Here is a 55,917-nt window from a genome sequence, read left to right on the forward strand (position 1 = left end):
AGCCCGACCACGGACGGGGGGACCGGCGTGTCGGGGGGTGTGGGCTCGGCCGCCGGGCCGGGCGGCCACCGGAAGCCCGCCGGGCCGCCCGGTTCGTCGGCCGGCACCCGGGGATTGGGCACCGCCCCACCGCCGGCTCCCATCCCGTGAGCGGCCAGAGCCTCATCGCCAGCGATCGTGGGGTCGGCCGCCTCCGGGTCGGCGTATTCCGACGGGTGGTAGCCGGGCTCGACCGGCGCGCCCTCGTGTGGTGGGGTGCGGGCGGCCGGCACCACCGGACTGTCCCGGGTCGTGGGCGGGTCCTCGGCGCAGACGTGGTCGGGGTTGGCCGCCGCGCGAGCCAGCGCCGCGACCTGCACGGCGAGCGGGTCGTCGGCGGCGAGGTGCTGCCGGCACAGCTCGCGGGCCAGCGCCAGGTTGTCGTGCGCCTCGGCGAACTGCCCGCAGTCGCGCTGCATCGCGCCGAGCCGGGCCAGCATCTTGATGCCGCTGGGATGCCCGTCGCCGTACACCTCGCGGTGCAGCTCCCAGGCGTCCTGGAGACGGTCGCGGGCGACCGTGCACTGGCCCCGGGCGTACTCGACGGTGGCCAGGTCGGCGTGCGCGGCGAGCACCCGCAGCGACTCGGGGCCGTCCTGCGCGGTCAGCTCGATGATGACTTCCTCGTAGAGCCGGGCGGCCCGGGAGTGGCTGCCGACGCGGTGCAGCACGGCGGCGAGGGTCGCCGCGGCGGCCACCGTGCGTGGGTCGGAGCGACCGTGCAACCGGGTGGTGGCCGCGTACGCGTAGGCGGCCCATCCCCGGGCGGAGTGCGGCTCGCCGAGGGCGACCAGCACCCGCGCCTGGAGGCTGGCCGCCTCGGCCAGCTCGGTGGTGGCGTTGGCCGGACGGGGGTCGGCGTCGGTCAGCGCGTCGGAGAGCAACCGCTGCGCGCCGGCCAGGTCGCCGGCGGACACGAGGTGGTGCGCCTGATCAGTCAGTTCGCCGAAGCCGGAGGGCACGCCCCATCGTGCTCATCCGACGACGGTAAGTACAAGACCCGCGCCGGTGTCGATCGGTCAGGATCCGGTCAGGTGCTCGGTCAGCGTCTCGCTGATCCGGCGCAGCTGGTCGACCTGGGCCGGGCTCAGCGCGTCGAACAGGTGCCGGCGTACGCCCTCGACGTGGCCGGGCGCGGCGGCGGCGAGGGCGGCGAAGCCCGCGTCGGTGAGCGACGCGATCTGCCCGCGCCGGTCGGTGGGGTGCTCCTCGCGGCGCACCCAGCCGGCCGCCTCCAGCCGGGCCACGGCGTGCGAGAGCCGGCTGCGCGACGAGCCGGCGGCCTCGGCCAGGTCGCTCATCCGCAGCCGGCGGTCGGGAGCCTCGGAGAGCCGGACCAGGATCTCGTAGTAGGCGTGCGGCATGCCCGCGTCCCGTTGCAGCTCGCGGTCGAGCGTGTCCATCAGTGCCCGGGAGGCGGTGAGGAACGCGCGCCAGGTGCGCTGCTCGTCGGAATCCAGCCAGCGGGTCATGACGGCCATCATACCCGGTTTGGTTGAGCGTTCAACTAAACCGCGCTAGCCTGGGTTCATGGGTATCCACCGGCTCAACCACGCGGTCCTCTACGTCAGTGACCTTGCCCGCAGCGTCGCCTTCTACCGCGACGTGCTGGGCTTCCGCCCGGTGGCGATGACCCCGGACGGCTTCCGGGGCGCCACCTTCCTCCAGGCTCCGGACTCGACGAACGACCACGACCTCGGCCTGTTCGAGATCGGCGCCGGCGCCGGGCGGTCGACCGCCGGTCGGGCCACCGTGGGGCTCTACCACCTGGCGTGGGAGGTCGACACCCTCGACGAGCTGGCCGCCACCGCCGAGCGGCTCTCCGCCGCCGGCGCGCTGGTCGGCACCTCCGACCACGGCACGACCAAGAGCCTCTACGGGCAGGACCCGGACGGCCTGGAGTTCGAGGTGGTCTGGCTGGTCCCGGCCGACCGGCTCGACGACGCCGCGCTGGCTGCGCGCAAGCGGATCGGCCGGCTCGACCTGGCCGCCGAGCGGCAGCGCTACGGCGGGCAGACCCGGGGCGGGGTGGGGATCTCCGTCCCGGCCTGAGCGGCCATAGGGTAGAACGGACCGATGTCGACCGACCGGACCACCGATTTCCTCCGCGAGCTGCTGGTCCGCCAGTTGACGACCTGGCTGCCCGCGGCCCTGCACCGCTCCCGCCGGGCCACGATCGCCCTGGCGTGGGCCGGTGTCGACGGGGGTGGCCCGGAGGCCGCGCTGCGGGTGGTGGCGGCGCACGCCGACCAGGTGCGTGGCCGACGGGTGACCGTGCTGGTGCTGGCCGGCGGCGCCGCCGACCTGCCCGCCCGGCTCGGCCCGGTCGAGGCGGAGCTGCCCGCCGAGGTCACCCTGCACCTGCTGCCCGGCGCCCCGGACCGGCTGCCGGTCGCGGTGAAGGCGGCCGGCGCGGCCGGCGCGCCGCTGTTCTGCTTCGCGGACCTGCCCGGAGCGGTCACCCCGGAGCTGGTCACCGCCGCAACCAACGGCCGCACGGGCGAGGTGCTGCTGCACGTCGGCAGCAGCGCGGGCGCCGCGTTGGCCGCCGCCGGCTTCCCGCTGGTCGCCGAGGTGGCGCCGGTGCTCCCGGACGGGGCGGCGGCCGGCGTGATCGCCTTCGGAAGCCGCTCGGACCGGAGCCTGGAGGCGGTCCGAGACGCGCTCTGGGCGGTCGGCGCGGCCCTCGACGTGGGCTACCGCGACCCGGCCGACCCGGCGGGCGTCCCGATCGGCGTAAGCGCCGACCCCGACCCCGAACCGTTGGCCCGTGAGCTGCTGGCCGAGCTGCGCCGCAGTGGGCCGCGCCCGGTCACCGACCTGCGCCGGCACACCCTCACCGCGACCGTCTACCGCGCCTCCGACGCTGTCCGGGCGCTCACCGACCTGGTCGACGCCGGCGACGTGCGCCGTGAACGCGAGGCCGGCCGACTGGCCGGGGACGAGGTCATCACCGCGACGCGCTGAGCGCGCGCTGGCGGGTGCCCGGCCCACGGAAGCCGAGCGGGGTGCCGGTGAATCACCGGCACCCCGCTCGACTCCCGGGACGCTACGACCGGGACTTGTCCTGCTTCCAGGACAGCGGACCCGGCAGGTCGACCCGGTGCGCTTTGGCCTTCGAGTTCCAGGACCAACGCCCGATCTTGATGCTCCACGAGGAGAAGCCGTTCTCGGTGAAGTTCAGGATGATCGGACCGATCTTCTTGCGCTTGCGAAACATGAGGCCCATCAGAGGACTCCCCTCGTCACCGTTCCCTGCCGTGTCGAGATCGAACATGCCCGAACCGGCGAATTCCGAAACCCACTCGACGTCCGGTCTGGACGGTGGGTCGGCGCGAGCGGTAATTCCTATTCAGCAGATAGGTGTTGCGCGGCGGTAAACGCTGCTGGTGGCGGCTCGTAACATAGTCAGAGACACGAATCTCACCTTCTGGAAGAGCGTTGACCGGGCGATCCCGCCGCCGGCAGCATGGGGTCATGTCGCAGCGGGACGAGCTCTTCCTCACCGCTCGCGTGCACGTCGACCTGGTCCGGCACGCGAGCGCGCTCTGTTGAGCTGACCGGTCCACCCGGTTCGGCTCCATCGCCGCACTCTCACCGCCCGTCCGCTCATCGCGGAGCGGCGTGCCTCCGCGCCCCTCGCCGGGCGTCCTGCACCCCCATCGTGGACAGACCAGGAGTCTCCCCATGTCCCCACCCCGTCGTGCCGTCCTGCGTACCCTCGCCACCGTCACCGCGCTGGCCCTGCTGACCGGCGCCGCCGGCTGCGGCGGCGACGCCCAGGCCGGCGCCGGGCAGGCCACCGAGCTGCGCTACCAGGGCTCGGTCGGCCAGGTCACCCTCCCCGAACTCGCCGCCGACCTCGGCTACCTCGGCGACGTCCGCCTCAACTGGATCGGCAACGTCACCGGTGGCCCGCAGGACATCCAGGCCACCGCCACCGGGCAGAGCGACTTCGGCGGCGCGTTCAACGGCGCCATCGTCAAGCTCGCCGCCGCCAACGCCCCGATCACCGCCGTCGTCAGCTACTACGGCTCCGACGCCCAGTCCTTCCAGGGCTACTACGTGCTCGACGACAGCCCGATCCGCGGCCCCCGGGACCTGATCGGCAGGAAGGTCGGCATGAACACCCTGGGCGCCCACGCCGAGGCGGTGCTCAAGACCTGGCTCGCCCGCGGCGGGCTCACCCCCGCCGAGATCAGGCAGGTCGAGCTGGTCGCCCTGCCTCCCCTGAACGCCGAGCAGTCGCTGCGACAGAAGCAGATCGACGTCGCGGTCCTCGGCGGGGTGATCCGCGACAAGGCGGTCGCCGGCGGCGGCGTCCGCACCGTCTTCACCGACCACGAGCTGCTCGGCGCGTTCAGCGCCGGCACCTACGTCTTCCGCGACGACTTCATCAAACGCAACCCGGAGACCGTCCGGGCGTTCGTGACCGGGGTCGGCAAGGCCATCGAGTGGGCGCGCACCCAGCCCCGGGAGACCGTGGTCGCCCGGATGCGGGACATCATCGCCAAGCGCGGTCGCAACGAGGACCCGTCGCTGGTCGCGTACTGGAAGAGCAGCGGCGTCGCCGGTCGGGGCGGCGTGATCGGCGAGCAGGAGTTCGGCACCTGGATCGACTGGCTCGCCGCCGAGGGCGAGCTCAGGGGCGACCGGCCGAAGCCCGCCGACATCTACACCAACCGCTTCAACCCCTTCGTGGACGGGGGCGGCGCGTGAGTACCGACAAGATCCTCTTCGACCGGGTGAGCAAGACCTTCCCGGTCCGGGCCACCCGGCGTGGCGCCGCCGGCGCGGTCACCGCGCTGCACGAGGTGACCCTCGGGGTACGCCCCGGCGAGTTCCTGGTCGTCGTCGGGCCGAGCGACTGCGGCAAGTCCACCCTGCTCGACCTGCTCGGCGGGCTCACCGAGCCGACCGGCGGGCAGGTGCTCGTCGACGGCCGGCCGGTGACCGGCCCCGGCCTGGACCGGGGCATCGTCTTCCAGCAGTACGCGCTGCTGCCCTGGCGCACCGCCGCCGGCAACGTCGCGTTCGGGCTGGAGGCCAAGCGGGTGCCCCGAGCCGAGCGCGCCGACCTGATCGACCACCACCTGGACCTGGTGGGCCTGCGCGGCTTCGCCGACCGCTACCCGCACGAGCTGTCCGGCGGGATGAAGCAGCGGGTCGCCATCGCCCGCAGCCTCGCGTACGACCCGGACGTGCTGCTGATGGACGAGCCGTTCGCCGCGCTGGACGCGCAGACCCGCGACTCGTTGCAGGACGAGCTGGTGCGGATCTGGGCCCGCACCGGCAAGACCATCGTGTTCATCACCCACGGCATCGACGAGGCCGTGCACCTGGGCCAGCGGGTGGCGGTGCTGACGTCCCGGCCCGGACGGATCAAGGAGGTCATCGACATCGACCTCGGCGACCGGGACGCCGTCGAGGACGTCCGCTCCACCGACGCGTTCCGCCACCACCGGCACCGGATCTGGACGCTGCTGCGTGACGAGGTGCGCGCCGCCCAGGCCGCCGAAGGCGCCGCCGGCAGCCGCACCGCCCACACCGGAGGAGCCGGTGGTCGTACCCCCGTCGTGGCCGGAGCCGACGCGCGGCGCGCGGCGCCGGCAGCGGCCCACACCGAGGAGGCTCGCGTTGGTTGACATCGCCGAACGTCCCACCCGGCTGGCGGCCCCGCCCGCCGTGCCCGGCGCGGCGGCCGACCCCGCCGCACCCCGGCTGACCGCCCGGCTGTTCGCCGTCGGCGGGAGGGTGCTGCACCGCACCGTCGCGATCGCCGCGCTGGCCGCGATCTGGGAGGGCGCACCCCGGCTCGGGCTGGTGGGCCGGGTCTTCCTGCCTCCGCTGTCGGAGGTGCTGGTGGCCTGGTGGGAGCTGCTGCGCAGCGGTCAGCTCGCCGAGCACGTCGGTGCGAGCCTCACCCGGTCGCTGGCCGGGCTCGGCCTGGCCGTGCTCACCGCCATCCCGCTCGGGCTGCTGATCGGCTGGTACCGGCCGCTCGCCGAGCTGCTCAGCCCGCTGCTGGAGGTGTTCCGCAACACCGCCGCGCTGGCCCTGCTGCCGGTCTTCGTGCTCATCCTCGGCCTGGGGGAGACCTCCAAGATCGCCCTGGTGCTGTACGCGTGCTCCTGGCCGATCCTGCTCAACACCATCGCCGGGGTGAAGGGAGTCGACCCGCTGCTGATCCGTTCGGCCCGCTCGATGGGGCTCAACCACCTGCGGCTGTTCCAGAAGGTGATCCTGCCGGCCGCGGTGCCGACGATCTTCACCGGAGTGCGGCTGGCCGGGGCGTACTCGATCCTGGTGCTGGTCGCGGCCGAGATGGTCGGCGCGAAGGCCGGCCTCGGCTACCTCATCAACTACGCGCAGTACAACTTCGCGATCCCCGACATGTACTCCGGGATCATCACGATCTCCGCCATCGGCCTGGTCGTCAACCAGCTCCTCGTCGCCCTCGAACGCCGCTTCTCCACCTGGCGCGTCGACGTCTCCGCCGGATAGGACAGACACCAATGACCCGTACCCTGCACCTCAACGCGTTCCTGATGGGCGTCGGCCACCACGAGGCCGCCTGGCGGCACCCCCGCACCGACCCGCGCCGGGTCACCGACGTACGGCACTTCCAGGAGCTGGCCCGCATCGCCGAGCGCGGCACCCTCGACTCGCTCTTCCTCGCCGACGGGCTCTCGGTCGGGCCGAACCCCCGACACAACATCCAGGCCGTCTTCGAGCCGCTGACCCTGCTCGCCTCGCTGGCCGCGGTGACCGAGCACATCGGTCTCATCGCGACCGTCTCCACCACTTACAACGAGCCGTTCCACACCGCCCGCAAATTCGCGTCCCTGGACCACCTCAGCGGCGGCCGGGCCGGCTGGAACATCGTCACCTCCGCCCAGGAGCGGGAGGCGGTCAACTTCAACCGGGACAGCCACCCCGCGCACGCCGACCGGTACCGGCGGGCCGCCGAGTTCGTCGACGTGGCGATCAAGCTCTGGGACAGCTGGGAGGACGACGCGCTGGTCTTCGACACCACGACCGGGGTGTTCGCCGACACCGACCGGGTGCACGAGGTGGCGCACCGCGGGCCGGAGTTCCAGGTCCGCGGCCCGCTGAACATCCCCCGTGGGCCACAGGGCCGGCCGCTGCTGGTGCAGGCCGGCTCGTCGCCGGACGGCATCGCCTTCGCCGCCCGGTACGCCGAGGCGGTCTTCACCGCCCAGCAGACGCTCGCCGACGGCCAGGGCTTCTACACCGAGCTGAAGAGGCAGGTCACCGCCGTCGGCCGTGACCCCGACCTGGTGAAGATCCTGCCCGGCATCGCGCCGGTGCTCGGCGGCACCGAAGCCGAGGCGCGGGCCCTCGCCGACGAGCTGGAGGAGCTGATCGTCCCCGACTACGCCCTCGCCCAGCTCTCCGGGATGCTCGGCATCGACCTGACCGGCCTGCCGCTGGACGGGCCGCTGCCGGAGCTGCCGGACGCCGGCACCGTGCAGGCCCACCAGAGCCGCTACCAACTCGTCACCGAGCTGGCCCGCCGTGAACGGCTCACCATCCGGCAGTTGATCGGCCGGCTCGGCGGCGGCCGGGGCCACCGGGTGGTCGCCGGCACCCCGGAGCAGATCGCCGACCAGATCGAGCTGTGGTTCACCCGGGGCGCCGCCGACGGCTTCAACATCATGCCGCCGCACCTGCCCGGCGGGCTGGCCGACTTCGTCGACCACGTGGTGCCGCTGCTGCGCGCCCGCGGGCTGTTCCGCACCGAGTACACCGGGCGGACCCTGCGCGAGCACTACGGCCTGCCCCGACCGGCCAGCACGTACGCGGCGCCGACGCTGGTGCCGGCGTGACCACCGTGGAGCGTTCCCCCACGGAGGCGGCCGGACTGCTACCGGTGGATCCGGACCTGTTCCGCGCGCTGCTGCGCCGGCAGGCAACCAGCGTCACCGTGGTCACCGCGGTGGCCCGGGGCACCGATCCGGCCTGCCTCGGCGGGGTCGGCGCGCCGATCCGGGCCGGGTTCACCGCCACCTCGTTCACGTCGGTGTCGCTGGACCCACCGCTGGTGTCGTTCTGCCTCGGGGTGGCCTCGTCGAGCTGGCCGGTCCTGGCCCGCGCCGAGCACGTCGCGGTGCACCTGCTGGCCGCCGGGCAGCGGGAGGCGGCGAGGGTCTTCGCCACCAGCGGCATCGACCGGTTCGCCGCGTACCCGGACTGGACGCCGGGCCCCTTCGGGGTGCCGCTGCTGACCGGAGTGCTGGCCCGGCTGCTCTGCCGCGTGGTGCACCGGGTGCCGGCCGGCGACCACACGCTGGTCATCGCCGAGCCGTTGGCGCTGGGCGACGGCGGCGACGGTGAGCCGCTGGTGCACCACAAGGGCGGGTACACCACGCCGGTGCCGGCGTGAGCGAGCGCAGCGAGCGAACCATGGGGCACAGCAGCGTGGCGCCTCGCGCCGGCATGCAGCGAAGCGGAGTGCCGGCGTGAGCGCACCCGCCGCGCCGGACCTGCTCGCGTTGGACCGGGTCGCCCAGGACCTGCTGTTCCGGGCGGCCCGCACGGCCAACACGTTCACCGACGAGCCGGTCACCGACGCCCAGGTCACCGCGATCCACGACCTGATCCGGTACGCGCCCACCGCGTACAACGGCCAGCCGCTGCGGGTGCTGCTGCTCCGCTCCGCGGCGGCCCGCGCCCGGCTGCTGCCGTACGTCTCGTCGGGCAACCGGGCCAAGACGGCGAGCGCCCCGCTGGTGGCGGTGCTCGCCGCCGACGTGGACTTCCACGAGCGGCTGCCGGAGCTGTTTCCGCACCGCCCGCAGGCCCGCGACTGGCTGACCGACCGGGCGGCGCGGGCCGAGCAGGCCCGGTTCAACGCGACCCTCCAGATCGGCTACCTGCTGGTGGGCGTACGCGCGGCGGGGCTGGCCGCCGGCCCGATGGCCGGGTTCGACGCCGCCGGCGTGACCGGGGAGTTCTTTCCGGACGGGCGGCACGAGGCGCTGCTGTTGCTGAACCTGGGCCACCCCGGCCCCGACGCCTGGCGGGAGCGGCTGCCCCGGCTCAGCACCCCGGAGGTGGTGCGGACCCTGTGACCACGCGCCGGCTCGGCGCGGCGCCGGCTCAGCGGGGTTCCTGAGTCAGCGGGGTTCCCACGCGTCGGGCAGGGCGGTGAGCTTGCGGACGTGGGCGGGCAACCGGCCGCTGACGATCTCGGCGAGGCTCACCTCGTCGACCACCCGCCGGACTGCGGCGCGGACCGCCACCCAGAGGCCGGGCAGGTTCTCCGCCGCACCCTCGTACCGGGTCTCCTCCGGGCGCAGGCCGCGTACCCCGGCGAGGGGTCCTTCCACGGCGCGCAGCACCGCGCCGACGGTCACCTCGCGTGGCGGGCGGGCGAGGGTGTAGCCACCCTCGGCGCCGCGTTGGGCGCGGACGATGCCGGCCCGGCGCAGATCGGCCAGCACCGCCTCCAGGAACTTGCGGGGCATGTCCTGCTCCGCGGCGATGGCCTGGGTGGACAGCAGCGAAGGGTACGCGGTGGCGAGGCTCAGCGCCGCCCGTACCGCGTAGTCGCCGCGCGCGGAGATCTGCACCCTGCCATCATGCCCGGCCCGCGCTCCCACCTGGTCCGGCGGGCTGTCCGGGTCGCGTCGCGTGACCGCCGTTGGTCGGTTCGCCGGGGCCGCCGGCGCGGAACCGGCCGGCATTCGCGCCCGACGTCTCGGTCGGCGGGCGGGGCCGGACCACCCGGGCGGCCGCCGGCTGGTCGCGGGCGGCCCGGAACGCGCCGGGGCTGAGCCCGAGCTCCCGGGTGAAGAAGCGGCCGAAGTTGGTGGGCTCGGAGAAGCCGAGCTGACGGCCGATCCGGGCGATCGGCTCGTCGGTGGCGGCCAGCAGCCGGCCGGCCTGCAAGGCGACCCGCTCGTCGATGACCTGCTTGGCGCTGCGCCCCGTCACGGCCAGGCAGGCACGGGTCAGGGTCCGCACCGAGCAGCCGAGGGCGGCCGCGTAGTCCTCCACCCGCCGGGTGTGCTGGTAACCGTGCTCCACCTCCCGGCAGAACCGGCGGAACGTCTCCGCCTCCGGGCGGGCCGCCGACCGGTCCGAGTCGGGCAGGGCCAGCCGCAGCAGCAGCACGGCGAGCTGGTGGCGGAGCAGGGCACGGCCGGCGGGGGTGTCCCGGTGCCGCTGACAGTCCACCGCCAGCTGGCTCACCTCACTGATCACCGCGTCCTCGTCCTCACCGGCCAGCTGCCTCCAGGTGGGCGGCGCGTCCGGGTCGACGTCGAGGCCCAGCAGCGCCTCGGAAGCCCAGCCGACCACGGTGGCGTCGAACTGCGGGCCGGCGCAGCGCAGCACCTGGCCGGCGCGGACCCGCAGCAGCGTGCCGGGCCGGCACGGCAGCCGGTGGAAGTCCAGCTCGGCGTCGCCGTGCCCTCGGGTGGTGAGGATGAGCAGCTCCCGCTCGACGAACACCGGTCGGCGCCAGCCCCGGTCGCGGGCCAGGTCGGCGAGCGCGAACGTGACTATCTCGTCGGGGACGGGTGGCGCCGTTCCGATCGTTGCCGCAGGGAGGGGACCGGTAGAGAGCATCGCCTGCGACCGTAGCCCGAACCGCAGGTCACCGCATCCCGACCGACGGTGCTCGTGTGCGGGGGATCGCGTACCCCATGGGCTTGTCGTGATCCCGGCGGCCGGGCTACGTTACCCGGCGGTAGCGCCGTCCGGTCGTCGGGCCGCCCGGCGCAGCGCCGGCCGCCCGCCGGACCGGCGGACCCGCCGACTCGCGATGGGATGGGCATGACGCAGCTGTTCTCGGTCGAAGGCAAGACGGTCCTGGTCACCGGCGGGTCGAGGGGGATCGGCCTGATGATCGCCCAGGGCTTCGTCCGGGCCGGCGCACGCGTGATCATCTCGTCCCGCAAGGCGGACGTCTGCGAGGCGGTCGCCAAGGACCTCTCCGCCGAGGGCCGCTGCGAGGCGATCCCCGCCGACCTGGGCGCGGACGCGGGCGCCGAGTCGCTGGCCGCCGCCGTCCAGGAGCGCTTCCCCCGCCTCGACGTGCTGGTCAACAACGCCGGCGCGACCTGGGGCGCGCCGCTGGAGAACTACCCGGAGGCCGCGTTCGACAAGCTCTGGGCGGTCAACGTCAAGGCCGTCTTCCGGCTCACCACCGCGCTGCTGCCGGCGCTGCGCGCCGCCGCCACCGCCGACGACCCCGCCCGCGTGATCAACATCGGGTCGATCGACGGCATTCGGGTGCCCTGGATGGAGGTGTACGCGTACTCGGCCACCAAGGCCGCCGTGCACATGCTCACCCGCAGCCTGGCCCACCAGCTGGCCGGCGAGCGGATCACCGTCAACGCGATCGCCCCCGGCCCGTTCGAGAGCAAGATGATGGCGTTCGCGCTGAACGACCCGACGAGCCGGGCCAGCATCGAGCAGCAGGTGCCGCTGGGCCGCATCGGGCGCCCCGAGGACATGGCCGGCACGGCCATCTACCTGTCCTCGCGGGCCGGCGCGTACCTCACCGGCGCGGTCATCCCGGTCGACGGCGGCATCACCACGCACGGCTGAGCACCGGCCGACCCGGGGCGCGCGTGTCCGCGTACCCCCGGGTGTGCCGGGGCCGCGCGGACTCGGCAGATCCGCGCGGCCCCGATACTGGCCGGTGTTGCCCGGTCGGGCGGTGGTCAGCGACCGGCGAGCAGCCGGTTCACCGCCGTGTCGACGTCCAGGTGCTCGGCCTCCCGGCCGCGCGGGACGACGACGTAGGTCCGTCGAAGGAAACGCACCAGGACGCTGCGCGGCACCTCGAAGAGGGCGTTGCCGTCCGGTGACGACAGGGCCAGCGCGACGAAGTCGCCGCGCGGGGTGGCCCAGGGCCAGACCCGCACATCCCCGATGCCGGCTGGCTCGTCCAGGCCGGTGACCAGCAGTTCGCGGGCGAAGGACCAGCTCACCGCCTCGCCACCGGCAGATTCGGCATGAAACAGGACATGGACCGCATACGGGTCAGCAGGGTCGTAACGCAGACTGGCACGCACCGGCAAAGCGGTGGCGTCAGGCGCGACGAGCCTTAGCGACGTCTCGACCTCTACGGTCGTCGGTCGGATGACACTCATGGACGTTCTCCCCCCGGCACCGCTGCGGAACGCGCGTGTCCCGCTTTTCCCATACTCAGGTGCTACTCCTGGCTACGCTCCGCCATACGCTGACTTCACCCAGTGGTGGGAAGGGGGACGGAAAGGCCGCGTGAATGTGAGCATTCATGTAGGATTTCCGGTTCTGCCCAGTGCGTGATCCCGCCCGGCATCGGGTGGTTCAGTCGTCGACTTACTCCGGTAACGTCCAGTCGGCCGTTGCAGTGACGGGCCCGAGCGACACTGGGGGGTGAAATGGTTACGAAGCGATCCTCAGTGGATCCGGCAACGACGTCCGGCCCGCCGAACGTCGGGGTCCGAACAGCCGAAAAGCGGGGGTACGCAGTGCCAACGGAGCAGCCCGAACGGCCCGGTCGACCGACGACGGACGCCGATCGCCCCAACGCCGGTGACGCCGGCCGTGCCGGCGGCGTTCTCGTCGTGGCCGACCCGCCGCGGCGCCCCCGCTGGCGGGAGCGCGTCACCACCACCCTCGACCTGATCCGGGCCAACCCCACCGGCCGGATCACCCTCAAGATCTTCATCGCGATCGCCGGCGCGCTCGTCGTGACCATCGGCATCGCCCTCATCCCGCTGCCCGGGCCGGGTTGGCTGCTCGTCATCGCCGGGCTCGGCATCTGGGCCGTCGAGTACCACTGGGCCCGCCGGCTGCTCGGCTTCACCCGCCGGCACGTCCACGGCTGGACGCAGTGGGTGAGACGGCAGTCACTGCCCGTGCGAGTCGTGCTCGGCTCCGTCGGCGTGGTCTTCGTGGGCGTGGTGGTCTGGCTGTCGCTCAAGTTCAGCCTCGGCATCGACGTGGTCGCCGAGGCGATGCGGTACCTCGCGACGCACTGACCCCGGATTTCCGGTCTGGTTCCACGATCGGGTAGAGTCAGGGGCGCTGAGGGCGATTAGCTCAGTGGGAGAGCGCTTCGTTCACACCGAAGAGGTCGCTGGTTCGATACCAGCATCGCCCACTCTCAGTTCGTGCAGGTCAGTAGCCCGTTGCCGGCGTAGTCGGTAACGGGCTACGCCGTATGCGCGGCTTACATTGGGAGCAGATTGGGAGCAGCGCGGCTGGCTCTGGGTTCGGACCGGCATGGACCCGCCCGGTTGCGTGACCTGATTTGCAGCCCCGAGTGGGGACTGCTGGCTAGTTGAGGAGCTGGTCCTACCGCTACCGGCGCCCACATCACGAGAGGGTGCCTCCGCGCTGTGACTCGCAGGCTGACTGATGGCCGTCGGTCCGGTGATACGCCCACTCGCCGGTCCACATTGCGAGGTCGCGTACCCAGCGCTCGGTTTTCTGCCGGGACTTGGCGGCCCACTTTGTTGCGTTCTTTGACGCGAAGTCGTCCAAGACCTGACGGTCAGTCGCGGTCCAGGCGGGAAGCTGCGCTATCCACTCTTCTGCCTGCTCGGCGCTGTGGCCGCTACCGATCAGCCATGGGACGAGCAACGCGAGTTCGACCCATGCGGCGGCCTTGGTTGCCCACGCCCAATCGACGATCCGTAGGCCGAGCGGCGTCACGATCAAGTTGGTCGGGTTGAGGTCGGAGTGGATAAGTGTCTCGCCGTCCATCGCCGGGTGCGCGAATCCGAGCCGGGCTGCGGGGGTGAACCACGTCTCGCCGGGCGCCGGCGTCTCCTGAAGTGCTTTCAGTGCGGCTAGGAGCAGATTGAGATCCGTGCTGTCGGGAGACAGGTCGGGGTGGGGACCGGCAAGATGCTCGGTCCCCACCACCAGCCATCCATCGGATTCGAACTGCCACAGGACTGCGGGCGGGTGCCGGTTGATGGCCCGGGTTACCGCCAGTTCGTAGCGCAGCGACCGAACGCTCAACTCGCCGGAGGCAGCCTTGACGAAGATCTGTCCGGCTGGTCCAGTCACCGTCGAGGCGACCTCAGCGTGGTCGCCACTGGAAGCCTGGGCGACGTCATAGGTTCCGCCGACCCGTTCGGCGATCCCTGCCGTGACACTCTCCGGCAGAGCGGTCCAATCGCTACGCATCGCACCTCTTCTTGCTACTTGCCCGGTTGAGGTGGGTTCGGCGGCCGCAGGACTGGGCCTCGCCACCCCAGAATTCCATGTCGACCCGGTAGCTGGTTTCGCGCAGCGCCGCATGTGTGTAGGTGATGGCGATGCCGTCCTGCATGGCCTCGGTCAGGATCGGACGGTGGTGTACGTAGTGGCCCACGATCTCCTTGCTGGCGGCAGTGTTGGGCTCAATGATCTGGAGGACGGCATGCCGAACAGCGTCGACCGGCTGGGTCTGGACGACCTGGTAGCGCTCGTCGGTCGGCGGGAGCATTCCGAAGTCGGCCCTGTCCAGGCGACCGGCGTACGCCTTTAGGCTGTTCGATCAAGTCGGCGAGCGCGGCCATGACAACTGGCACCGGCACCTGGGAGACCGCACGAAGGTGGGCAGCGAGAACCTTTACCCGGCTCGGACTGTGAGCGGCCTTCATAGCCGGGCCCACTGGCACCGATCGTGGCTGGATTCCCGGGCTGCCCTTTCGAGGAGGGTCGTTACTGCGAAGGTCATAGGGACCGGCGGCGGGGCAGTGGTCCGCTCTCGGGGAAGGCGACCGGCCCGGCGGTATTCGGTTGCCCGCGCCACATCCGCCAGATCGTCGGACCGGTGGTGGGAAGGATCATCGGCGGCCCAGCCCGGTACCCGAGTCTGATGTAAAGCTCGCGGTTACGGAGATTGCTGGCCTCCAGGTAAGCGGGCATGCCGAGCGTGTCGAGCTGGCGGTGGTGATGGCTCAGCAACGCGGCGCCCACCCCGCGGTTCTGCTGCTCGGGGTTGACGGCGACGTAGGCGAGGTAGTGGTGTGGCTCGCTTGGGTGAAACGCCTCGAACACCGCGTCGAGGAGAGCGAACTTTGGCGCGTACACCCCGGTGGCCGCTTCCAGCGCAGCCGGATGCTCCAGTGAGCCATTGGGCGGGGGTTCGGGGCGCGGGTATCAGATCGCGACGGCGGACAGGTCTGCGGTGGTGTCGACGTGGCCGTGGTTGAGGCCGTGGTTCAGGACCAGCTCGAAGTACCGGCGGTAGACGGCGCGGCGGTCGTTGTGGTCAGGGACCAGCCAGTCGGCTACGGGTCCGTCGAAGAACGCCTCGGCGAGGACAGAAATCAAGTCCTCCGCGTCGCCGTGGCCTGCCTGGCGCACCGTCACGCTGGTGCTGATGTCGGTCATGATCACTCCTAGCTCTAATCAGGCCGGCTGCGGGAGGGCGGCAGGGCTGCGGAGGAGCACGGTTGCGCTCTCCGCCCCGAGGCCGATGGCGTTGTAGACGTCCGGCTTGGCGGTGCGAAGGATCAGTGCCCAGGTTGCGCCGAGGAGGGCGACGATGGCGTACGTGGCCGGGAAGAGCCAGCGCAGCGGCGAGTGTGGGTGAACGCCGAGGAGGGTGTCGAACTCCTGTACGGTGACGGCGAGGATTGCCGTCAGCGCGATCGTGGCGATCAGCGGCGCGACGAGGGCCCGCCAAGGCCCCTCGGTGTGTCTGATCCGGGCGAAGTATCCGACCACCGCGGCAGAGGTCACGGTCATCAGGGCCAGGACGCCGAGGCCACCGGTCACAGTGATCCAGAAGAAGAGGTGCATGATCGGGTCGGCGTTCGCTATCGCGTAGCCGACGATTACGGCCACCGCGATGAAGCTCTGGATGATCGAGCCGACCTTCGGTGCGCCGGTGCGGTGGCTGGTCCGACCTAGCGCGGCGGGGAGCACCCGTTCACGCCCGAGGGCGAACAGGTAGCGGGCAACGGTGTGGTGAAACGACAGCAGTGCGGCGAACAGACTGGTGATGAAGAGGACGCGGCCGATCGTGATGACGCTCGTGCCGAGGTGCGGCGAGACGAGGTTGAAGATCAGATCGGTCCCGTCCGCGCGGGCGGCTTCCACGATCCTGTCGGGACCGGTGGCGACGGACATGGCCCACGCCGACAGGCCGTAGAGCAGACCGGTGATCGCCACGGCGATGTACGTTGCACGCGGTACGGTCCGGCCCGGGTCCTTGGTCTCCTCGCTGAAGACGACGGTGCCCTCGAAGCCGACGAAACCTGTGACCGCGGTGACCAGTGCGGCGCCGATTCCGGCGGTGAAGATGTGCGACGGGGCGAGGGTGTCGAAGGTGACTGTCCCGCTGGCGGGGTGGCCGACCATTACCGCGTCGAAGACGAGGGCGACGGCGCACTCGGCGACGAGCATGACCGCCAGGACCTGGGACCTGCCTCGACGTGTGGCCGGGGGAGCGGTCGCCCTGCTCGGGCCCGATCGGCTGCGGCAAGTCCCCGGTAGTGCCAAGTAGGCGACTCCTGCTCCCCGACGCGCTCCTGCGCAACCGGTGTGCGGATCCGCTGCAGCCGTGGTGCGAGTGCCCAGTGCACCGGTCGTTGCGGGACAGCATCGAGAGGCCACCGTCGCGTGAGGTTCCGGTAACGGTTGTACTGGCGGAGGAAGGGCTGCCGCAGGTTCAGTCAGTACGCATGTCGTGAGGCGGGCGCGGCACGGTGCCAGGGCCAGCGGGGGGCGATCAGACCTGGCGGGGTTTTGTGTGGGGCCCCGTGTACCCCTCGAAAACCCCGCCCATTGTTGACGAAGGGTGACAAGGAGCGATGAGCCCTCGGCGGTGTCTCTGCAGCTCATCGATCGCTTTCGGCAAGCGGTGGCAAGCTTGGTTCGGCTACTGTTGGTAACAAGGGGTTTTGACAAGCAATGACAAGCGCTGAAGGAGGCTCGACAAGAGGTTCTCGTGGGTTCAAATCGCCTCGGTCGGCCGAGCTGTCCGGTCAGACGCCTGCGAGGGTGAGGAGCCAATCCATTTCGGCCACTGGCCTCGTCGGTGCCGCGGCGGTTGCGTGCGCTACCCACTCGCTCGGATCCGCGAGCAGGGCGTGGACCGGTAGGTTCGGATGCCCGGCGACTGCGTGGCGAACCACGCTGTCGGGATCGGTGGCCAGGCGTTCGGCCAGCTCGACGGGCAGGTCTAGATCTCGGGGTGCCAGGCATCGCATCCGTGGATCCGGGTCGGTGGCCAGCCGGCGCAGGGTCTGTGGTGGAAAGGTGAACTTGTCGGCCGGCCGCCAGTTTGTTTTCTTGTCCGAACGAGACTCACGGTCGATGCGTTCGGCTGTGGCTAGGTCGACCAGGTGCGGGCGTGTGTGGCCATGGTCGTGCGTACGCCGCTGTCATCGTCGCTGAGTAGCCGGATGACGGCGTCGGCCGGCAGCGCCCGGCTCTGTGTGGCGGAGCGACGGAAGTAGATGTACGGCGAGGACACGTACGGCAGCGGGTCGGCGGTGACCCAGTCGAGCCGCAGGTACCGCAACTCGCTAACGGCCATGTGGTCTTCGATTTGCTGCAACAGTGCGTCGTCGTCGAGTTCGTCGGTGAGCAGGTCGGTCAGCGGGCGCTCGCCCTGCTGGATGTCGTCATAGATGCGGTGGCGCGTCAGCTCGGGTGTGTCCCGGCGGCCGAGGACTCCTATGCGCACGTTCGCGCTGGGATCTCTGGCAAGTAGATCCCGCACCGCTGGGGGGAGCTGCGGGTGTTCGGCGGCCTGCCGGCGAGCCTGGTAGTCGGGGTCACCGGCCAGCCGTGCGGCCAGTTCCGGGGTCAGGAGCGCGTGGCGTACGGCTCCGGCGCGGGTAACCGGGTCGGAGAGCAGTCCCGTCACGAGGTCGGGGGGCGGCACTGGATGCGGTGACCGCGCGTAGTAGGTCGAGCAGACAGCCGCGCGAACCTCGTCGACGGGGTCGGTGAGTAGGATCCGCCGGGCCGCCTCGGGTGCCTGCGTCCACCAGTGCGAGCGTGGCGCGGACTTTCGGGTCAGGGTCCCTGGCGAGCCGGGCGAGCCGGGCGAGCAGATTGGTCGGTACGTCGTCGTGTTCGGCAAGGTAATCCCGCACCCGCGTGTCCGGATCGCCGATGAGTCGCTCGTACAGCTCGCGGGGTGCGCCCTGGGCGCCTACAACCAGGGCAGCTCGGATGGCTGAATCGGCGTGGGCGGTCGGCCGCATCCGGACGGCGTTCGGCAACTGGCCGTTGAGTGCGAGCGAATGCAGCAACCAGTGATGATCTGAGGCGAGGATCTCCTCGATCAGGTCCAGGGTCAGGTCGGCGCGTGTGGCGACGTGACCGAAGCCGCGCCGGTAACGCACCAAGCGGCGGACCAAGCTGGCCGGCAGCGCCGGGTTCTCGGCAAGACCGTGCAGCACCTTCGACAGGTGGACCAGCGTCGGCGCGTCATCAACCACCCGCCGCCCCTCCCCGAATCCGTTGCGCTCCAGAAGTCTCGCATGTTCAGCGCGGGCGGGACTGCCCTGGTTTGGTTTGCCCCAATCGCAGGTGGGTGCCGGACCGTGCCCTGTCGAACTCGTCTCCGCGGTAATTAGTTAGGGGAGCTGCTGCAGAGTTGGCAGGCGAGAATCAGCGGCTGACCGGTTCGTCCGGGCGGCTTCGTACCGCAGCACAAGGGCACGCTCTCCGCCTCGGGCGCCCGGCCTGCGCGATGCCCGCGTCGTAGCGCCGCTCGTAGGCTCGTTCCGTCGTCCCGTTGCGGCGGGGGTCGCTTGCGGACTCGGCCAGCTCGATGGTCCCGCCCCGTTCGGCGGCGACCGTGGTGTGTGCGTCGGCGGGGATCCAGCTGACGCGGTTGCGGTGCTGGAAGGCAGCCAGGTCCCCATGATGCCTTCCAATTGGTGGTCCAGTTGAGGGCGTGGACCGCAGGGGAACATGACGGTCGTGGCGGCTGGGTCAAGCCAGTGTGTCCCGGTCGGCTTAGTGGGATCCCCGCACATGGGCGTCAGCCTTGCGTGATCAACCGGTGCGATATGTGGTGCTATGCCGGCTCTGTGGTTGCAAGTTGTAAGGGCTCTTTACGTAGATAATCGTTCACCCCTACTGTCTGTCGCACTGTCAGACATGATCACGGGGGTCTCTGTGGCTGCTGGGCATTTGCCTGCACTCGTTTCGCGGGTTCGGTCCGGCTCGTTCCGGCGCTGGATGTCCGTCGGGCTGGCCGCGGCGGTGACCGCCACGGCGCTCGGGGTGCCCGTTACCTCCGCTGCGGCCGCACCGCCGAAGAAGGGTCCATGCGTCGACGAGCAGCCGGACGCGGGTGCCGCCCGCCGGATGCTGGAGGCCTGCGGCCGCCGCGTCGAGGACCTGTCGAAGCGGACGGAGTGGTCGCAGACCTTCCTGAACGTCGACGGCTCGCAGACCCTCGAGCAGACGATTGAACCGACCCGGGTGCGCAAGGGCTCGTCCTGGGCGCCGGTGGACACGACGTTGAAGGTGACGAGCGAGGGCATCGTCCCGCGGGCGACCGTTCTGCCCGTGGTCTTCTCGGCCAAGGGTGGCGATGCTCCGTTCGCGCGGCTGCGTGACGGTTCACGCGAGCTTGCTCTGTCCTGGCCCGGAAAGCTCCCCGCCCCGGTGGTGGACGGGGCATCAGCGACTTACGCGAATGTCCTGCCGGACGTGGATCTCCAGGTCACCGCTCAGCCCCTCGGGTTCACCGAGGTGCTGGTCGTGCGGACCCGGGAAGCTGCGGCCAACCCGAAGCTGGCCTCGCTGCGCTTCGGCCTGCAGACGAAGGGCGTGTCGGTCGGCACGTCCTCGGGTGGTGGGCTGGCCGCGCGGGACAGCAAGGGTGGCACCGTCTTCGCGGCTCCGGCGCCACTGATGTGGGACTCATCCAACCCGGAGGACAAGGCGGGCGGGGCGCCGGCAGCGGACAAGCGGGAGCCTTCGCTCACCCCGCAGCGCAAGCCGTCGGCGGCGGAGGCGGACGCCCAGGTCGCGGAGGCGGTGTCGGGTAAGGATGCGGCACGGGGCGTGGAGGCGGCGCCGGGGGAGGGCGCCAGGCGGGCGGTCATGCCCGTCCGGGTAGACGGCGACACGTTAACGCTGGTTCCTGACAAGGCACTGCTGTCGGACAAGCGGACGAAGCTGCCGATCTACATCGACCCGTCGTGGACCGGCGGCATCGCGAGCAACGCGTGGACCTCGGTGTGGAGCAAGCACAAGTCGAGTTCGTTCTGGCAGAACTCGTCTGCGTTGAGCAATGGCAAGACAGTGGGATCGGCGGGCGCGGGGCGCACCGAAGACTGCTCCGGCTGCGCCGACCACATCATCCGGTCGCTGTTTCGGATGAACACGTCCGCAGTGGCCAATAAGCACATTCTCAGCGCCCAGTTCCGGGTAGAGCAGCGATGGTCATGGACGTGCAGTCCGAAGTCGAACGCGAAGCTGTGGATGACCGGAGCCATCTCGTCGGGCACGACGTGGAACAACCAGCCAACCTGGTACAGCGCCTACACCGCACAGGCTGTCGGCAACCGCAAGTACGGCTCCGCCCACGGGTGCCTCGGCTCGGGGACGATCGAGTTCAACGTCAAATCAATCGTGGAGAAGGCGGCGGCGAGCAAGTGGTCCAACGTGACCGTCGGGCTGCGGGCGATCGACGAGGGCACCAAGAATCAGTGGAAGCGGTTCAACCACGCGTCGCCGAAGTTGGCGATCACCTACAACACCAACCCGAACGCGCCCTCGGACCGGAAGTCGGACGGCAAGGTATGCGCCACGGGTACCGCACGGCCGTACGTGTTGACCACAACGCCGATCCTGGCCGCGAAGCACTCCGACCCGGACGCCTCGCAACAGTCCCTCACCACCTACTTCTACTGGTGGCCGGTAGGCGGCACGCGTAACGAGACCAACAAGGTCTCCCAGGCTGCCGGCAACCCATCGACCGTGTCGAAGGCGATCCCCTCCGGCAAGTTGGCTGACGGCACGAGTTACGTGTGGCAGTCCCGGACCTGGGACGGCAGCCACTACGGGGCCTGGACCGGAACCTGCGAGTTCACGGTCGACGCGACGCCTCCGCCACCGCCGGCCAGTGTCGCCTCGACCAATTACACGAGTGATGGCGTCCCGCGCGGCGGCGTCGGCCTGCCCGGTACCTTCACCATCACCGCACCGACCACACGGCCCTTCGAGGTCAAGGAATACGCCTACAGCTTGGACTCGGGCGTGCTGACCGCAGCGAAGACTGTGCCGGCCCGTACGACCGACTACGGCGCGTCGGTCGCCCTGGCTCCCCTGCATGACGGGGTCAATGTGCTCTACGTGTGGTCGAAGGACCACGCGGGCCGGTTCTCCACCCCGGTCACGTACACGTTCAGTGTTCGTGCCGGATCGGGCCCGGCGGCCGAGTGGACGTTCGAGGAGACTGGCACCACCGCGAACGACGTTTCCGGTCACGGCAACGCCTTGACCCTCGGCGCGGGCTCCACCCGGGTCGCCGGACGATCCGGTGTGGGTACGGCCCTGTCGCTACCCGGTAGCACCGCGGCGAGCAGAACCGGCACCATCAACACGCCGCACCCGGACACGGGGGTTTCGACCCCGGTCCGCACTGACGCCAGCTTCACGGTCACCGCCTGGGTGAAGATCACATCTCTGTCCGGCACCGGCGCCCAGGCGGTAGTCAGCGCGAACGGTGCGAGAATGCCCGCATACCACCTTGGATATGCTGGAAGTAACCAACGGTGGCGTTTCACCATGGCGGCGGCCGACACTGACAACGCCACGTTATACAGCGTCCATTCCAACGCCGCGCCCACCGCCGGCAAGTGGACCCACCTCGGCGGGGTCTACGACGCTGCCACCAAGAAGATGACCCTGTACGTCAACGGCGTGGCTCAGACCGCCACGGTCACCCTCATCGGCGGCTTTAACGCTACGGGTGACGTGGCCGTCGGCCGGCGCAAGTGGAACGGCGCCTACGACAGCTACTTCACCGGCGTCATCGACGACGCGCGGTTCTACAACTTCATCGAAACCCCGGCCAATGTGGCGAAGCTGGCGGTTCCGTTGCAGCCGAAGATCACTTTCCCCAACGGCGCTAACGTCACCGCCGGCGGGACGTTCACGGTGAAGTTCGACGCCGGTGGTGACACGAATGTCACGAAGTTCAAGTACAGCGTCGACGGCACCGGCCTGGGCACCACGGTGAACGCCACGGCGGCGGGTGGCACGGCGACCGTCACGATCAACGTGGGCAGCACCACCGGTGAGCGGCCGGTGTACGCGGTCGCGGTGGACGACGGCAACCGGGTCGGCGGCATCGACCAGGGGAAGTTCACCGTGGCGCCGGCGGCGAGCCTGTCGGGCACCGTGTGGGACCCGAACTGGATGCCTCAGGCCGGAGCGGTCGTCCAGCTGCAGCCTGGCGGGTATCAGGCCACGTCCGGTGCCGACGGCAGCTATGCGCTGACCAATTTCCCCACCGGTTCGTACACCATCACGGCGACCGTCGGCGGTCGGTGCGGGTTGGCGCTCAGCCAGCCGATCCAGATCGACGGCCAGGGATTGATGTTCGACATCTTCCTTTCCGCGTTCAGTGACGACCTGGGCACCACGTGCACCGAGCAGACCACCGCCTTCACCGCCGCGAGCACCGTGCTCGCGTTGACCGGTGACGACGCCGTCGCCACCGTGCAGCTGCCCTTCGCCTTCCCGTTCTACGGCGGCGCCTACCGCAGCGCCTGGGTGGACACCAACGGTGTCCTGTCGTTCACCGACCCGGGTGGCTCGCACCCGTATACCGGTGGCGGGCAGTTGCCCGCGTCGGCGGACCCGAACGCCGTAGTGGCACCGTTCTGGGACGACCTAGTGGTCGACGCGTCGGCGAGCGTACGGACCGCGACGACGGGCACCGGCGCCGATCAGCGGTTCGTCGTGGAGTGGCGCAACGTGCACCGCAAGGGCAACACCGCCGAGCGGCTGTCGTTCGAGGCGATCCTGGCGCCGGACGGCACGGTGACGACCAACTACGACCAACTCGACAACGCCGCCGAGAAGGGCGACAACGCGATCGTCGGCATCGAGGCCGCGGCCGGCGAGGACGGCCTGTCCTACTCCATCGGCGACCCGGTGCTGGCGAACACCCGGGCGATCACCTTCGTCCGCCCGGACGTCGCGGGCGGGCTGGAGATCCACAACCTCTCCGGCGTGCTCACTGACGCGGCCGGCACCCCGGTCGTCGGGGCCACGGTCGCGCTCGACCCGAGTGGGCTGAGTGCGACCACCGGGGCAGGCGGTGCGTACAGCTTCACCGGCCTGGTGGCAGACAGCTACACCGTCGCGGTGCAGCTCCCCGGTCGGTGCGGGGCAACGGCACGCAGTCAGGTAGAGCTCTTCGCCGACACCGTACGCAACCTGCAGCTCGGTCCCAACTACGGCGGTCTCGGGTACGCCTGCGCCACCGGCGCATCTGGCTACGTAGAGGCGTCCACCGTGCTGGCCCTGACCGGCGACGACACCGCCACGTCGGTGACGATGCCGTTCCCGGTGCAGTTCCATGGCCAGGCGTACACCACGGGTCGGGTCCACAGCAACGGTCTGGTCAGCTTCGGCAGCGCGTCGGGCGAGCCGGACACCTGGGCCAATCCCACGATGCCCACGGCGGCTGCTCCGAACGCGGTGGTGGCGCCGTTCTGGGACGACTTCGAGGTAGATGCGTCGGCGAGTGTGCGTACGCAGGCGCTCGGCACGGCTCCGAACCGGTCGTACGTCATCGAGTGGCGCAACGTCGGTTTCCGTCCGACGAACGCCGAGCGGCTGACCTTCGAGGTGATCTTCCACGAGGACGGGCGGATCGCGTTCCACTACGGCGCGATGTCGACCCCCATTCAGCAGGGCGCGGGTGCGACCGTCGGCCTGGAGAACGCCTCGGGATCGGTGGCGGCGCTGTACTCCTTCCAGGAGGCGGTGCTGACCGGCAACAGCTCGATCACCTACACGCCGGCCGCCGCAGGCACGGTCACGGGTGTGCTCACCACCGCCGTGACCGGTAACCCGGTCGCGGGAGCGACGGTCACCCTGAACCCGGGTAACCGCAGCACCACCACCGGCGCGGACGGCAGCTACCAATTCAGTACCGTTCCAGTGGGTGAGTACGCCCTGGCCGCGTCGACCGGTGACAGCCGGTGCGCGGGGCAGTACGCCAAGGAGGTCATTAACCACCCCGGTGGGACCTCGGACGTCGACCTGTCGTTGATGGTCGACGGTGACGAGTTCGGCTACAAGTGCACCACCGGTGCTCAAACTTTCGTCCCTGGTGACGTGACCGAGGGTTGGAGCGGCGACGAGACGGTGTGGCAGAAGAACCCGCCGTTCCCGGTAAAGCTCTACGGCGAGTCGTACACCTCGGCGTGGATCAGCGCCAACGGCCTGATCAGCTTCAAGGACCCGGCCTACTTCGGCTGGATCGGATCCATCCCCGGCACCCTTCCCTCGCCAGCCGCCGAGGGCTCACCCAACGCCGCCGTCTACGTGCACTGGGACGACTGGGTGGTCGATTCGCAGGCCCGGATCGCGACGAAGATCAGCGGTTCGGCGCCGAACCGGCAGTGGGTCGTGGAGTGGCGCAACGTCCACGCCTACGGCGACACCAACACCCGCGCCACCTTCGAGGTCATCTTCAACGAGGGCGGCGACATCACCCTCGCCTACGCTGACATCGATCCGGCCAAGTCGATCGAGCGCGGTGGCGAGGCCACCGTCGGCATCGAGAACGCCGACGGGTCCATCGGTTTTCAGTATCTGCATCGGGAGAACTGGCTGGCCAGCGGGCAGGGCGTCACGTTCAAGCCCAACCCGCCCGGCCAGGGCAGCGTCGCCGGCACCATCACCTGCCAGGGCACCCCGGTGGCCGGGGCGACCGTCGCGGTCGCCGGCAAAACCGCCACCACCGCCGCCGACGGCACCTACCGCGTCGACGCCGTACCCGCCGGATCCTGGGCAGTGATCAGCACCGTGCCCAGCGGAACCTGTAAGGGCTCCGACGTACGGCAGGTCGTGGTCGGCACCAACGCCCCAGTGACCGCCGACTACGCGCTGAACACGACACCGACCGGCGGCGGATACACCCTGGCCGAGCAAACTGTGCCGTACACCCCCGCGAACACCACCGTGCTGCCCCTGACCGGGGACGACGCGTACGCCTCGGTGGCCCTGCCCTTCCCGGTGAACCTCTACGGCCAGACGTACAACACCGGCTGGGTGGACAGCAACGGCCTGGTCAGCTTCGTCGACCCCGGCGAACCCTCCCCGGACGCCTGGCCGATCCCATCGCCCGACAGCCCCGAGGAACCCAACGCCGCCCTCTACCCGCTCTGGCACGACTGGGTCGTCGACAGCAACGCCAGCGTCCGCACCGCCGTTCGCGGCAGCACCGGAAGCCGCCAGTTCGTCATCGAATGGCGCAACGTCCACTCCTACGAGGACCCACTCACCCGAATCACCTTCCAGGCCATCCTCGACGAAGCCGGCGGATACAGCTTCGCCTACACCGACAACGACGGCACCTTCCTCGAACGCGGCGGCGCCGCCACCATCGGCATCGAGAACACCGACGGCACCTCCGCCATCCAGTACACCTACCGCCAACCGGTCCTCCGCCCGGGTCTGGGACTGCGATTCAATCCGCCCACCCCCTGACCGACACCTCGTAACCGCGGTAGGCACCGCATCCCGTTCGGGAGGCGGCGCCTACCGCGGACCCCTCCCCTGCTGACCGACGGACCTTCGGAGGCCCCAGTGCCATCACTTCGATCCAGCCAGCTACGCAAGGCAAGGGTTCGATCGCGTAGGGGTGATCTGCGCAATTCTTTAGCGGCTGCGGTCATCGCCGCCTTAATGGCGGGATTTGTCCAGGTCACCCCTACGCAGGCGGCTCCTGCGGGATACGAGCGTCCGGCTGCCGAGTCGGTGCCGACGGTGCCGGTGGAGGCCGTCAAGTCCTCGGCTGTTCCGTCGCTGCCACGGCCGCCCGCAGCTTCGACGAAGCCCGCCCCGGTGTGGCCCTCAGGTGGAGTGGTGTTGGCGGACGTAGCCGTGACAAGCCTCGCGGCGGGCGCCGCCCGTGCAGGTGATCTTCCGGTGCGCCTCGCGCGGCCCGCATCGGGCGCCCGGGAATCCGCGTCAGCTCCTGGGCGGGTCCGCGTCGAACTGCTTGATAGGGCCGCCACGGGCCGTGCCGGGGTGCGGGGCCTGCTGCTCCGGCTCGACCGGGCAGACGGCGTCAAGGTGGCTGGACGGACGGACCTGGCCGTTGACTACTCCTCATTCGCCACTGCGTACGGTGCAGATTGGTCCACCCGGTTGCGGCTCGTGTCGCTGCCCGCCTGTGCCCTCGACACGCCTACCCGTAGGGAGTGTGTCGGTACACCGCTGCAATCCCGGAATGACCTTCGTTCCCGGACAGTGTCGGCGAGCCTGACACTCGGCGCGGTGCCGAGCGTCGTGGCGCTTGAAGCGGCCGCCTCTGGTCCTGCCGGTGACTACTCGGCAACATCCTTGCAGCCATCGTCGACATGGTCGGCCGGCGGCAGTTCGGGCGCCTTTAACTGGTCCTACCCGATGCGGGTTCCGCCAGCGACCGGTGGGCCGGCGCCGCAAGTACAACTGGGCTACTCGTCCCAGTCCGTAGACGGCCGACACGCTGCCTCCAACAACCAACCCTCCTGGATGGGCGAGGGATTTGAGGCATGGCCGGGCGGCTTCGTGGAACGGCAGTACAAGCCCTGCGCACGAGACATGAACGGCTCGGCGAACAATGACAAGGAGACGGGCGACCAGTGCTGGGAGACCGATAACGCCACTCTATCGCTTAATGGCACCTCCGGCGAACTGCTCTACAATGCTGTGGAGGGGCGCTGGCACCTGCGCAATGACGAAGGAGCGCGCATCGAGCGCAGGACGGGTGCCAGCAACGGCGATAACAATGGCGAGCACTGGGTGGTCACCACCACCGACGGCATCCAATACTGGTTTGGCCTGAACCGCCTGCCGGGCTGGGTATCCGAGAAACCAGAGACCAACTCGACATGGACTGTCCCGGTTTTTGGCAACGATCCGGGCGAGCCGTGCCACGCGACGGCGTTCCCCGATTCGGACTGCGTCCAGGCCTGGCGTTGGAACCTTGACTACGTCATCGATCTCCACAGCAATACCGCGTCCTACTGGTATGGCAAGGAATCGAACAAGTACGCCCGCAATCTGGACCCAGACGATGATGCCGATTACGTCCGCGCTGGGTGGCTCGACCGGATTGACTACGGCACCCGCAGGGCCGGCGGGACTGACTCGGTGTTCAATAGCCCTTCCCCATTTCGGGTGGAGTTCAACGAGTCCGACCGATGCGTAAGCAACTGCACGACCCACGACGAGGCGCATTGGCCCGACACCCCATGGGACTCGTCGTGTACGGGACCCTCGTGCCCGGACAAATTCAGCCCGACCTTCTGGACGACCAAGCGACTAGCGTCCGTGACAACCCAAGTGCGGGCGGGAGCGGGATACCGCGATGTGGAACGTTGGACGTTCAGCCACTCCTTTCCGGACCCCGGTGATGGCACCCGAGCTGGCCTCTGGCTCGACAAGATTTCCCACGTCGGTCTAGCTGGTGGCAGCGTCAACGTCCCTGATATCGAGTTCACCCCGGTGCAGCTCTCCAACCGCGTCGACACGGAGGACTTCGCGGCGGCGATGAACTGGATGCGTATCACCAAGATCCGCAACGAGACCGGCGGCACTGTCAGCGTTACGTACTCTGATCAGGACTGTAAAGCCGGCGAGACGATGCCGGCGGTGCACACGAACGTACGGCTGTGCTACCCCGTCATCTGGGAGCCTGAAGGCCACCCGGCGCCGGTGACTGACTGGTTCCACAAGTACGTCGTCAAAACGATCTATGAAAGCGACAATACCGGAGGCGCACCTCCCCAGGGCAGCCCTCGCGTTGTCTACAAATACGACTACTACGACGGCGCCGCGTGGCACTACACCGACGACGACGGCCTGGTGGAGAAGAAGTACAAGACGTGGTCGGACTTCCGGGGGTACGGCCGGGTGGGGGTGACAGTCGGTGACCCTGGGGAGCAGACTTACTCGGAGACCCGCTACTTCCGCGGTATGCACGGGGATAAGGCCTCGCCAAGCGGTGGCATCCGTGACGTGAAGATCGACGGTATCAACGACGAGGACTGGCACGCCGGTACCGTCCGCGAGACGATAAACTTCAACGGCCCCAGTGGATCGGTCGTCAACCGGCAGACAAACGAGCCCTGGCTATCGCCAGTGACGGCGACCCGCACGATCAATGGAGACACGGTCACAGCCCGGTTCAATCGGATCGCAGCGACGCGTTCGTACACGGCCCGAGACGCCGGCCGTGCGGATCGGGTCACGAAGATTGCCAACAGCTTCGACTCCTACGGGATGCCAGTCCAGGTCGATGACCTGGGGGAGGAAAGCGTTCCTGGAGACGAGAAGTGCACTAAGAGCGAGTACAACCCGCGCAACGGCGGATCTTGGATCATGGACCGCGTCCACTCCACCAAGATGTTTGGGGTCAAATGTGCCGACACCGGCGGTGCGTTGACTGACGAGGATTTCATCAGTGAGCTACGTACCTCCTACGACGCCCAGTCGTTCGGCACCGCACCGACCCGGGGTCTACCGACCCAAACGGAGAAGGCGTCCGCCTGGAACAGCGGCGCGCCGACTTTTGTGACGCAGAACCGAGCTGCCTACGACACGCAGGGTCGAGTAACGTCCACGTGGGACGGAATAGGATACGAAACTAAAACCGCCTACACCCCCTCCGTCGGGGGACCCGTGACGGCCTTGACTGTTACCAATCCGCTGCAGCACGTGGCCGTCACCAATTTTGAGCCAGCCTGGGGCCTAACCACGTCGACGGTCGATGCCAACAACAAAACTACCAATATGGCCTACGATCCGCTGGGCCGGCTCACTGCGGTATGGCTCCCCGGCCGGGACATCGCCACCAAGAAGCCGAACCTCAAGTACACGTACCAGTTGAGCGCAGTTGCGCCGACCGTAGTCACCACATCACGTCTGAACGCGGCCGAGGACTACGTAGAAAGTTTTGCTCTCCTCGACGGGCTGCTCCGCCAGCGTCAGACGCAGAATGCTTCCCCATCGGGCGGTCGGTTGCTCACCGACGCCTTCTACGACTCCGCAGGACGAGAGGCAGTCAAATACGGCACCTACCATGCGAGCGGGTCCGCCGGTGGCACGCTGAGCACAGCCATCGATCGCGCCTTGGTGCCGAACCAGAGCAGCACCGTCTACGACGGGATCAGCCGTGTAACCGCGACGGTCTTCCAGCCTTACAACGTCGAGCGTTGGCGAACGAAAACCTACTACGCCGGAGACCGCACCGATGTAACAGCACCCGAGGGTAGCCCTGCAGCGAGTTCGACCGTCACCGATGCCCGCGACCGGACGGTGGAGTTGCGGCAGTACCACGGTGCCACGCCGACCCCCGGCACCCCGGGAAGTTGGGACTCCACCCGCTTCACAATTGATCGGCGGGGAAATCTCACAAACGTCACCGACGCGGCGAACAACGTTTGGGCCTACTCCTACGACACTTTGGGCCGGCAGACAGAGAGCCGGGATCCCGACCGCGGCAAGACCACCTTCACGTACGATAAGAATGACCGGGTGGCCACGTCCATGGATGCCCGGGATAAAAAGCTCGCGTACTTGTATGACTCTCTCAACCGCAAGCGCGCAGTGTACGACAACCAGGTGGGCGGGACGCAGCGGGCGCAGTGGATCTACGACACCCTGGCCAAGGGGCGGATCACCCAGTCCACTCGTTTTGTGGGGTCGGACGCTTATCAAGTTAAGGCCCTCGGATATACCGACAGCTACGAGCTGACCGGAAGCCAAGTCATCATTCCAGCCTCCGAGACCGGACTGGCGGGCACCTACAACTTCGAGAAGACCTGGAATATCGACGGCAGCCTGGCGTCGAGCAGCTTCCCGTCGACCAACGGTGACCTGCCACTCGAAACGCTGACTTACGGCTACGACGGCTTCGGCGGCCTGAAGACCGTAGGCACGCTCTACGGCTCGACACAATCCTCCTATGTCGCCGACACGGACTACAACGCCCTGGGTCAGATCGAGCAGGTGGAGCTTTATAGCGGGTCAGGTGGGCGTGTCTTCCAGGCATTCACCCGTGAGAAGGAGACGGGACGCCTTCTCGGCATCCGAACCGACCGCGACCAAGTCGCACCGAACATCCTCAGCGACGTTCGATACACCTACAACAAGGCCGGGAACATCACCCAGATCCGTGACGTTGCCGCGGATCCGGTCGACGACACCCAGTGCTACACCTACGACTACCTGGGACGATTGACAGAAGCATGGACACCGGCTTCCAGTGACTGTGCGGCAACACGGAGTGTGACTGGGCTCGGCGGCCCGGCACCCTACTGGCACTCGTGGACCTACGACAAGGTCGGCAACCGCAAGCAGGAGACAGTGCACGGTACGGGCAGCGACGCCGTGACCAACTACACCTACCCGGCGGCCGGCAGCACCAAGCCACACACGCTGTCCTCAACCACGGGTGCACGGCCGGGTACCTACACCTACGACGCAATGGGCAACACGCTCACCCGTCCCACGTCGGGCGCCGGAACACAAAGCCTTACGTGGGACAACGAGGCATTTCTGGCGAGTTCAACCGACGCGACTGGAACGACCAGCTACATCTACGACGCTGACGGCAACAGGCTGATCCGTCGCGATCCGCAGGGCAGGACCCTCTATCTGCCAGAGCAGGAAATCCGCTACAGCAACAGCACGCAGTCGAGGAGCTGCACGCGGTACTACAGCCACAACGGGAGTCCGGTCGCCTCGCGGACCGCCACCAAACTGACCTGGCTAGCGGCAGATCACCAAGGCACAGCTCTAGTCTCCGTTGACGCAGCGACCCAGTCGCAGACCATCCGCCGACAGAGTCCCTTCGGTGCTGCCCGCGGCACAGCCTCCCCTTGGCCGAACACACGCGGATTCGTCGGTGGCACTGACGACAACACCGGGCTCACACACCTCGGAGCCCGGGAGTACGACAGCTCCACCGGTCGCTTCATTTCCTCCGATGAGGTCATGGACCTCACCAACCCCCAACAGATGCACGGCTATACCTACGCGCATAGCAATCCGGTCGCCTACGCGGACCCCACGGGCAACCTGGAGTGCGGTAACGACGATTGCTCGATGAACTCACGCCCGACCAGCGATGGCGGCGAGATCATCACCATGCCGGACGGCACCAAGGAGAAGATTGGTGGTACAGGCGGTGGCACGGGCGATGGCCGGGCCACGTGGGTATCGAACGGGTGCGGCAAGGACCCGACCGCCTGGAAGGGGTGTCAACCGAGCCGACCCAACGCGGGAATCATCCTAGGTGGTGCCATCGTGGTCGCCCCGACCGAGGCGGAGCTTCGAGCGGCCGTCACGGAGGAGATGGATCGGTGGTGCAAGGGCGGCAACGGCTGGGCCGACCGGCTACTTGGGGGTGCAGGCGTTGACGGGTGCGCGCCAGGCGTCGGCGGCTCGGAGTTCGTTGAATCGGCGATCAAGACAGAGATCTGCAACGACCACCCAGACTGGTGCGAGTACCAAGACCTGAGCCAGACGTTCCTCATCCAGGGAGTGGCCGGGGTCGGTTACGCAGCATTCGGGAAGACGGAGAGGCGGCCGCCACACACGGCGAAGGTGTCCTACTTTGATTCGAGCGGCAAACTCATCTTCGAGACGACGCTGAGAAGCGGCAACATGACAGCAGCCGATCGGGCTAAGGGTTTCCCGCTGAACTCCCTGGCAACACATACCGAACGTCGAGCGATGGTCTTGCCGTATGTCGCGGAGGGCGGGTTCGTCGTCATCGAGGGTCAATACAGGGCATGCTCCCACTGCAAGGGAGCCATGCGAGAAACCGCCGAGAACCGAAATGTAACGATTGCCTATCGTTGGCAAAATCGAGTTTGGATTGCGACCCCGCAGGCATCCGGTGCCAATTACCGAAAGATGATCGGCCGTATGACAAGATCGAGGTGATCGAGGTTCTCTCAAAGGGGTAGGCGTCGACTTAATGGTCGGTGCCTACCCCTTGGATACAGCGCAGCCGCCGCCCTAGCGAGGTGTCGGTGGGCCGCGATGCTATGCTGGCCCGTCAACACCGGTCGGTCTCGTTAGCTGGGCTCGTTTAGAGACGTTAGTGAGCCGCTCACAGAACGGATGCGACGATGGCCGCCGTAACGATTGAGTTCATTGGTGACGACGCAGCAATAAACGATTCCTTCCGAGAGTGGTTGTCGAGAGCTGGCCTCCAAGTTACGAAGGCCGGCAACGGTTCGAACGTTTCGGTACAAAATATTGCTGACTGCGAACAGTTCGGCGCGCAGCTGTCCCGTTTCGTCGTAGAGAGAAGTGATTCGTTCAAGCTGCGCATCGATGGTCCAGGTGGAGATTCACTTCTTCATGAGGTGCGGATGGTGGCGGACGCTGATTCAATGACGCAATTTCTCGCCACGAGTGCTTATCTTCAGTAACGTCAACTGTCGCTAGGTAGGGGCGGCTGTCCTGCATCCTCAGCCTCACGTAATTCGGGCTCCTAACAGTTACTGGCGGCACCCGAGGTGCACGGCGAATTGAATTTGACCCGGTCCGGTCAAAGTCTTCACGGCGGGTCGTTCAGCGCGCGTCGACCCGCCGGGTCTGTCGCATCTCGTGTGATCGACCGTGCTGTCTCCCTATGGTTAGAGCAAGGTTTGCAGGCATAATGCATACATGTCGCACGCTGACCTCACGTTCGCCGCTTGGTTGGACCTGTCCGGTGAGGCTGCGGGCCGCACCGCCGTCGCAGTCGCGCGCAGCACCGAGACCAGCTTCGTTGGCATAGCCCCACATGCGTATGCTGGTCGGCAAGGTCGGGTGGCCTTCTTCGATCGCGATAACCTCCGCTATGCGTTGGTGCCGGGCGGCACCGCTCAACTCGGCCATGACCCTGACGGTTTCGTTGCAAGCTCTCAACAACGCTCTGACTTCGCCGAGGCCGTTGCTGAATACAACCTGACCACACCGCTCAACCGGTTCTTAGCCGGGACCGTCTCACCGCCGCGCCAAGTGTTCCTACCCGCACGACTCGTTGCGGTTCAATCCGAAGAAACCGACGCACTTCTAGCCCGTCAAGAGGACACCGCTCTCGACGCCAGCAATGATGAGTGCGGCCACGCCGGGCTAATCGCTGGGTTAGCTCGGCAAGGCCTGCGCCCACCGACACCAGACGAGTGGGAGTATGCCTGCGCAGCAGGGGCCGCCAGTTTATTCCGCTGGGGTGACGGTTATCCCGATGGCGGACTTGACGCCGAGGAGCCCTTCCTCCAGCAACCGAATCTGTTCGGCCTGATCATCGGGAACGACCCGTACAGAGCCGAATTTACGACCGATCCCGAGGTCCTATGCGGCGGCGACGGCGGCTCGGCACTGTGCGGTGGTTATGGCAGATTTCTGACCTGGCTCACTCTTGCCACCGACTACCGCGACTCAGCATTAGCGCATGCCATCTATGGCGGCAGCCTGACCGGCGAGACTCCGGTTCGTCCCGTCCTGCCTATCCCTTGAGAAGGTGCCGCCCCTGCTACTGCTCTCTGTCCTGCCGTAAGCGGACTGCGGTGATGCGATGCCGCAGCAGCGCCCTCGTGGGCGTCCCAAGTCAGCACATCTTGAAGGTGCCTTAATGAGGTTCTAACGAGATGATGTTGGGCGTGTCCTCAAGACATGAGGCTCGTTGTGGCTAACGTGAGGAGGGGTAAGCAGCCACCGTGGATCGTCTCGGACGAACTCTGGGCCGAGATCGAACCGCTGCTGCAACGCCGTCCGCCGCGCTGACACCGCTACCCCGGCCGCAAGCCGCTGGATGACCGCCCCTTACCGTCCGAGCCGACGTTCGGCGCCAGCGCGGTGCCGAGAGTTCATAGGTGACTGCTGGAGGTGTCTCATGCGGTGGCTCCTGCAATGCAACCCGACCAAGTGGCGCATCCATGATTTCGTCGCCGATGGTCATGAGATCACCGCGTGGACGGCGACACGACACCTCAGCGATATCCGTCCTGATCAGGATGTTGCTCTCTGGTTGACCGGAGGCACCGGCGGTGTGGTAGCGGTGGGTCACACCACCGGTCCTCCAACATCGGTGGCAGAGGGGCGAGTCGACGATGGCTATTACGTCGAGCCGCCTGATCCTGTCGCCGCCCGCTGGGCGGTGCCGGTCCGGCTCACGCGACGATACTTGGACCAGCCGGTGCCACGCGCGGCCCTCGCTGGCGATCAGGACTTCGCTGATAGCGCGATCCTCACGCGGCCGTGGTCTGGCAACCCGTTTCCTCTGACAGACCGACAATTGCTGGCCGTCGTACGACACTCGTTCGGCAGAGGCGCCTCGGTGAACGGCCAGCTACCCGCCGAGGCGATGACCGGCGCGACCGACCTCCTACGCCGCTTGGTCGGTCTGCCGCTGACCACAGCGTCAGGCCGACTCAACACCGTCATCGAAGTACGCCCACCACACGTCATCGTCAGCACCGAACGCAGCCCCAACGGCCAACCTGTACCGGTCGCCTGGGTCGACGATGCCCTCAGGCGCCTCCTACGCGACGGGTGCGTCGAGCTTCACCCACGCACCAGTACCTATCGGAGTGCGTTCATCGGAGCGGTACTGCTCACCCTGCCGGGTGCCCGCTCGTCCGGTAGCCCTCCCGTGATCACCCTCGACGCTCCACCGCAGCTCGACACCACAACCGCCGCATTCACCTTCGGAGGAAACCTCGAACGGTTCGGCGTAGCCACTCATCGTGGCGAGCAAGCCCTGCTGCGCCAGCGCCTTTTCGCCTCAGCCACGGACGCCGACTGTGCTATCTGCGGTGAGACGTACCCGGTCCGCCTCCTCCACGCCGCCCACATCAAGAAGCGCGCCGTCTGTACCGAACAAGAGGCACGCGACCTCGACCACATCGCCATGCCCGCATGCCTACTTGGGTGCGACGCCCTCTTCGAGGCTGGCTACATCGCCGTTGACCCCACCGGTCAAGTCATCGTTACCGGCGACCCGGGCAACAGGGCCGCGCTAGATCAACGGCTGGCGGAGCTGGCGGACCGACGAGTAGATGCTCACACGACCAGCAGCGCTGCCTATTTCGCTTGGCACCGCGAAAATACCTTCCGCAGCTGAGGTAGCAGCTCATCGGCGACGATCAGCATCGGACGGCACGGGGGAACCTGGGGGCCGACGTCGCGATCGCACGTCCTTACACCGGTAGAGGGCCTCCGAGGCCGCGTCTGCCGAGGTCGGAGTTGCCGCTTGCGATTGAAGATCGCACGTTGCGGCACTGGCCTTTATGCAGGTCACAGCAGGCATGAGCCCGCAGGCCCCCTGCTCTCACGCCGACACGGTCGAAGGCGTCCTGACCTTAGGCCGGGGGATCGACTACCGCGCCCCGCGTCCAGTCAGCGAAATATGCAGGCGAAGCGCGTCGGCGGCTATCGCAGGGACCGGGGATCTCCGAGGGTTAGCCACGCACTACCAGCACGGCAAGCTCGGCCTCAACGTCGAGGTACCGAGTTTCGGCCAGAGTGCAGCCGCCGTCCACCAAGCTGCGATTGGCCCGCTGACGGCGCACAGACACCTCCGGCCCGCACCTGGAGCCTCGCCCAGGGGATCCGGACCGAGGACCGCTTCGAAAGCCGATGAGATCTGCCTGCTGAGCCGTCACTGCCGCACTGAATCAGGGCTGCGGCTCTCACCTCGCTGAGGCTCAGTGAGCCTCTTCAAGAATCGACCGGTTGATCGGTACGTCGCGCAAGAAGCGGTCCCGAAGGCGACCATCCAGCGTGGCTGCCTTCTTGAGCACCAGTGCTCGGGCGAGGTGGAGCGACTCGTTGGCCTCGCCATCGTGGCCCAGCGCACGCTGTACGGCCGCGTGTCGGTAGAGAATCTCCTCTGCCACAACCGCGGCGAGCCGCCATCCTGCTTCGCGCAGATGCTCCGTCGCACGTTCGCTGAACTGCAAAGCCTGCTGACTGTCACCGCGGCTGAGATGCCACTGCCCTAGCAATGAAAGGGTGACAATTTCGCTACGCCGCATGCCGGTACGTTGGGTTTCATCAAGGCAGTTCCGCAGCACGTTGCCGGCGAGTTCGTCGTACGCCGGATCGGCGTCGACCATGCTCAAGAGGCTCGCCGCGTACAGGTTCGCGACCAGCGGCGCCAGGTTCGCCTGCCAGGTCACCGCTGCCTCAACCTGCGCGTCCCTCAGCTGGCGTAGACCCAAGGCGTCCCTGCGGTCTTGCACGCGGCGTGCCCCGAGGTACGCCAGGTTGACGGCATGCCAACCGTCTGGCTCCTCGTCATCGCGACATCCGACCGCCTCGACTAGGCACCGTTCGGCCTCGGTGTAGTCGCCGATCCCGGCCTCTATCTGCGCCAGATAGTTGAGACCGATCGGTAGCAGTCCCAGGTTGGGGCGTTGCCGCACCTGCGGGACGGTGGCCCGTAGCCGGGCTAGCGCCTCCCCCAACCGACCCGCGTCGTAGAGGTTGACGCCGATCTGTAGTGCGACCATGTGGCGGGCGCGCTGGACGACTGGATCCTCTGACTGTCGCACCGAGTTGTCCTCGGAGGCAGCGGCCTCTGCACGGGCCAGGACTGCCAAGCCGCCCTCCACGTCAGTCTTGGGTAGCTGCCGCCCGTACTCGCAGCCCGCCAACAGGATGCTAACCGCGTCGCCGTTCTTCAGCGCCTCGTGCCATGCCTCCCGTAGCAGAGGGAGCGCGGCCGGCACTCCTCGTGTGTACAGCAGCACTTTGCCGTGCAAGTACTGGGAGCGAGTCCGTAGATTGGCATCCCCGGAGCCTTCTGCCGCCCGCATCGCCTCCGTTGACAAAGCCTCCAGGCGTACGGTCCCGTCTGGTTCCGGTCTGGTACGCCAGCTCAGCTCGCTGGCCGTCAACAAGAGCTCGACGAGCTGGGCTCGAAGCCGGCACGATTCCTCGTCCTCTGGGGCGCGCCGAACGCACTCGAGGCCTTGCTCGGCGATCTTGACAACCTCCGGTGCTGACGCACCGGTTTGAGAGAGCCGACACGCGACAAAGTGCGCTACCCGACCGGCTGCGGGCCAGTCCCGCCCCAAGCGGTGATGTCGCACAAGCTCAAGCGCCAAATCCTGCGTCAGATCTCGATGATCCTCCGAGTACTCATGCAAGATCCGACCGATCCGCCGATGCCGATCACGCCGTTGCCACTCGCTCTGGTCTCGATACAGAGCCTCCTGCACCAGGTCATGCTCGAAGGCATAGCGGTCAGCCTCCAGCCGGTCGTCCCACGTGTTTGGCGGAAGCAGATGCAGCAGCCCTGTGTCCCTGGTTAGCCGGTGCAGCCGATCCGCGACCCCGTCATGACGCATATCGAGAACCCTTGCCAGGATGCTGCTGTGAAACTCCCGTCCCTCAACCGCTCCAACAGCCAACAGCCGACGGTCGTCGTCGCTGAGGCGGCTCAGCCGCGCGGCCACCACCAGCCGTACCTGCTCGGCCAACTGAATGCCCTCAGGGTGCGGGGCAACCAGGTCGCTCGGTAGGTGCTCAGGGGTTGGCGGCAGCGCCAGCTCTCGTCGATTGCTGAGGAAGTACCGAAGCAGGAGCGGATGCCCACCGGTGCGCCGGGCAAGCTCAACGGGTGCTACGTCGGCGGCAGACATCCGCTCGGCGTATTCGGCGATGGCCGACATAGGCAGACCTCGTAGCCGTATCCGCTGAGCGAGCCCGGTGACGACTAGGTCATCCACGAGCAGGCGCGCGGCTTGGTTCGCCACGAGTTCGTCGTCGCGACCGGCAAGGACGAAGAGAACCCGCTGATCTTCGGCCGCCCTGGCGAGATATGAAAGCGCTGAACAGGAGCTCTCATCGATCCGATGGAAGTCATCGATTGAGATGACCACCGGGAACCTTTCCTTGATGAGGTGTAGGAGCGCATCCGCCATTGCCCTCGCAGCGGTGCGGTTCTCGACCAGCGGAGCGCCGGGCACCGGGCCGGAGAGAGTCTCCGCGACCATCTTCAGGGTCGACCCCACTCCCGGAACCAACGTCAAAAGTTCTGGCCAGCGCTGCTTCACTGCCTCACCTGACCGTCGTAGCAGTCGCCTCCTCTTGGGCCGGTTGCGATCGATCAGCCACGCCAGGTCAATGAGTGGTCCGTACGCTTCCAACTGCCCCACCTGAACGTGGCACCCCACCGACAGGAAGTCAGCCGGGGTGCCTGCCTCCTGGATGTGTCGGAGCAGGGCACTCTTACCGATGCCAGCCGGACCTTCAACTATCAGGAAGCCGCCATGGCCGTCACACGCTCGATCAACCAGCGCGCGGACTGCGGATTGCTCGTCCTCTCGGCCAACGAACAGTTCAGCGGGCATCAGACCTCCCGAGAGCGAAGACCATCAAGGTATTCGATCCTGACAGGCAGCCTCCACATACCTCCGGATGAGGTGAGGTTCGGGAGAGCCCGACGCCGTCGAGATGAGGACCCTCTGGGGCCCTCCATCCCGCCCGGCGGCGGCCGACCTGACAGTGATGCAGTTTTAAATTGCCTGCTCGCCCCGGCTTCGTTCATCGAGCTCGCGTCGGTACCAGAGTCCGGCGAGGAAGGCCGCCAGTACACCGAGCACGGCCGAGCCGATGCCGCCAGCGAGCCGAACCTGCCCAGTACCCATCCATGATGCGAGTAGCGCGACCGTGGCGAGTACCGCGCAGACGATCGCCGCCGACAGCAGGGCTCGTCCCGAGCGCGGCGCGTTCAGTACCAGGCCGGCAGGTTGCCGCTGAACAACCAGCACGTCCTCAAGCTTCATGTCCGGCTCAACCTCAAAGCCAGCCCGCTTCAGCGCCTGGACGTAGCGGCCTATCGTCCCTGGCTTCTTGGGGTAGCCGCAGTACGAGACGTAAAATGGTTCCGGTCCGTCTCCGCAGGCGCCCTCCACCGCAAAGCCGTCCAGATGGCGCTCACCAACGTCACGAAACCCGGCGTCGCGGAGCACGCGCCGTATGGCCTCAGCGTCGCGGTCCCGTGAAGACCACAACGGCCGTTCTTCCTTGCCATACCCGTACCTTGGCTCATCCATGGATGTCACCGTATCGGCACGCGGCGTGGCGGTGCGCCCACGCTCTGGTTAGCCCTCTCTCGCCATGTCACAAAGCAGCCCCTTCGGACATGGCGACGCCGGTGTAATGGCGCGATATGTGGTCGATCTTGGGTCAATGATCACAGACCCGTGCTCCTCAGGGTCGTGATGATCGATCCGGCCGGCATCCTGGTCAGCAGGGACGAGTACCGATAACTGATACCTGGTCGGCAGGTCCTCCGCCTCGGTGGCGGGAGAGGAGCTCTGCGGCGGCTTCGGCTTTGGCGCGTTCGACATCGAGTTCGGCGATGACCGAGGTGTAGACGTCGGTCATGGCGGCGGAGGAGTGGCCGAGGAGTTCCTGGATGTCTTTGAGGTCGGCGCCGGCGGCCTTGAGGTAGGTGGCGGCGCAGTGCCGTAGGTCGTGCAGCCGGATCGGTGGTAGGTCGGCGTCGCGGACGAGGACCTCGAAGCGGTCGGTGACGGCATTGAGGTGCCAGGGCTTCCCGTCGGGTTGGACGAAGAACAGTCCGGTGTCGAGCCAGGCGTGACCGGTGGCGAGTTTCCACTGAGCGCGGCGGGCGTGGTAAGCGCGCAGGACGACGCGGGTGATGCTGGCCATGGCCATGATCCGGTTGCCGGACTCGGACTTGACCTTCTTGATCACGGGCGTGTAGCCGTGGGTGGCGATCTGTTGGGTGACGCTGATCAGGCAGTTGTCGAGGTCGACGGCGGCGTCGGTGAGTCCGACAGCCGCGCCGCGGCGCAGTCCGCGATGCAGGATGAGCGCGAACAGCGGATAGAGGGCGATGTCGTGCTCTTCGGCGTGGTCGAGGAACGCGCCGGCCTGCTGCGGGGTCCACACCATGACTGGGCTGGGCCGCTCGCCGGTGTCGCGCCACCGTTGTACGGCTTTGGCGGTCCATACCCGCGCTTTCGGGCGTACCCCGGAGGGCAGCTCGATGTGGGCGGCGGGGTTGAAGTCGAGGAGCCGGTTGTTGCCACGGCGGATGGCGTCGTTGAGTGCCTTACGCAGGGTGGCGCGGATGCGGTGCATGCTGGCCGGTTTGGTGGTGCGCAGGCCGCGGACGCTGGCGCGGATGGCGGGGTCGTCACTCTGGCGGGCGATCTCGATGGCGGTGCTGCCCTCGGCGATGGCGGCGAACATGGCCTCGACGTGCTCCACCCGTAGTTTCACCAAGGCGATGGCGCCGAGGTGCGGGACCAGGTGGACGCGGATGTGCGACTCGTAGGCCAGCAGGGTGTTGGGTTGCACGCTGCTGAGGCTGCGGCGGGACGCCAGCCACGAGTACAGGTAGTCGCCGACGGTGGTCGTGACGGTGGCGGGCAGTCCGGCGCGGACCCGCCGGGCGATGGTGTCGCGGTCCGGCAGGGGTGCGCCGGCGGTGACGGCGAGGAGCATGTCGGCGATCTCAGCGGCGACGGCCGGGTCGTCAGCGGCGAGGGCGAGCAGGGCTTTGGCGTGGTCACGGTCGCCGGTGGCGGCGTCGCGGGTGTCGAAGGTGCTGCGGCGTATTTGCCGGCGCGCCTGGCCGGGGTGGGTGGGCAGTTCGAGTTGGTAGGCCCACCGGCCGTGGGTGGGATTCCACGCTCCGCTCGCGCGGCGGATGAGGGGGCAGCGATTGCCGAGTTTGCGGCCCTCGCCGTCGCGGCACGAACAGCGTTTGAAGACCATCCTGTCCTACTCGGGTGTGTCCCCCGGGTTGGGCGTGCGGCAGTAGGTGGCTGCGGGTTCGGTCGGGGATGATCCGGGATCGTCTTTCGGCCTGGGCTGGGTCGTGTTCCGGCGCTGGTGCCAGCGGCTCGCCACGCTGGTTGGGCGGTAGGTGCAGGGCGTGGAGGATGGCCGCAACCGGCACGCGGTAGCGGCTGCCGAATCGGAGCACAGGCAGGGGGAACTGGTCGGACTTGGCCAGGTGGTACGCGACCGAACGAGACAGTCCCATGATCCGCGCAGTGGTCGTCAGATCGGTAACTGCGCCCAAGGCGCTGATCCGCTCACAAGTCCAACTGTTGTCCGGGCCGTCGCCGCTCGGCCCGGGCAGCGATACCGGTCCGAGGACATGTTCCGAGGTCTTCATCGTAGAGCGGCCCGCCCAATGACCAAAAGAGTCGATTCTTGACAGCGAATGGAGGTCAACGCCAAGCGAGGGTCTTCTGCGAGACAGGGCGTCGACGACTACGGGAAGCCCGCTACTCCCTGCAGATAGTTCGAACCAGGCACTGACAGTGTGTGGGGAAAGTCAGTGGCAGGTGCACCACATCCCCCCGAGTCGGATATCTGACCTCGATTGGTCGGTCGGGCACTTAGCGACTCTTGTCGGCGGGACGCTGTTGGCCGAGTGATCGATGTGGGCCGTAGTAGCTCGGGCTAGCGTCGTCGGTCTAGTGCAAGTTTGTGGGGGATGAGCTGTGGGATATCGCTTCAACGCTCCGCCGAATTGGCCAACCCCGCCGCAGGGTTGGGCACCCGGTCCTGGGTGGAAGCCGGACCCGGCATGGGGACCTCCGCCGCCGGGATGGCAGCTATGGATCGCCGATGCACCGATCGCCGCGCCCGTAGTGCAGCCAGCGCCCGCTATAGCCGTGGTGGCCTCTCCCATGCCACAGACCGTCCCGCCGCAACGCGCCGACGATCCTGAGATTCCGCTGTTCGGGGCGCGGACTAAAGCACGCGAGCTTGCTGCCGAGGTGACACACCTCAGAGCTGAGCTGGAGCGGGCCCGGCTAGAGATGAACCGCCTCGGAGTACTGCCCGCAATAGAGCTCGAGCAATACAGGGAACGGCTGACGCGAGAGATCACTGAACAGACCGCCACAGCCCAAGCGCAGAAGGCTGACCTGGAGCGCCAGCTGCGGGACCTCAGTCAGCAGGTCGTGGTGACCGAGGAAGCGGCGCTGCTGCAGGAGGCTGGCGTCTACGACTACCGGCACCCCCTGTCAGACGCGGTCGCATACCAGAGCGCACTGGCTGGGCTGCAGGCCAAGATCAAGAGCATGGCTAAAGGCGGCGCGGTCCTCGCCGCGACTGGCTGGACGGTGAACGGTTCAGCGGCCGAAGGGCGGGTGATGGTCCGGGACTTTTCCAAGCTGCTGCTGCGGGCCTACAACGCCGAAGCGGACAACCTGGTACGGGGCCTGAAGCCCTACAAGCTTGACTCGGCCGTCGAGCGCCTGGGCAAGGTCGCCGCGACGATCGCCAAGCTAGGCAAGACGATGCACATCCGCATCTCGGAGGACTACCACCGGCTGCGGGTCCGGGAGTTAGAGATTACGGCTGACTACCAAGCAAAGCTCGCCGAGGAGAAGGAACGCGAGCGCGAAGAGAAGGCGCGGCTGCGCGAGGAGCGACGGGTTCAACAGGAAATCGACCGCGAGCGTGCCCGTCTCGACAAGGAACGTCAGCATTACGCCAACGCCCTCGCCGCCCTGCAAGCTAAGGGCGACGTCGACGGCGCCGCCCAAATGCAGGAGCGGCTGTTGCAGATCGACACCGCCATCGAAGACGTGGACTACCGTGCCGCCAACGTCCGCGCTGGCTACGTGTACGTCATCTCAAACCTGGGAGCCTTCGGCGAGAAGGTAGTCAAGATCGGCATGACCCGCCGCCTCGACCCATTGGACCGAGTCCGGGAACTCAGCGACGCCTCCGTCCCCTTCAACTTCGACGTCCACGCACTCTTCTTCTCCGAGGACGCCGTCGGCATCGAAGCCAAAATGCACACGCGCCTAGCCGACCGAAGGGTCAACCTCATCAACCAGCGACGAGAGTTCTTCTACGCCACCCCACAGGAGGCCAAGGAGTACCTGCTGGAGTTGACGGGCAGCCTGCTGCAGTACGACGAGATTCCCGAGGCACTCGAGTACCGGCAGAGTCTGACCCAAGCTAAGGAACGGACCCCTTAAGGACAGGCGGCCGGTCCGTCACGAAGAGCTCAGCCGGCTTTGTTCTGCTTGGGCCGCTGAGCAGCAACGAGGTCGCGCTCCGGGGTGGTTGGCCTCCCAGTAGACGTCGAAGTGGTCGGGCCTTGCTGCTCCCGGGTTGGCTATGCCCAGGGTGGGCTGTATCGGCCGATGTAGTCGCGGGCACGAGGGCGCGGGTCATGCCAGTACTGGTTCGGCGTGCGGTGGTGGTGCTTCTGGCCGAATTCAGCGAGACCTTCTGTGATCTTGAGGCGCTCTAGCGGATGGCCTTCGAAGTCTGCGTTGACCGTCAGCAGTTGCGGCTCAGGATTCCAGCCTGAGTGGTCGAACGCCCAGCCGTCCCAGGCCGCGTAGGTGTGGAAGATCTGCCGCTGGCCAGGGAAGCGCACTGCGGCTATCTCGATGGACCTGTCTGGATAGGAATCCCGGCAGACCCAGGCGAGGACGTGACAGGCTCCGGCAGCGAAGAAGGCCTGGTCCGTCCGGTCCCACGCGACCCGCTGGTCTGACCGCTCGATCGCAGTCCGACGAAACGCTCTCGCTGCTGTGGCTGCCATAGCCCGGACGGTAGTGGGTGAGCTGACACATCCGATCATGCCGCCGACGGGGCGTCGCGATGGATAGCCGGCGCCGGCGCCGAAGCCGTCCTGTCATGCCTGAGGATGCGCGTCAACGTGGTGGATCAACAACAGCTTTTCGGGCGAGCAGATACCCCTGCGCGGGGCTGTCCGGCCCATCGGCCGGAACGCCGCCCCAGAACACGGTCGTGAAGCCAGCGTCCGTGACACTTCGTTCCATCTCCTGCGGGGTCTGCCAGTAAAGGTCGAACTCGACACCAAGATTGGCGCTGCGGCCCGCACGTCGGACCTGGCTGCTCCCTGCTTTGAACGCGGTCACCAGATAGCCGCCCGGTTTGATGACGCGATACAGCTCGCCAAAGGCCGCATGTCGATCGGCCGGTGCCAGAAAGATGAGGGAGTACCAGCAAACCACGCCTACCAGCGACGCGTCCTCGAAGGGCAACTCGCGCAGGTCGGCGACGTCGAACCGGAAGGCCGCATGGTCACGCTGAGCCACGCGGATCATCTCGGGTGAAAGGTCGACTCCCCATGGTGCCAGGCCCTTGCCCGCCAGGTAGGGGGCGAGGCGTCCCGTCCCGCAGCCGACGTCGCCGACGTTGATGCCCAAGTCCGCAGCAAGCGTCAGGTCGCAGAACAGGTCGAGAACGGCCCGCTCCACGGGCATGCGATCCAAAGCGTCGGCTAGGCGTTCGGCGTAGAGCTCGGCGAGGACGTCGTGTGCGGCTCTCAACTCTTCGGTGTTGGCGTCCACGGAAGGGACTATAGGAGCCCGCGCCTCTTCCGCCCATGCTGCGAATCCGGCGGCGGCCCGGTTAACAGTTCGAGGTTGAACGGTCCGGGGTGCAGGATGTCGGCATGATCCTGTTGGTTCCCGCGAACCCATTACGGCCGCGCCATCCGGACGAGCACTTCGCGGCGGAGGCACAGGCGGCGCAGGCTGCCGGGCTCGATGTGGCGGTGGTCGACCATGACGCGTTGGCACGGGGCGGAGTTGTGCGCCGGGCGGTCGCATCGGTCTCAGGCAGCGGTGTGGCGGTTTACCGCGGCTGGATGCTGCGTAGCGAGCAGTACGCCATGTTTGCTGAGGTACTCGCTGAGCGTGGTGTGGTGTTGAGGACTGATGGCGAGCAGTACCGCCGGGCGCATGAGTTGCCTGGCTGGTACGCGGCTCTGGCTGCGGTCACCCCACCGTCGGTGTGGACGACTGGCTCGGAGCGGGCCGACTTTGACCGCGCGCGTGTCGAGCTAGGCACGGGACCGGCAGTGCTGCGTGACTACAGCAAGTCAATGAAGCACTACTGGAACGAAGCCGCGTTCATCCCCGACCTCGAGGGCGGCGGGGCGGCGTGGAGGGTGGCGAGCCGGTTCCTGGAACTGCGCGACGACGAGTTTGTGGGTGGATTTGTGTTGCGGCGCTTCGAGCGGTTTGCCTCCGCCGAGGTACGCACATGGTGGGTCGACGGCGTGTGCGTCCTGATCGGAGCGCATCCGGACAGCCCAGACGATTTTGCACCGGTCGAAATCGATCCGGCCCCGATCGCACCGATGATCGCCGGGCTCGGTCTGCCCTTCGTCACCGTGGACCTCGCTCTGCGCACGGACGGCGTATGGAGGGTCATCGAACTCGGAGACGGGCAGGTAAGTGACCGACCAACCACCATCGAACCTCAAGCGATGATCGGGACCCTGCTTGCCCAGGCCCGCTGATCGGCAACTCTGCCTGCCTGAACATCCGCTCATGCCGCGATCCGCGCGACTGCAGCTGAACTGTTGGGCCTTGGTTGAGCCGTTTCGGGAGCCCGCTCACGGTGAGCGGGCTCCCCGGAGCCTGGCCCGGCTCGATCGGTGCTGCCATCCCTGGATCAGTGACGTGCGGTACCGGCGCCGCACGTTGGGCAGGCCGGCCTGCGAGGTTAGTGCGTCAAGCCCTGGTAGGGGAAGTTCGTATACGTCGCCGGTTGTTCCTGCTCCCCATTCCGGTGGAGCCCCGCCGTCAGCCATGGCCGTAGCTGCGGGGGAGATGGCTGCTCCGATGGCCGTATCGGGCGAGCGTCCGCGATCTGGCGAGGAACGACTGCGGGACTATCAACCGCCGGTCGGCGGCGGCAGCCCAGTTACGAGCCGAGGATCGGGGAGCGGGTGGGGAGCAACAGGGTGCCCTGGAGGGCCTTCAACTGCACCGAACTGCACCCGACGGCCCTGGCGACCCGGACGACGGCCGCGGCGACGCGGATCCGCGGGTGAGCTTCACGAGCGCATTGGCCCGGCCGCGATGGGCCGCGTCGTAGCGGCCGGCCCATCGGCCGCCCATGCCGCCGATGGGCCGCGACGCTCAGCAGCGAGGTGTGGTGGTTGAACGCTCGCCCGTGCCGGCGTGGGTGCGTCGGTGCGATGACGAAGGCGCAGATCTGTGACACGTGGACGAGGTAGAGTCTCGCGTCGTGATGGCAGGGCTTGATCAACAGGGTGAGGATGGCCGCCGTCTCGGTCAGGAAGCGATGCGGCGGCTACGGCTCAGGTCCGTCTGCGCGGTCGACGCTGGACTCACCGACGCGGAACTTGACCAGGTCGAGCAGGAATTCGGGTTCCGGTTTGCCGCCGACCACCGGGCCTTCCTGTCCGCAGGACTGCCGGTGAACACACGGCCGGAGCTACGCGAGCCGGGCGTGATCTACACACACCTGGAGCCGTGGCCCGACTGGCGTAACGGGTACCGCGACAAGCTGCGCAGTCTGCTGGACTGGCCCAGTGAAGGAGTGCTGTTCGACGTCCAGAACAACGGCTTCTGGTACGACGGCTGGGGTTCACGCCCAAGCGACACTGCATCGGCATTGGCGACAGCGACGCGAATGCTGGCGCAGGTTCCGAAGATGGTGCCGGTGTACGGGCACCGGTATCTCCCTGGTGAGCCGAGGGTCTTCGGCCACCCGGTGCTTTCGGTGTGGCAGACCGACATCATCTACTACGGGTTGAATCTGGCGGACTATATCGACCGGGAGTTCGGTCGCGTGGGCTCAGGAGAAACCCCGTGGGAGCCGAAGGCGAGCGTCGATTTCTGGCGCGATCTAGTCTGAGCCGTACTCTTTCCCGCCGTTTTAATTGCCGGGCATCCCCAAGCCAGCGCATGTGAGTGGCGGCGATGCCGTGCGTGGTTGCGGGCTGACCCTACTGGCACCGTGGCGGCACACATCATCGGCATGATCCGGCTGCCGCCGGCGGTAGGTTGTCGACGAGCCGTGCGAGCGGGTCCCGCAGGGCGGTCAGGACTTGACCGCGGAGCAGTCGCGTGCCCACGAGGACCTGCCGTTCGTTTGGTGGGTCGCCGACCAAGTCATGCAGCACGACCGGCGAGCCTGGTGGATGCGGCACTGGCTGCTGGGCACCGTCTGTATCCAGACCCCTGAGGTCTTCGAACGCCATGAGCCTGTTCTGTTCATCAGTCACGACGCGGACGACGGAGTCTGGCAGTTGATCGGAGCATCCGACGCGAGCGGCAGCAACGGCAAAGTCGGGCACCTGCACCATGCCGCCGACGAAGACCCCAGCCTGATCGATGTTCTCGACCTGCGACGTGGTCGCAGCGCGGTACGCGCGGGCGTGGGAGAAACCTGGACTGGCCACGTCTAACCCGATCGAGGACCCTCTTACCGTCTTTCGGTCACAATAGATGGGAAGCGGCGTACCGGTAGCCGGATCTGCCGCTGTCGAGACCGCTGTCTGGCCGATACGCAGCAAAGGCCATTCGCCTGTGCACAGCACCATAAGGGTCCCGCAGGCCGAGGCCATCGTGCCTTCGACCGGTCGGTGCGAACCGTGGATCGGGGGAGCAGATTGGGAGCAACAGGGTGCCCTGAACGGCCTTGAACTGAGCCCTACGACGTCCAACGGTCCTCAACTGCACCCACCCCTACCTGCGCTTCCACGTTGGCCCAGCTCAGAGGGGGTGCGGCGTCCTGTTTCCCGCGGAGTGCTCTGCGGTTCTGCATAGCGGTCGACAAGGTTCTATGTGGCCTGGTAGGGGAGTGTGCGCAGGTCAAGGTGGTAAGGAGCTGTTGGTGGGCCTGGCCTTGCGACTGGGAGCAGATTGGGTGCAGGTTGGCGAAGTGGTCTCCGCGACCGAAGTGCTCACCGACGGCGGACAGAGACGAGGGGCCTTGACCTGCGGTGATGGAGACCGAGCGGTGCGGCGTGACCTCCCAGTAGAGGTCGAAGTGGTCAGGCGTCCTGCTCCCGGGATGGCTGGCGCCGGCCGGCGTCTCGGGCCGCCTAACGCCACGCCTATAGGTGTGCTGTAGGTCGATGTGAAGCGTTGTGGGGGCTTGCTGAGTCGGCCGCGGTTCCGTCATCTGAGAATCCGATCCCACGGGCAACGCCCTGACCAGGTGCTTCAGGGTGAAGACCTCTTCGGCGGCACCGAAGTGGTCAGGAGTCCTAGCTTCCCGCCTGGCTGGTGCCGGCTCTTGTTTGGAGCCTTCCGGTAGGACGACCCTCCACCGTGGCCGCCGCCTTGTCGCCGGTCGCGAGACGAGCGGCGCGCCTGGGAGCTGTTGGCTCCGCCGCAGGCTGCCGCATGGGAGCATCTGCGCTGGACGCTAGCGGCCTGGTACTGCCCGCGTGATGATTGCCGGCGAGCAGCCGGACGCCGCGGCGGCGCTGCTCGCTAAGGGCCATGGTTCTGGAGGACCGCCTGGGCGTGACCCCGAAGTCGATGCGCCTGCTGCTCTGGCAGGTGTCCGCCGACGAGGTGGGCGAGCGTCCCCAGCACCGTAGGGTGCCTGCGGTCGCATCCGGGCCACCGACGGCGCGTGACGCAATCCGGGGCCGACCGCTGCTCTGCCTCTTACCCGAACTCGATCATGTCTAGCAGGGTGCGGGCGACCCGCGATACACGTCGAAATCGTCGCCCTTGGCGCCAACCCCGCCGACTGGTACCGCCGCTCACCCCTAAGACGCGACCGCCTTCGATGCCCGCGGGACAGCGCCACGGCGACCAGCGGTGGCGGCCGCTGTTCTCCGGCCTGGCGGCGGGCGGTGTGCCACTCCAGAGGCAGTATCTCAGGAGTCAGATTCGGTCAGGGTCTGGGACCATCAGCTGCTCCGCCGCCAGCCGCACGAGCGGGACCTCCCGCGCGAGATGGAGATCATCTGTGTAAGGGCTGTAGCGCGTCGTCGACGCCTTGCTGTGCGCGATAGCGTTTCGGACGCGGTAGATGCGCTCGGCGACACGGTCTGGCAGGTCAGAATCGGTCGTGCGAAGGTTCACGACATCGGCGTCGGCGAAGGGCACCGGGCTGACCGAGAAGTGGCGCAGCGCGCCGGAGAAGTACCGCTCCAAGTCTGTCGCTACCCGCTGCAGGTCGATCGTGGTGCGCATCAGGGCTTTGAGGGCGTTTCGTTCGGTAAGCCGAATTTCCTGCGGATTGACTCCTAGACGGCCTGCTGCGGTGCGGGTGAAGGTCCGCAGTGCCGCCGCATCCGTTGGCATTTGGCCGGGTGGCGTCAGTTCTGGCACTCTGCCGGACAGCTCGCGGTACCAGGCGTCCTCCATGAAGTACTCGACGATGTGGTAGTAGCCCATAAATGCGGAGAACGCGTCGTGAGCAGCGAGGGCGCGCAAATACCGCAGCGCCAATTCCTCATCGACGAGACTGACCGGCCCGTACAGGATCTCGCCGGGGAGGCCGGTCCGGGGTGGCGGCGCCGTGCCGCCGTCGGCGCCCCAGGCTGCGATCGCCTCCACCGCAGCAGGAGCGCCGACGTACAGTTGCCGCATTAACGGCGGTTGTACATGCTGGTAATGCAGATGATCCACATCTTGGACGAGCCCGAGCACCAAGTCCGACTCGTAGGCCAGTCGGGCCCGGAAGGCAGTCATCGCGTCTTCAATCTGGCGGGCACCGAGCGCCTGCCCGGCGGTAACGCGCAGGGAAACGACGGTGGGTTCCGCAGCCTCGCGGAGCACCCTCCAGGCGTGAGTACGGGCGTGGTCTCCAGGTCTAAGGCCTTGGCGGGCCTCGGCCGCCAGCAAAAATTCGTTGATCCGCTCGCCCTCGAACACGTGCAGCCGAGCTATGCCGCTCCGACGCAACGCGCACCTCAGCAACAGTGCCACGGACGGCCGGCCGAGCCGTGCCTCAAACTGCACATTGCCGGACTGCCAGTTGTAGCTCACGTCACGCGACTGCCGAAGGTTTCGAAGCCTGGGGTTAGGGGTGTCCTCGCGCACAAGGACCTCGAGCGACCGTTCGTCGAGGAGTTGTGTATCTGGTCGTGTGCGTGACGTGGTCAGGACGTGTGCGACGCGGACGATCTCATCGAAGGTCACCTCGACGTGCCATTCGGACAGCGGGCGGTCCGGGGCATTTATCCATGCCTCCCGCAGCGCAGCATCGAGGTCCGGCTCGCCGGTCTCACCACCTTGTAGGGCGGCACCCAGGTGGTAGACCAGCCGACTGTCGTATTCCTCGAGGGGCTCGTAATCTGCTAGAAGCATGGATAAGACTTGACCTATGGCTGCAGCGGTCGACTCCACGTCCGACAGGTCGGCAAGTGGACCGAACGCATCTGACGCATCCCTCTCGCCTCTGTCCACACGGGTATCCTGCCACCACCGCCGCACCGCCAAGGGCTCGCGCTGCCGGACTTCTCCACCGGCGGCCTCGCCCGCCACCTGGCCAACCAGGTCACTCAGACCGTGACGTTCCTCGCCGCGCCGCCAGGAGAATCGGCGATCTCGGTGCTGGAGCACTTCACCGGCAACGCCTGGGTGACTTCCGGCGTGGGTAGTGCCGACAACATCGACATCCGGCGCCGCAGCGAGCAGACAGCTGCCGCGACAACCGCCAGGGAGCTGGCGGACGCGGTCGATGCGGCATTGACCGACCTAGGTGCCACGGTGACCACGCAACCGCCCGACCGCATCGTGGACCTCGGCGCCTGGGGCCTAAAGGTCGACGACTTCCTGCTGACCCGGGTCATGGAGCTGGTCGTGCACACCGACGACCTGGCAGTCAGCCTCGGCTTGCCGACGCCACCGATGCCGCAGACAGCGACTGAAGCGACAATCCAGCTGTTGAGCAGCCTCGCGGCCTGGCGACACGGTTCCCTGAACGTGATACGCGCGCTAGCTCGGCAAGAACGAGCTCCCGCCTCCATCTCTGCCCTCTAACTGGTGGAGCGCTCGCTCTGCACTGTCCTCATCTGCCGCGGTCGCGCGTTGGTAGCGCCTGGCGCCGTGCGCTGTCATGTCGAGAACAATGCACTCGATCATGTTTCTGATCTCGAGTTCGCAGACCGGCCTCAGTCGAGTCGTACACCTCAAGCTGGCGCACCGGCCGGCCGTCCTCCGCGGTCTCGCGGTAGTACGTCGCGTAGCCTCAGATGTCGAACTCGTCGCCCCGTGATTTGTTCCACCGACGACGGAAGTAAGGGCTCACCACGAAAGGATCCTGTCCTGTCCTGGCTTGGCCGCGCCGTCTCTAAGCGTCGGGGCTCAGCTACTGAGATCAATCCTCGCTGGCGTTGAGGGACAGCTCGGCCAGCCGGGGCAGCCGACGCCGCATCTCGTCATCATCGTCGAAGTCGAAGTCCTCACCCATGTCGGGCTCGCGGGCCTCGTCGATGCCGACCGCAACGTGCTGGCGGGCCTTCATCGCTTCGTAGAAGGCATCGTCGTCACCACCCGTGACCTGCTCGTAGGCCTCGCTGGCTACGTAGTTCACCGACTCGGCGAACAGCGCACCATCGTCTGCCTCGGCCGCCGCTTGTCGTACCACGGGATGGTCAGCAATAGAGGGCGTCGTGGAGCTGATCGAACAGCTCCTGGAACTCGAGGATGCCCTCCGGTGATGTCGCCGCCAAGCGCGTCACCAGTGCCGCGGCAACGGCCTCACCGTCGTCACCGGTCCGCCCGTCTAGACCCACCCCGGCCGACTCCACGACCGCCCAAAACTCGTCAACGTCCACGGCGCGGGAGTCTCCCACGGCCAACCGACAACTCACCCCTGTCGACCCGGGCACCAGTCGCTAGCAGCACTCAGGCTTTCCTGACCCTGAGCATCCGCTCATGGCCGCGATGAATGCGCTGCGTGGTGCCGGCTGGCGGCGGGTTTGGGACGATCTCGTCATGGCGACCTATGAAGTTGCGCTGGTGCTTCTCGTCGACTCCTCGGAGGCGGTACTCCTGCAGCATCGTGATGATCAAACTTCGGCTTCTCCGAACCAGTGGAGCCTGCCGGGTGGTCATGTCGAGCCGGGCGAGACGCCTGAACAGGCGGCACACCGGGAGCTATTGGAGGAGACGGGCCTGATGACGGGTGAGTTGCGCGCGTTGTGGAGCGGCCCACGCCCGTACGAGGCCGGCTTCCCGCACGCGGTGACTGTTCACGTCTTCTGCGGCAGGACCGATGCTCGGCAACAGGATGTGGTGGTTGGCGAGGGCCGCGCAATGGTGTTCGTCCCGCGGGATGAGGTTCTCGACCGCGACCTGGCCGTGACAACTGCCGCAGTCCTGTCGCTCCACCTCGGCGGCGCTGGCGAGACGCACTGTTCTGCCGCTGACAAGGCGCGGCGATCGTGAGCGTGCTGCCCGATCGACCGATGCGGCTGCGGGAGCCAGTGCTGGCGCCAACCAAACACTGGCCGGCAGCTTACGGTTGGCGGTCGGCTGTCGGCGGCCCGGGGCGAGCCCCGGTCTAGGGGGAGCAGGTTGGGAGCAGCGGGGTGCCCTGAACAACCTTGAACTGCGTCCAACGGCATCGAACGGCGCTCAACTGCACCCACCCCTGCCTGCGGCTCCTCGTTTCCGCAGGTCAGAGTAGGTGCGGCGTCCTGTTTCACACCGAAGAGGTCGCTGGTTCGATACCAGCATCGCCCACTCTCAGTTTGTGCAGGTCAGTAGCCCGTTGCCGGAGTAGCCGGTAACGGGCTTCGCTGTATGTGCCGCTTACATTGGAGCAGATTGGGAGCAGCGAGGCTGGTTCTGGGTTCGGGCCGCCATGGACCCGCCCGGCTGAGTGACCTGATCCTGGGTGGTAGCGAAGTAGCGGGTGATCTTGTTGAAGACTTCGGCCGAGACGAGAGTGCAGGGATCTGCGGCGATCGTGGCCGGCCTGTCTGCGGTGATACTCAAAACCCATCCTTCATCCTGCGCGGATCAGCGGTAGGTGCCATCGCGTCACCTTCGGAGCTGAATTGCGTCGGTCTATTCGCTGTCGTGGAATGATCATGATTCGCTGTGGACTCGCGGCGGGCCGTGCGGAGGTTCCCTCACCCGCCTCCAGTAGCGACAGAGCATGGTCCCGGTCCTCAAGGATCGATTTTCGGAACGGCCCCCAGGCGACGAAGCGCTCGAACATGTCGCGCGGGCTTGGCCCTACAGACGCGCTTCACCGCAGGGCCACGGCTGGCCACACGAGCGGCACGCCCACATCGGCCGTAGCGGCGGCCCGACGAGTGGTCACCGGCGCGGGGCCGGCCCGCTGGACTGCCGGATGGTCAGGTGCGTGGGCAGCAGCACGGTCTGACGGGACGGCGTTTCCCCCAGGTGCTCAAGGTGGTCCAGCAGCATCGACACCGCCACCCGGCCGGCCTGTTCGATCGGCGCGGTGAGGGTCGTCAGCGGGGGGCTGCAGAAGTCGGCGCCGAAGATGTCGTCGCAGCCCACCACGCTGATCTCGCCGGGGACGTCGACGCCGCGTTCGGCCAGCCGTTGCAGGATGCCGATCGCCAGCAGGTCGTTGAAGGTGACGCCGGCGGTGGCGCCGGTGTTCAGCAGCGCGTCCGCGGCGACCGACCCGGAGCTGCGGGACACGCCGAACGGTCCGACGCGGGCCGCGGTGAGGCCGTGTCGGGCCATCGCGGTCCGCATCGCCCGCCACCGGGCCTCGTTGGCCCAGGAGGACGGCGGTCCGGCGACGTACGCGATCGCCCGGTGGCCCAGCGAGACCAGGTGCTCGACGGCCTGCATCACCCCGTCCGGGCTGTCGATGACGACGCTGCGCACCCGGGGGACGTTGCGGTTGACGGTGACGACCGGCAGTTCGGCGGCGATGACGGAGAGGGTCTGCTCGGGAAGGCGGGAGGCGGCGAGGATCACCCCGTCGACCGACCGGCGCACCTTGTGCAGCAGATGGTTCTCCAGCTCGGCCGAGTCCTCGGTGTCGATCAGCAGCAGGGCGTGGCCGGCGGCGCGCAGTTGTTGCTGCGCGCCGCGGATCAGTCCGAAGTAGAACGGATTCGTCGCGTCCGAGACGAGCAGGGCGACCGTTTCGGTACGCCCCGACGACAGCGCCTGCGCCTGGGTGTTGGGTACGTAGTTCAGCTCGCGGGCGGCGGCCTGGATGCGTTCCCGGGTGACCCGGTTGACCCGGTCGGGCCGGCTCAGCGCCCGGGACACGGTGGAGGCGGCAACGCCGGTGAGGGCAGCGATGTCGTTGATGGTCACGCGGCCCTCCCGGCGTACCGCCGCACGGGGAGAGGACGCGCCTTCGGGGTTCATGCACATCAGCAGAGCATCGGTGGCAATTAATGGCAACCGGTTGCCACCCGGTTTCCATGGTTGTTACGTTCCCTCGCACGTTTCATCGAACCGGGGGAATTCCCGGGCGTCTGGCTATGTGTTTTCCACGCCATTCCTCTCCGGACAGCCACCACCCAAGGAGCAGAGATGAACGCCATCCGTGGACTTCTCGCGGCGGCCCTGGCCGTCACGGTCGCCATACCCGTCACCGCCTGCGACCCCGGTAGCTCCGCCGAGGACGGCAGGACGCTCAACGTGCTCATCGGGGCGAACTCGATCTATCCCACGGAGCAGAAGCAGTGGTTCGCCGACGTCTCGGCGAAGTTCCAGCAGCAGGCCGGGGCGAAGGTCACGTTCGAGACCTTCGCCAGCCCCACCGACGAACTCACCAAGATCCAGACATCGATGCTTTCCGGGCAGGGGCCGGACATCTATGCCATCGGCACCACCTTCACCCCGACGGCATACTCCACCGGCGCCTTCGTCGACCTCACCGCCGACCAGTGGACGAAGATCGGCGGCCGGGACCGGTTCCTGCCGGCCACCCTCGGCATCTCCGGCCCGGACGCCATGCACGAGGTCGGCATCCCCTTCACCAGCCGCCCGTTCGTCATGGCGTACAACAAGGAACTGCTGGCCGCGGCGGGCATCGACAAGCCGGCCAGCACCTGGGACGGCCTGCGGCAGCAGGCCAGACAGCTGACCGGGGCCGGCAGGTACGGCCTGGCCGTGGCCTACGGCGACGGCTTCGACCCGTGGAAGTTCATCTGGGCGATGAGCATCCAGGCCGGCAACCCGCTGGTCTCCGACGGCAAGGCGCGGCTGACCGATCCGGTCACGGTCAAGGCCTACCAGACGTACCTCGGCTGGCTCGCCACCGACAAGGTCGTCGACCCAGCGGCGACCGGCTGGAAGAACGCCCAGGCCATCGCCGCGTTCGGCGCCGGCAAGGCCGCCTTCCTACCGATGGTCTCGGCGACCTCGAAGGTCACGCTGGACAAGTCCGCGGTCGCCGGCAAGTACGCCTACGCCGTCATGCCGACCGTCCCGCCGGGCGCCACCAGCCTGCCCTCGGGCGGCGTCGGCGCCACCAGCATCCTCTCCGGTGACAACCTGGTGATCGCCAAGTACAGCAAGAACCAGGACCTGGCGCTGCGCCTGGTGAACATGCTGACCACCGCCGAGTCGCAGGAGGCCTACTACCGGACCTTCGGCGAGTTGCCGACGAACGCGGAGCTGGCGAACCGGCTGGTCGCCGACCCGGCGCTCGCGGCCATCGTGGACTCCGCGTCGAAGGCGCACGGCACCCCGTTCCACGGCGGGTGGAGCAAGGTGCAGCTCGCGCTGGTCAACGTGGTCGTCCAGTCGGTGCCGAACCTCGCCGCCGGCAAGGTCGACGACACGTCCCTCAACGCCCTGCTCACCCAGGGCCAGTCCGAGGCGCAGGCCGCGCTGGACAAGGCGAAGTAGATGACGGTCAACGACACAGCGACCGCGGACTTGTCCAGCGTGACCTTCGAGGTCGCCGAGACCATCGGTAGGAAGGCGGCCTTGCCGGCGCCGAACGCGGCGATGGCCTGGGCGTTCTTCCAGCCGGTCG

Annotated in this window: 44 protein-coding genes, 1 tRNA gene and 1 pseudogene; 24 read left to right on the plus strand and 22 right to left on the minus strand. The window is 67.7% G+C overall.

Annotation, left to right across the window (positions count from 1 at the left end; genetic code table 11):
- Both DKT68_RS06640 and DKT68_RS06645 read right to left on the minus strand, forming a co-directional pair.
- Window positions 1–1,001: tetratricopeptide repeat protein (locus DKT68_RS06640; protein WP_236646750.1), on the minus strand; the 1,001-nt coding region annotated here is incomplete at its 3' end.
- 57 nt (window positions 1,002–1,058) lie between these two features.
- Window positions 1,059–1,520 carry a MarR family winged helix-turn-helix transcriptional regulator gene (locus DKT68_RS06645; protein ID WP_109816570.1) on the minus strand — a complete coding sequence of 154 codons (462 nt, stop codon included), beginning with the start codon at window positions 1,518–1,520 and terminating at the stop codon, window positions 1,059–1,061.
- A 49-nt stretch (window positions 1,521–1,569) separates the two neighbouring features.
- On the opposite strand from DKT68_RS06645, the gene DKT68_RS06650 reads away from it, so the two are divergent.
- A complete protein-coding gene (locus DKT68_RS06650) occupies window positions 1,570–2,091 on the plus strand; it encodes a VOC family protein (RefSeq protein WP_109816540.1) in 522 nt (173 codons plus the stop codon).
- Window positions 2,092–2,115: 24 nt separating this feature from the next.
- Complete coding sequence (locus DKT68_RS06655) at window positions 2,116–3,006, plus strand: hypothetical protein (protein WP_109816541.1); 891 nt, start codon at window positions 2,116–2,118, stop codon at window positions 3,004–3,006.
- Between the two features lie 82 nt (window positions 3,007–3,088).
- On the opposite strand, the gene DKT68_RS06660 is transcribed toward DKT68_RS06655, so the two are convergent.
- The gene (locus DKT68_RS06660; protein ID WP_109816542.1) at window positions 3,089–3,268 is read right to left on the minus strand and encodes a DUF4236 domain-containing protein; all 180 of its coding nucleotides are present in this window, start codon (window positions 3,266–3,268) and stop codon (window positions 3,089–3,091) included.
- A 248-nt stretch (window positions 3,269–3,516) separates the two neighbouring features.
- Here DKT68_RS06660 and DKT68_RS32625 point away from each other — a divergent pair, with 248 nt between their 5' ends.
- The 7 genes from DKT68_RS32625 to DKT68_RS06690 all read left to right on the plus strand — a co-directional run bounded on the left by DKT68_RS32625 (window position 3,517) and on the right by DKT68_RS06690 (window position 9,134).
- Window positions 3,517–3,594, plus strand: a complete 78-nt coding sequence (locus DKT68_RS32625) for a putative leader peptide (RefSeq protein ID WP_354993610.1) — start codon at window positions 3,517–3,519, stop codon at window positions 3,592–3,594.
- 132 nt (window positions 3,595–3,726) lie between these two features.
- The gene (locus DKT68_RS06665; protein WP_109816543.1) at window positions 3,727–4,758 is read left to right on the plus strand and encodes an ABC transporter substrate-binding protein; all 1,032 of its coding nucleotides are present in this window, start codon (window positions 3,727–3,729) and stop codon (window positions 4,756–4,758) included.
- Window positions 4,755–5,684, plus strand: coding sequence for an ABC transporter ATP-binding protein (locus tag DKT68_RS06670; protein WP_109816544.1), 930 nt, complete (start codon window positions 4,755–4,757; stop codon window positions 5,682–5,684). The genes DKT68_RS06665 and DKT68_RS06670 overlap by 4 nt, the downstream gene beginning before the upstream one ends.
- Entirely contained in the window at window positions 5,677–6,543 is an 867-nt protein-coding gene (locus DKT68_RS06675; RefSeq protein WP_109816545.1) for an ABC transporter permease, read from the plus strand. The genes DKT68_RS06670 and DKT68_RS06675 overlap by 8 nt, the downstream gene beginning before the upstream one ends.
- An 11-nt stretch (window positions 6,544–6,554) precedes the next feature.
- On the plus strand, window positions 6,555–7,889 hold the full coding sequence (locus tag DKT68_RS06680) for an LLM class flavin-dependent oxidoreductase (RefSeq protein ID WP_109816546.1): 1,335 nt from the start codon (window positions 6,555–6,557) through the stop codon (window positions 7,887–7,889).
- Window positions 7,886–8,446 carry a flavin reductase family protein gene (locus DKT68_RS06685; protein WP_109816547.1) on the plus strand — a complete coding sequence of 187 codons (561 nt, stop codon included), beginning with the start codon at window positions 7,886–7,888 and terminating at the stop codon, window positions 8,444–8,446. The genes DKT68_RS06680 and DKT68_RS06685 overlap by 4 nt, the downstream gene beginning before the upstream one ends.
- A 76-nt stretch (window positions 8,447–8,522) precedes the next feature.
- Window positions 8,523–9,134 (plus strand): malonic semialdehyde reductase, encoded by a 612-nt coding sequence (locus DKT68_RS06690; protein ID WP_109816548.1) that lies wholly within the window; start codon window positions 8,523–8,525, stop codon window positions 9,132–9,134.
- A 45-nt stretch (window positions 9,135–9,179) separates the two neighbouring features.
- On the opposite strand, the gene DKT68_RS06695 is transcribed toward DKT68_RS06690, so the two are convergent.
- Both DKT68_RS06695 and DKT68_RS06700 read right to left on the minus strand, forming a co-directional pair.
- Complete coding sequence (locus DKT68_RS06695; protein ID WP_007457237.1) at window positions 9,180–9,635, minus strand: RrF2 family transcriptional regulator; 456 nt, start codon at window positions 9,633–9,635, stop codon at window positions 9,180–9,182.
- Window positions 9,636–9,642: 7 nt separating this feature from the next.
- Window positions 9,643–10,635, minus strand: a complete 993-nt coding sequence (locus tag DKT68_RS06700; protein ID WP_109816549.1) for a helix-turn-helix domain-containing protein — start codon at window positions 10,633–10,635, stop codon at window positions 9,643–9,645.
- Window positions 10,636–10,842: 207 nt separating this feature from the next.
- Here DKT68_RS06700 and DKT68_RS06705 point away from each other — a divergent pair, with 207 nt between their 5' ends.
- The gene (locus DKT68_RS06705) at window positions 10,843–11,619 is read left to right on the plus strand and encodes a glucose 1-dehydrogenase (RefSeq protein WP_109816571.1); all 777 of its coding nucleotides are present in this window, start codon (window positions 10,843–10,845) and stop codon (window positions 11,617–11,619) included.
- Window positions 11,620–11,735: 116 nt separating this feature from the next.
- Here the strand turns inward: DKT68_RS06705 and DKT68_RS06710 are convergent, their stop codons facing one another.
- Window positions 11,736–12,167 (minus strand): SsgA family sporulation/cell division regulator, encoded by a 432-nt coding sequence (locus DKT68_RS06710; RefSeq protein ID WP_007457244.1) that lies wholly within the window; start codon window positions 12,165–12,167, stop codon window positions 11,736–11,738.
- 294 nt (window positions 12,168–12,461) lie between these two features.
- Here DKT68_RS06710 and DKT68_RS06715 point away from each other — a divergent pair, with 294 nt between their 5' ends.
- Both DKT68_RS06715 and DKT68_RS06720 read left to right on the plus strand, forming a co-directional pair.
- Complete coding sequence (locus tag DKT68_RS06715; protein WP_407940697.1) at window positions 12,462–13,043, plus strand: TIGR02611 family protein; 582 nt, start codon at window positions 12,462–12,464, stop codon at window positions 13,041–13,043.
- Between the two features lie 50 nt (window positions 13,044–13,093).
- Window positions 13,094–13,165 (plus strand) — tRNA-Val (locus DKT68_RS06720).
- A gap of 215 nt (window positions 13,166–13,380) precedes the next feature.
- Here the strand turns inward: DKT68_RS06720 and DKT68_RS06725 are convergent.
- The 7 genes and pseudogenes from DKT68_RS06725 to DKT68_RS31800 form a co-directional block, all read right to left on the minus strand.
- A complete protein-coding gene (locus tag DKT68_RS06725) occupies window positions 13,381–14,199 on the minus strand; it encodes an aminoglycoside phosphotransferase (RefSeq protein ID WP_109816551.1) in 819 nt (272 codons plus the stop codon).
- Window positions 14,192–14,500, minus strand: a complete 309-nt coding sequence (locus DKT68_RS06730; RefSeq protein WP_236646751.1) for a hypothetical protein — start codon at window positions 14,498–14,500, stop codon at window positions 14,192–14,194. Before DKT68_RS06730 ends, DKT68_RS06725 begins: the two co-directional genes overlap by 8 nt.
- 230 nt (window positions 14,501–14,730) lie before the next feature.
- The gene (locus DKT68_RS31785; RefSeq protein ID WP_236646752.1) at window positions 14,731–15,057 is read right to left on the minus strand and encodes a GNAT family N-acetyltransferase; all 327 of its coding nucleotides are present in this window, start codon (window positions 15,055–15,057) and stop codon (window positions 14,731–14,733) included.
- A 102-nt stretch (window positions 15,058–15,159) separates the two neighbouring features.
- Complete coding sequence (locus DKT68_RS31790; RefSeq protein WP_236646753.1) at window positions 15,160–15,393, minus strand: hypothetical protein; 234 nt, start codon at window positions 15,391–15,393, stop codon at window positions 15,160–15,162.
- Between the two features lie 18 nt (window positions 15,394–15,411).
- Window positions 15,412–16,425, minus strand: a pseudogene (locus DKT68_RS06740) (APC family permease); the annotation flags it as partial.
- Window positions 16,426–17,338: 913 nt separating this feature from the next.
- Window positions 17,339–17,695: a hypothetical protein gene (locus tag DKT68_RS31795; protein WP_236646754.1), complete on the minus strand. Its 357-nt coding sequence runs from the start codon at window positions 17,693–17,695 to the stop codon at window positions 17,339–17,341.
- Window positions 17,696–17,786: 91 nt separating this feature from the next.
- Window positions 17,787–18,458 carry a hypothetical protein gene (locus tag DKT68_RS31800; protein ID WP_236646755.1) on the minus strand — a complete coding sequence of 224 codons (672 nt, stop codon included), beginning with the start codon at window positions 18,456–18,458 and terminating at the stop codon, window positions 17,787–17,789.
- Between the two features lie 748 nt (window positions 18,459–19,206).
- On the opposite strand from DKT68_RS31800, the gene DKT68_RS06760 reads away from it, so the two are divergent.
- The 5 genes from DKT68_RS06760 (at window position 19,207) to DKT68_RS30875 (ending at window position 35,332) form a co-directional block, all read left to right on the plus strand.
- Window positions 19,207–25,710 carry a carboxypeptidase regulatory-like domain-containing protein gene (locus DKT68_RS06760; RefSeq protein WP_161556627.1) on the plus strand — a complete coding sequence of 2,168 codons (6,504 nt, stop codon included), beginning with the start codon at window positions 19,207–19,209 and terminating at the stop codon, window positions 25,708–25,710.
- A 792-nt stretch (window positions 25,711–26,502) separates the two neighbouring features.
- The gene (locus DKT68_RS06765) at window positions 26,503–32,160 is read left to right on the plus strand and encodes an RHS repeat-associated core domain-containing protein (protein ID WP_236646756.1); all 5,658 of its coding nucleotides are present in this window, start codon (window positions 26,503–26,505) and stop codon (window positions 32,158–32,160) included.
- Between the two features lie 188 nt (window positions 32,161–32,348).
- Window positions 32,349–32,654 carry a hypothetical protein gene (locus DKT68_RS30865; protein WP_146218302.1) on the plus strand — a complete coding sequence of 102 codons (306 nt, stop codon included), beginning with the start codon at window positions 32,349–32,351 and terminating at the stop codon, window positions 32,652–32,654.
- A gap of 238 nt (window positions 32,655–32,892) precedes the next feature.
- The gene (locus DKT68_RS30870; RefSeq protein WP_146218303.1) at window positions 32,893–33,726 is read left to right on the plus strand and encodes a hypothetical protein; all 834 of its coding nucleotides are present in this window, start codon (window positions 32,893–32,895) and stop codon (window positions 33,724–33,726) included.
- Between the two features lie 376 nt (window positions 33,727–34,102).
- On the plus strand, window positions 34,103–35,332 hold the full coding sequence (locus DKT68_RS30875) for an HNH endonuclease (protein ID WP_146218304.1): 1,230 nt from the start codon (window positions 34,103–34,105) through the stop codon (window positions 35,330–35,332).
- Window positions 35,333–35,915: 583 nt separating this feature from the next.
- On the opposite strand, the gene DKT68_RS06775 is transcribed toward DKT68_RS30875, so the two are convergent.
- The 3 genes from DKT68_RS06775 to DKT68_RS06785 form a co-directional block, all read right to left on the minus strand.
- Complete coding sequence (locus tag DKT68_RS06775; protein WP_109816555.1) at window positions 35,916–38,567, minus strand: ATP-binding protein; 2,652 nt, start codon at window positions 38,565–38,567, stop codon at window positions 35,916–35,918.
- A gap of 165 nt (window positions 38,568–38,732) precedes the next feature.
- On the minus strand, window positions 38,733–39,272 hold the full coding sequence (locus DKT68_RS06780) for a hypothetical protein (protein WP_146218305.1): 540 nt from the start codon (window positions 39,270–39,272) through the stop codon (window positions 38,733–38,735).
- Window positions 39,273–39,465: 193 nt separating this feature from the next.
- Window positions 39,466–40,968 carry a tyrosine-type recombinase/integrase gene (locus tag DKT68_RS06785; protein ID WP_109816557.1) on the minus strand — a complete coding sequence of 501 codons (1,503 nt, stop codon included), beginning with the start codon at window positions 40,966–40,968 and terminating at the stop codon, window positions 39,466–39,468.
- A gap of 926 nt (window positions 40,969–41,894) precedes the next feature.
- Between DKT68_RS06785 and DKT68_RS06795 the strand changes: the two genes are divergently transcribed.
- Window positions 41,895–43,199 carry a DUF4041 domain-containing protein gene (locus DKT68_RS06795; RefSeq protein ID WP_109816558.1) on the plus strand — a complete coding sequence of 435 codons (1,305 nt, stop codon included), beginning with the start codon at window positions 41,895–41,897 and terminating at the stop codon, window positions 43,197–43,199.
- Window positions 43,200–43,339: 140 nt separating this feature from the next.
- On the opposite strand, the gene DKT68_RS06800 is transcribed toward DKT68_RS06795, so the two are convergent.
- A complete protein-coding gene (locus DKT68_RS06800; RefSeq protein ID WP_109816559.1) occupies window positions 43,340–43,774 on the minus strand; it encodes a hypothetical protein in 435 nt (144 codons plus the stop codon).
- Between the two features lie 112 nt (window positions 43,775–43,886).
- Entirely contained in the window at window positions 43,887–44,549 is a 663-nt protein-coding gene (locus DKT68_RS06805) for a class I SAM-dependent methyltransferase (RefSeq protein WP_109816560.1), read from the minus strand.
- A gap of 104 nt (window positions 44,550–44,653) precedes the next feature.
- Between DKT68_RS06805 and DKT68_RS06810 the strand changes: the two genes are divergently transcribed.
- From DKT68_RS06810 to DKT68_RS06820, 3 genes are all read left to right on the plus strand, one after another.
- Window positions 44,654–45,505, plus strand: a complete 852-nt coding sequence (locus DKT68_RS06810) for an ATP-grasp domain-containing protein (RefSeq protein WP_109816574.1) — start codon at window positions 44,654–44,656, stop codon at window positions 45,503–45,505.
- A gap of 737 nt (window positions 45,506–46,242) precedes the next feature.
- Window positions 46,243–46,872, plus strand: a complete 630-nt coding sequence (locus DKT68_RS06815; RefSeq protein WP_109816575.1) for an SMI1/KNR4 family protein — start codon at window positions 46,243–46,245, stop codon at window positions 46,870–46,872.
- Between the two features lie 193 nt (window positions 46,873–47,065).
- The gene (locus DKT68_RS06820) at window positions 47,066–47,425 is read left to right on the plus strand and encodes a hypothetical protein (RefSeq protein WP_201748932.1); all 360 of its coding nucleotides are present in this window, start codon (window positions 47,066–47,068) and stop codon (window positions 47,423–47,425) included.
- A gap of 1,435 nt (window positions 47,426–48,860) precedes the next feature.
- Here DKT68_RS06820 and DKT68_RS06830 read toward each other — a convergent pair.
- Window positions 48,861–50,468 (minus strand): hypothetical protein, encoded by a 1,608-nt coding sequence (locus DKT68_RS06830; protein WP_109816562.1) that lies wholly within the window; start codon window positions 50,466–50,468, stop codon window positions 48,861–48,863.
- On the opposite strand from DKT68_RS06830, the gene DKT68_RS06835 reads away from it, so the two are divergent.
- The gene (locus DKT68_RS06835) at window positions 50,433–50,966 is read left to right on the plus strand and encodes a maleylpyruvate isomerase N-terminal domain-containing protein (protein WP_236646758.1); all 534 of its coding nucleotides are present in this window, start codon (window positions 50,433–50,435) and stop codon (window positions 50,964–50,966) included. The genes DKT68_RS06830 and DKT68_RS06835 overlap by 36 nt on opposite strands.
- Before the next feature lie 337 nt (window positions 50,967–51,303).
- Here the strand turns inward: DKT68_RS06835 and DKT68_RS06840 are convergent, their stop codons facing one another.
- Together DKT68_RS06840 and DKT68_RS06845 are read right to left on the minus strand one after the other, a co-directional pair.
- Window positions 51,304–51,573: a hypothetical protein gene (locus DKT68_RS06840; protein ID WP_109816564.1), complete on the minus strand. Its 270-nt coding sequence runs from the start codon at window positions 51,571–51,573 to the stop codon at window positions 51,304–51,306.
- Window positions 51,574–51,580: 7 nt separating this feature from the next.
- Window positions 51,581–51,763, minus strand: a complete 183-nt coding sequence (locus DKT68_RS06845; protein ID WP_161556629.1) for a DUF4240 domain-containing protein — start codon at window positions 51,761–51,763, stop codon at window positions 51,581–51,583.
- Between the two features lie 100 nt (window positions 51,764–51,863).
- Between DKT68_RS06845 and DKT68_RS06850 the strand changes: the two genes are divergently transcribed.
- Window positions 51,864–52,376, plus strand: a complete 513-nt coding sequence (locus DKT68_RS06850) for an NUDIX hydrolase (RefSeq protein ID WP_236646757.1) — start codon at window positions 51,864–51,866, stop codon at window positions 52,374–52,376.
- Window positions 52,377–53,255: 879 nt separating this feature from the next.
- Here DKT68_RS06850 and DKT68_RS06860 read toward each other — a convergent pair.
- The gene (locus DKT68_RS06860) at window positions 53,256–54,242 is read right to left on the minus strand and encodes a LacI family DNA-binding transcriptional regulator (protein WP_201748933.1); all 987 of its coding nucleotides are present in this window, start codon (window positions 54,240–54,242) and stop codon (window positions 53,256–53,258) included.
- A gap of 222 nt (window positions 54,243–54,464) precedes the next feature.
- Here DKT68_RS06860 and DKT68_RS06865 point away from each other — a divergent pair, with 222 nt between their 5' ends.
- Window positions 54,465–55,787 carry an ABC transporter substrate-binding protein gene (locus DKT68_RS06865; RefSeq protein ID WP_109816569.1) on the plus strand — a complete coding sequence of 441 codons (1,323 nt, stop codon included), beginning with the start codon at window positions 54,465–54,467 and terminating at the stop codon, window positions 55,785–55,787.
- Window positions 55,788–55,917 lie beyond the last annotated feature (130 nt).

It is taken from the genome of Micromonospora acroterricola, assembly GCF_003172955.1.
Lineage (GTDB): Bacteria > Actinomycetota > Actinomycetes > Mycobacteriales > Micromonosporaceae > Micromonospora > Micromonospora acroterricola.

Bases quoted from the DNA above. Each gene is read 5' to 3' on its own strand.
- DKT68_RS06775 (WP_109816555.1), bottom strand. From the start codon at position 38,567: ATGCCCGCTGAACTGTTCGTTGGCCGAGAGGACGAGCAATCCGCAGTC.
- DKT68_RS31790 (WP_236646753.1), bottom strand. From the start codon at position 15,393: ATGACCGACATCAGCACCAGCGTGACGGTGCGCCAGGCAGGCCACGGC.
- DKT68_RS06645 (WP_109816570.1), bottom strand. From the start codon at position 1,520: ATGGCCGTCATGACCCGCTGGCTGGATTCCGACGAGCAGCGCACCTGG.
- DKT68_RS30865 (WP_146218302.1), top strand. From the start codon at position 32,349: ATGGCCGCCGTAACGATTGAGTTCATTGGTGACGACGCAGCAATAAAC.
- DKT68_RS06650 (WP_109816540.1), top strand. From the start codon at position 1,570: ATGGGTATCCACCGGCTCAACCACGCGGTCCTCTACGTCAGTGACCTT.
- DKT68_RS06660 (WP_109816542.1), bottom strand. From the start codon at position 3,268: ATGGGCCTCATGTTTCGCAAGCGCAAGAAGATCGGTCCGATCATCCTG.
- DKT68_RS06700 (WP_109816549.1), bottom strand. From the start codon at position 10,635: ATGCTCTCTACCGGTCCCCTCCCTGCGGCAACGATCGGAACGGCGCCA.
- DKT68_RS06760 (WP_161556627.1), top strand. From the start codon at position 19,207: ATGTCCGTCGGGCTGGCCGCGGCGGTGACCGCCACGGCGCTCGGGGTG.
- DKT68_RS06710 (WP_007457244.1), bottom strand. From the start codon at position 12,167: ATGAGTGTCATCCGACCGACGACCGTAGAGGTCGAGACGTCGCTAAGG.
- DKT68_RS06795 (WP_109816558.1), top strand. From the start codon at position 41,895: ATGCCACAGACCGTCCCGCCGCAACGCGCCGACGATCCTGAGATTCCG.
- DKT68_RS06800 (WP_109816559.1), bottom strand. From the start codon at position 43,774: ATGGCAGCCACAGCAGCGAGAGCGTTTCGTCGGACTGCGATCGAGCGG.
- DKT68_RS06815 (WP_109816575.1), top strand. From the start codon at position 46,243: ATGGCAGGGCTTGATCAACAGGGTGAGGATGGCCGCCGTCTCGGTCAG.
- DKT68_RS06850 (WP_236646757.1), top strand. From the start codon at position 51,864: ATGGCCGCGATGAATGCGCTGCGTGGTGCCGGCTGGCGGCGGGTTTGG.
- DKT68_RS06780 (WP_146218305.1), bottom strand. From the start codon at position 39,272: ATGGATGAGCCAAGGTACGGGTATGGCAAGGAAGAACGGCCGTTGTGG.
- DKT68_RS06655 (WP_109816541.1), top strand. From the start codon at position 2,116: ATGTCGACCGACCGGACCACCGATTTCCTCCGCGAGCTGCTGGTCCGC.
- DKT68_RS30875 (WP_146218304.1), top strand. From the start codon at position 34,103: ATGCGGTGGCTCCTGCAATGCAACCCGACCAAGTGGCGCATCCATGAT.
- DKT68_RS06785 (WP_109816557.1), bottom strand. From the start codon at position 40,968: ATGGTCTTCAAACGCTGTTCGTGCCGCGACGGCGAGGGCCGCAAACTC.
- DKT68_RS06680 (WP_109816546.1), top strand. From the start codon at position 6,555: ATGACCCGTACCCTGCACCTCAACGCGTTCCTGATGGGCGTCGGCCAC.
- DKT68_RS06865 (WP_109816569.1), top strand. From the start codon at position 54,465: ATGAACGCCATCCGTGGACTTCTCGCGGCGGCCCTGGCCGTCACGGTC.
- DKT68_RS06665 (WP_109816543.1), top strand. From the start codon at position 3,727: ATGTCCCCACCCCGTCGTGCCGTCCTGCGTACCCTCGCCACCGTCACC.
- DKT68_RS06705 (WP_109816571.1), top strand. From the start codon at position 10,843: ATGACGCAGCTGTTCTCGGTCGAAGGCAAGACGGTCCTGGTCACCGGC.
- DKT68_RS06810 (WP_109816574.1), top strand. From the start codon at position 44,654: ATGATCCTGTTGGTTCCCGCGAACCCATTACGGCCGCGCCATCCGGAC.
- DKT68_RS06725 (WP_109816551.1), bottom strand. From the start codon at position 14,199: ATGCGTAGCGATTGGACCGCTCTGCCGGAGAGTGTCACGGCAGGGATC.
- DKT68_RS06730 (WP_236646751.1), bottom strand. From the start codon at position 14,500: ATGCTCCCGCCGACCGACGAGCGCTACCAGGTCGTCCAGACCCAGCCG.
- DKT68_RS32625 (WP_354993610.1), top strand. From the start codon at position 3,517: ATGTCGCAGCGGGACGAGCTCTTCCTCACCGCTCGCGTGCACGTCGAC.
- DKT68_RS30870 (WP_146218303.1), top strand. From the start codon at position 32,893: ATGTCGCACGCTGACCTCACGTTCGCCGCTTGGTTGGACCTGTCCGGT.